Source organism: Hymenobacter fastidiosus (genome assembly GCF_039539565.1).
Taxonomy (GTDB): domain Bacteria; phylum Bacteroidota; class Bacteroidia; order Cytophagales; family Hymenobacteraceae; genus Hymenobacter; species Hymenobacter fastidiosus.
Genome location: NZ_BAABDJ010000009.1, coordinates 1 through 57671, shown reverse-complemented (window position 1 = coordinate 57671; position 57671 = coordinate 1). Strand labels below are relative to the sequence as shown.

Below are 57671 nucleotides of genomic sequence, written 5' to 3'. Positions count from 1 at the left end.
CTGACCGCCTACGCGGCCCAGAGCCAGCTGGCCTTCAGCCAGGAGCTGCTCACCCAGCTGCGCCAGCAGGACCGCCAGCTGCGTAAGCTGGTGGAGGCCGGCATTTTCCGGCAGACGCAGTACCTGAGCTTTTACCTCTCGGTGCGCACCCAGGAGGTGGCCGTGGAGCAAAGCCGGCTGGCCTACCGCCGCGAGCTGGGCACGCTGCGCGGGCTGGTGGGCGTGGCCGACACGGCGCTGGTGAGCCTGGAAAAGCCGCCGGCACCCGCCCACCGCTCCCTGGCCGGCCAGCTGGCCCCGGCCCAGCGCCAGTACACCCTCGACAGCCTGCGCCTGCTGCTGGACCGCCGCGCCGTGGACGTGCTCTACCGGCCCCGCGTGGGGCTGGTGGCCGACGCGGGCCTGCAGGCCACGGCCTACACCCCGACGCTGCTGGCCCACAGCCTGGGCGTGAGCGGCGGCCTCACGCTGACAGTACCCATTTTCGACGGACACCAGCGCCAGCTGCAGTACCAGCGCCTGGCCCTGAGCGAGCAGACCCGCCGGGGCTACCGCCGGTTTCTGACGGGGCAGCGGCGGCAGCAGTACCAGCAGCTGGAAAGCGAAGTACGCGCCGCCGACGCCCTGCTGGCCCGCATCCGGGAGCAGCTGCGGGTAGCCGGGGCCCTGGTGGGCGCCTCCCGGCAGCAGCTGACTACCGGTGAGACCCTGATTCTTGACTACCTCAACGTGCTGACCAGCTACCGCACTCTGCAGTTCAGCCTCACCCAGGCCGAAGCCGACCGCCTGCGCAGCCTTTACGCCCTCGACTACCTCGCCGAGCAATAGCCTGATGTTCATGACCCAACTCCTGTTTCGATTGTTGACCAGCGCCACGGGGGCACTGCTGCTGGCGGCCTGCCAGTCGTCGGGCGACGCCCCGGCTACCGACGAGGCCGAGGCCGCCGCGCCCCGCGCCGTGGTCACCGTGGGCCAGGTGCGGGCCGATACCCTGCGCGACGTGCTGCGGCTGAGCGCCCTGTCGGCCTACCCGGCCAAGGATATTCTGCGGGCCACCACCACGGGCTACGTGCTGGGACCTACTCCCGTGCCGGGCCAGGCGGTGCGCGCGGGCCAGACCGTATTCCGGCTGCAAACCAAGGAGTCCCGGGTGCTGCACCTCGACCGGCTCACCGGCGACCCGCGCCTGAAATTCAGCGGCATCATTGCCATTCCCTCGGGCCGGGCCGGGGTGCTGTCCGCCGTGGATAAGCTGGCTGGCGACTTTGTGCAGGAAGGCGAGCAGCTGGGCGTGGTGTATGACCGCAGCCGCTTCGGCTTCCTGCTCGACGTGCCCGTGACGCAGCTGCGCTTCGTGCACCCTGGTCAAAGCTGCCGCATTCTGCTGCCCGACGGGCGCACCCTGCCCGGCCGCGTGGCCGAGGCCCTGGCCACCGCCGACCCGGCCCTGCAAACCCAGCGCTACACCGTGCGCCCCACCGGCCCGGTGCCCGAGCTGCCCGAAAACCTGGCCGTGCAGGTCGAGCTCGACCGCACGGCGCCCCGCCGGGCACCCACCCTGCCCCGCACCGCCGTGCTCACCGACGAAACCCAGACCCAATTCTGGGTGATGCGCCTGCTCAACGACTCCACCGCCGTGAAGGTGCCGGTGGCGCGCGGCCCCGAGCAGGGCGACCGGGTGGAAATTCAGCGCCCGCGCTTCGGCCCCCAGGACCGGATTCTGCTCACCGGCAACTACGGCCTCGACGACACGGCGGCCGTGCAGCTCAGCAAATAATGCCCATGCAAACCCCGGTTTTTCAGCGCTATAAAGCGCCCATTGCGGTGATGCTGGCCCTGGTGCTGGCCCTGGGCACGCTGGCGTACCGGCGCATCAACGTGGCGCTGTTCCCGGAAGTAACTTTCCCCAAGGTGAAAGTCATTGCCGACAACGGCCTGCAACCCGTCGACCGTATGATGGTGACCGTGACCAAGCCCCTGGAAAACGCCATGAAGCAGGTGCCCGGCCTCAAGCTGCTGCGCTCGACCACCAGCCGGGGCTCCTGCGAAATCTCGGCTTACTTCGACTGGAGCGTGGACGTGGTGCAGAGCCAGCAAATCGTGGAGTCGCGCCTCAACCAGATTCGGGGCGACCTGCCGCCGGGCACCCAAATCAGCGTCGAGCGCATGAACCCGGCCATTCTGCCGGTGCTGGGCTACACCCTCGAAGCCCCCGGCCGCTCCGGGCTGGAGCTGCGCAAGCTGGCCCTGTTCACGGTGAAGCCCTTTCTCTCGCAGGTCGATGGCGTGTCGGCGGTGCAGGTGCAGGGCGGGCGCACCAAAGAGTACCAGGTCGAGCTGCTGCCCGACCAGCTGGCGGCCCTGGGCCTCACGCCGGCCGCCGTTTCGGCCATGCTCGGCAGCACCAACTTCGTGCAGAGCAACGGCTACCTCAGCGACTACCGCCGCCTCTACCTCACCGTCACCGACGCCACCATCCTCACCAAAGCGGACCTGGAAAACGTGGTGCTCCGCAACGACGGCCGCCGCATCGTGCGCCTGGCCGACGTGGCTACCGTGCGCGTGGGCGAGCAGCCCGAATACACCCGCGTGAATGCCAACGGCCACGACGCGGTGCTGATTGGGGTGCTGCGCCAGCCCGACGCCAACGTGGTGCAGGTGTCGCGGGGCGTGCAGGCCAAGGTGGCGGCGTTGCAGGCCGGGCTGCCCCGCGGCGTGGTGCTGCGGCCCTACTACGACCAGGCCGATTTCGTGTCGGAAGTGGTGCGCTCGGTGCAGGACTCGCTCTGGATTGGCCTGGCGCTGGCGCTGGTGGTCACGGCCCTGTTTCTGCGCTCGTGGCGGGCCACGCTCACCATCCTGCTCACCATCCCCATTGCCCTGGCCATGACCATCGCGGTGCTGTATTTCGGGCTGAATTACTCCTTCAACATCATGACGCTGGGCGCAGTAGCCGCCGCTATCGGCCTCATGATTGACGACGCCGTGGTGATGGTCGAGCAGCTGCACAAGGTGGGCGAAGAGCACCCCGACGCCCCGCCCGGCGAAGTGGTGCGCCGCTCGGTGGGCCACCTGCTGCCCGCGCTGGTAGGCTCCTCGCTGAGTACCATCGTTATTTTTCTGCCGTTTGCGCTGCTCGGCGGCGTGGCCGGGGCCTACTTCAAAGTGCTGGCCACGACCATGGTGGTGGCGTTGGTGTGCTCCTTCCTGGTGGCCTGGCTGGGTCTGCCGGTGATTTACCTGCTGCTGTCTCGTAAAGCTTTTAGCTCAAAGCTGTTAGCTGTTAATGCTCCGTCGGAGGAAGGAACCAAAGAGGAAGCTGACAGCCAACAGCTAACAGCTGATAGCTCAAAATCAGCCGCGAACAGCCCCAAATGGGTGCGCTCGGTTATCCGCCACCCGGCCTACAGCGTGGTGGGTATTCTGGGGCTGGTGGCTACGCTATGGTTTATCATCCCGCGGCTGGCCACCGGCTTTTTGCCCGAGATGGACGAGGGCGCCATCGTGCTCGACTACAACTCGCCGCCCGGCACCAGCGTGGAGGAAACCGACCGGATGCTGCGCCAGGCCGAAAAGCTGATTGTGCGGGTGCCCGAGGTGGCCAGCTACTCGCGCCGCACCGGCACCCAGATGGGCTTTTTCATCACCGAGCCCAACCGCGGCGACTACCTCATCCGGCTGAAAACCGACCGCCAGCGCAGCACCGAGGAGGTGATTGACGACCTGCGCCAGCGCATCGAGGCCACCCAGCCGGCCCTCACCATCGACTTCGGCCAGGTTATCGGCGACATGCTCGGCGATTTGATGAGCACCGTGCAGCCCATCGAAATCAAGGTGTTCGGCCCCGATGCGCCCCGGCGCTACGCCCTGGCCGAACAGGTGGCGGCCGTGGTGGAAAAAACCGGCGGCACGGCCGACGTTTTCGACGGCATCGTGCGCCTGGGCCCGGGCGTGGACGTGCGCCCCGATGCCCAACGCCTGGCCCAGTTCGGGCTGACGGCCACCGACTTCCAGACCCAGCTGCAAACCCAGCTGGCCGGTACCGTGGGCGGTACGGTGCTCGAAGGCGAGCAGCTGCTCAACATCCGCCTGCGCTACCCGCAAGCCGCCCAGGCCACGCTCACCCAGCTGCGGGCCCAGCCCGTGTTTCTGCCCAACGGCCAGCGCCACCGCCTCGACGAGCTGGCCGCAGTACACGTCTCGGCCGGCGACGCCGAGCTGGAGCGCGAAAACCTGCAGGCCATGACGGCCGTGACGGCCCGCCTCAACGGCCGCGATTTGGGCAGCGCCATGCAGGAAATCCGGCAAAAGCTGGAAAAGCAGGTGCCGCTGCCGCCCGGCTATTTCCTGCAGTACGGCGGCTCCTACGCCGAGCAGCAGCAGTCATTTCAGGAGCTGCTCACCATCCTGGGCACGGCCTGCCTGCTGGTGTTTGCCGTGGGCCTGTTCCTGTTCAAGGACCTGAAGGCGGCGGGGCTGATTCTGCTGGTGGCCGTGCTGGGCCCGGCCGGCGGCAGCCTGGCGCTGTTTCTCACCAACACTCCGCTGAACGTGGGCTCCTACACCGGCCTCATCATGGTGGTGGGCATCATCGGCGAAAACGCCATTTTCACGTTGCAGCAGTTTTTTGAGAACCGCGCCGAGGGCAACTCCGTCGAGCAGGCCATTGGCTATGCCATTGCCGCCCGCCTGCGGCCCAAGCTGATGACGGCCCTGGCCGCCATTGCCGCGCTGCTGCCCCTGGCGCTGGGCATCGGCGCGGGCGCCCAGCTGCACCAGCCGCTGGCCATTGCCGTAATTGGGGGGCTGCTGCTGGCCCTGCCCCTGCTGCTGCTCGTGCTGCCCAGCCTGCTGCGGCTGGCATTCGGGGAGGGCCGGCAGCAGCCGACAGTACCATTGGATCCTGCGCCGGCGGCATTGCCGGGATAATTCCGGTTATCAGAAGTAGCACACCCTCACGCTTTGGGTGCTGGGGTAGTAGGCTGCGGGCGGGGCCATTGCTCCCGGCTCCAGGTCCGGAGCGCCCGAATGTAGGGCGAAAACAGCAGGGCCACGCCCCCCACCCAGCCGATAGAGCCGAACCAGCCGGCCAGCACATCAGAGGGAAAATGCACCCCCAGGTACATGCGCGACCAGCCCATGAGCAGCGCCCAGGCCGTGCCCAGCACCACCGCTACCCAGCGGCCCCGGGTGGGCCACAGCAGCACGCCCAGCGTGAGGGCCAGCGCCGCGGCCCCCATGGCGTGCCCACTGGGGAAACTGTAGGAAGTTTCCGGAGCCAGGGATGCCCAGAGCGCTGGCCGGATACGGGCCAGCAGGAACTTGGCAAACAGATTAAGCAAGGCCGCGCCGCCCACCGACAGGATGAAAAACTGCGCCCTCCGGTGCTGGCGGGCCACCACTAAGCCCACTATCACCGCGGCTTCTGCCAGCGGGGTCCAGAACGTGCCGCCGGCCCGGGCCATCCACAGGGCCACGGCGTCCTGGCCGGGGCTGCCGAAGCGGTGCAGCAGCTGCAGAATGGCCTGGTCGCCGGGAAAACCCTGGTCTTCCCACACTTCCTGGCCCACCTTGATGAAGACAAACCAGGGGGCGATGAACCCCAGCACCAGCACCAGCAGCAGCTTGCGCTGTTGCTGCCAGGCACGTTTGGCAAAGCGCAGCAGCGAGGATAGGGTCATAACCGACACGAAGCAGAAACGAAAACGGCTGGTCTTGCTGGTCGCTCATACGTGCCGCTTAAGTTGTTAGTCATTCGTTGTCAGTTGTTAGTTGTTAGTGAGCTGTCACTGTCTCGTCCGGCTATCTGTTGACAGGAATACGGCAAGGGCCCTGCTCGGATTTTCCGGCGGAGCTTTTTGCTTGCTGATGGACTTGACTTAGGGTTAAATAGCTTATAAACAAGCGCTTACGCTCATCACCGCAGAGACACACGGCCTGGTCCACCAGTAAGCGGCCTGGGCCAGGTCGTCGGGGAGCACAAAGAGGAATTCGTCTTTCAAGATACCGTTGACCCGTTCGGCCAGCGCGTTCTGGCAGCCGTCATAGCCATCGGTCATCGAGCAGCGGCGCAGCCCGGCGGCTTGCAGGGCGGCCTGGTAGGCGGCGGAACAGTACTGGCTGCCCCGGTCGGAGGGGTGAATCAGCCCGTTCGTAGCCGGCCCCGCCCCGCGCACAACCCGGTCCAGGGCGGCCAGGCAACCGGTCGTGTGCCGGCTGGCGTGCACGTGGTGGCCGACGATGCGGCGGGAACAGGCATCGGGGATCAGGCTCAGGCAGACCGGGCCCTGGCGGGTGGGCAGGTAGGTGGTGTCGCTGACCCACCGCTGGTTCGGGGCCGTAGGTTTGGGGGCATCCTTGATCCGGTTGGGGTGCTTGTGGAAGCGGTGGTGCGAATCGGTGGTCTTGGTGTAGCGGCGCTTTTTGGGCACGAGCAGGTGGCGCTGCCGCAACAGGGTGAACAAGGCGGCGCACCCGCGGGCCACGCCCTGCACGCGCGGCTGCGGGGCGATTTTGTGCAGCAGCCTGCGTGTGCCCAGGCGCAGCAGCTTGGTGCGCACGGCCCGGACCTGGTCGAGCACCTGCTCCGCCCGCACGGCCTGCCGGCCCTGGCGCTGGCGGCGCTGGTACAGGCCCTGGCGGCTCACCCCGTAGAGTGCGCAGGCCCGGGCGAGGCTCAGCTCTTGCCGGCTCGCCAGGCGGGAAACGGCCGGCAGAAAGACTTTTTTAACAGGGGGATGCCGTGGTCCTCCTCCTCCACCTGTAGCATCGTGCACAAGAGTAAATTCAGGTCCCGGGCATCTTTTAACGCCTTGTCGGACAAACATCTCTGGTCGTGCAGCTCGGTTTGCAACTGCTTGATACGCTGTTCGGGGGGCGGGTCCACGGCGGGGGCAGCACCGGAGGAAGTGGGCCCGGCCCGCTGAAAAGCTACGAAATGGGCGGCATACCGCCGGCACCAGATCAGCCCCGTGCTGCGGCCCTGGATACTGTAGCGCCGCTGGGCTTGCGTGTAGCTCAGCCCGCCGCGGCCAACTTCGCCCGGTGCTGCCAACTTAAAGGGCAAACTGTAGTCGCGCTGACTACGCCGCACACGCGGCTCAAACCCGGTTTTCATGGTAACTTTTGGAAAAGCTGTCAACCTATTCCCGGACGAGACAAGCACCCGGATAAAAAGCCTCCCCCGCTACTCATCCGCACCAGGATGGGAGGGTAGAGGCCTTTTTGCGTCTGTTTCGATCCTGGCCGGACGCGTCTGGCAGAAGGGCCAGAGGCGATGGTAACGCATTCATGATTCTGCCGGAATATTCTGGTAATGGTGTCGCCGGAACTTTGTGGCATCAATAAGTCACTTTGATTGAACCGCCGATGAAAAAGCTCCTGAACTATTGCCTGCGCCGCGTTGTGGCCTCGTTGCGGCCCGTCACCCTGGGTTCGGTACCCGGCAGCGCCCCCGTACTGTTCGTATGACGCGCGCGGCCTGCCCCGTATTCGGCTACCGGACCGGTCGCCTCGGCTACCGGACCCCGGCCAAATGGGCCGCTAAAACAGTCGTGGCCCCGGCCCCAACGGCCCGTACGCTGGCGTTTGAGCAACCTGTCCAGTCTGTCACCCGCCAGCAGGCCGCCTAGGATCAGCTGGTCCGGCTGCCGGGCCGACCACGACCTGCGGGGTACCAATTGGCCAAAGAAAAAGCCCGAAGCAAAACGCTTCGGGCTTTTTCTTTGGCCAACTAAACTGACTGGCAGATTAGTCGAAAAGGTAGCGCAGGCCTACCTGGGCACGCCAGCGGCTGTTCAGGTCGGTGTTGTTCACGAACGTCTGGCTGCCGCCGCGAAACTGGTACGTCGGCACGTCGGTAGTGCCCCGGTAGCCGGCAAATGTAATCGGGCGGTTGTTGGCGAAGGACTTGCGCACGCCCCAGTCGGAGCTGATCAGGTTCCCCAGGTTCTGGATGTCGAGGCTCAGCTGGAACGTGTGCTTTTTCTCGTTGGCCGTGAGGGAGAAGTCCTGGAGCAGCTTGGCATCGAGCTGGGTGTACCAGGGGCTCAGGTTGCCGTTGCGCTCCACGTACTGGCCCCGTCGGTCGCTGAGGTATTTATCCTGCGCGATGTAGGCGTTCAGCTGCTGCCACTGCTGGGCGGCCGTGGTTACCACAATGGTATTGTTGTTGGCATCTACCCGCGTAATATCAACCAGCTGAATTTGGTCCTGCGAAGCGGGCACGAAGATCAGGTCGTTGCCGGGAACCCCGTCGCGGTTCATGTCGCCGGCGTAGGTGTAGGTGAAGCGGTTGCCCTGGGCGGCCTCGAAGAAGAAGCTCAAGGTAGTGGCCAGCTGGTCGTTGGCGTAGCTGAAGCGCTTGCCGCCGGCCCCGATGATGCGGTGCTGCAAGCCGAAGTCGCTGTAGGCCAGCTGGGGCTGGTTGGCATTGCCCACAACCGGGTTGCGCTGGAAGGCGTCGCCGGCAATTTCGCCGGGGTTCGACGTCACGTCCTTGGCCTGAGAATACGTGTAGGCCGCCGTTAGATACAAACCGTTCGTAAAGTCCTTCTTCAGCTGTCCCGTGAGCGAGTACTGATAGCCCTCCTTGGTATTTTCGAGCACGATTACGCCCGCGTCCAGGAAGCTGAAGCCGCCATCAGGGCCAGTGAAGCCGGGGTTGATGCGGGGCCCGGCGGCCGGGTAGATCAGGCGGTTGTCGGTGCCGGTGGCGCGGGTGGTCGGCGTCACCAGGTTGTAGTTGCGGTGAATGGCGGCGTTGATGTCCTTGGAATAAATGCCTTCTACCGTGGCCACGATACCGCCCGGCAGCTGCTGGTCGACGGCCAGATTGGAGCGCCACACCTGCGGGAACTTGAAGTCGCGGGCCGTACCGTTGATCTGGAACGTGTAGCCGGGGTCAAACTGGGTGTTGGAGGCCTGGTTGCTGATCCAGACGAACGGAATGCGGCCGGTGAAAATACCGGTTCCGCCGCGCACCTGGGTGGTGTAGTCGCCATCCACGGAGTAGTTGAAGCCCAGACGCGGCGACCAGAGCGGCGTGGCTTTCGGGAAGCGCGTCAGATCAACTTTAGCGGGCTTACCGTCCGAATCAAGGAAGGAAGCGTCCGCAATCTGCTGGTTCGGGGCTACCTCCGTATCGTAGATCGGCATATCAGCCCGGACCCCCAACGTCAGCTTGAAGGCCGGCGTCACCGTCCATTCGTCCTGCAGGTAGAGGCCCAGCTGCGCCACGTTCACATCAACCGACTTCACGCGGGCGCGGCTGCCGTCGGCGGCCAGCGCGTTCAGATCCAGCGGCTTGGTGGGGTCAAAGGCATTGCGCTTGTAGAGCGGATCGCCCGGGGTCAGCGTGCGCAGGAACAGCTCCGGGGTGATGCCGCCGAAGTAGGGGTAGCCGTGGCGCTGCAGGTTGAAGGCATTCACGAAGGCAAACCGCTCGTAGGTCAGGCCCGCCGTCAGCACGTGGGCACCGGCAAAGTAGCTCAGGTTGTCGGTGAACTGGGTGATATTCTGATCCAGCGTGTTCTCGGCCGAAAACTGCTCCGTGCCGAAGCTCACGTAGGTCGTGCCGTCGCGGGTGATGTCGATCTGGGGGAACAGCGGGGCGTCGGGCAGCTCGCGGAAGTCGCGGAAGGCCGAGAAGCTCAGCTGAGCCTTGTTGCTGAATTTCTCGCCGAAGCGCGAGTTCAGCTCGCCGACCACCGAGTTCAGGTTGTTGTTGATGGTGTAGCCCGAGTTGGCAAACTGCAGCACGCTCACGCCCTGTACCCGGGTCGAGTTGTTGGGCGAAATAGCCACCGGGTGGGGGCCCTGCTCCCGGAAGCTGCGCAGGTAGTTGTAGCGCAGCGAAAAAGTGTTTTTATCGTTGACGTTCCAGTCGAACTTGGCCAGGAACTTGTCGCTGGAAGTGCGGTACTTGAAGCCCTGATAGTCGCCGGGGTCGTAGCCGTACTCGCGGCGCAGACCTTCGCGAATGGCAATCAGGTCACTTTCCAGCACCCGGCTCACGCCGCTAATATCGCCGTTGAGGGCCCTTCGGGCTTCGTCGGCGTCGCGGGCGGGCCGGAACGTCACGCCCGGGTCGTCGCGGCGGGTGATTTCGGCGTTGGTAAAGAAGAACAGCTTGTTCTTGATGATGGGGCCGCCAATGGCGAAGCCGGTCTGGTTGAACTTCAGGTCGGGGTTGGTGATTTTCACGTCGCCCACTTTGCGGCCGATCAGGCTTTCGTTGCGCAGGTAGGAGTACACCGTGCCTTTAATGGCGTTGGTCCCGCTCTTGGTCACGGCATTCACGCCCGCGCCGGTGAAGCCGCCCTGGCGCACATCAAAAGGGGCCAGCGATACTTCGAGCTGCTCAATGGCGTCGAGGCTGACGGGCTGGGAGTTGGTCTGGCCGCCCGGCGTGGGCGCGTCCAGCCCGAAGGAGTTGTTGAAGATGGAGCCGTCGAGCGAGAAGTTGTTGTAGAGCGTGTTGCGCCCCCCGAAGCTCAGCCCGCTGCTCTGCGGGGTGAGGCGGGTGAAGTCTTCCTGCGAGCGGCTGATGGTGGGCAGGGTCCGGATGGCGGTGTTGTTGATGTTGGTGGAGGCGCCGGTGCGGTCCTTGTTAATCACGCCGTCGCGGTTGCCGCGCACCACTACTTCGCCCAGCGTGCGGCCTTCCTCGGCCAGGTTCACGTTGGCCTCGAAGGTTTTGCCCAGCACCAGCTGGATGTTGTTCTGGGTGTAAGTGGCGTAGCCCACGAAGGACACCTTGATTTCGTAGGGTCCGCCAATCCGCATGTTCAGCAGGTCATACTGTCCGTTCGAGCGGGTAGCCGTACCGTAGGGCGTGCCGGTGGGCAGGTGAGTGGCTATCACCGTGGCCCCGGGCAGGGGCTCGCCTTTGGCATCGAGCACAATGCCTTTCATGGCGGCCGTGGTCACGCCCTGGGCGGAAACGAAATAGCTGTTAGTGAAAAGCACAAAGCCTAACAGCAGCAGGAGTACAGGTTTCAGGTTCATAAAAAGGGCTTTTTTGTTTATCAGAAGAACTGCCTCTGAATTTCGGCACGAAGGTAGGGTCATGATTTAGTGAGGCATACATAACATTCCGATAAACTGAAAATGGTAACATAAGGATAAGGAAACCTTAATATAAAAAATACTGCCTGTTTTCCGAAGAATGATCATATTCCCGCGCTGAAAACAACGAGCGCGACGGGGCCGGCCCGGCGAGACTAACGCTCGTGACCAATCACAAACCGGGGCCGGACTGCTAGCGGCCGCCCCGGCCGTCAGGGCTAACTGACTGACTGGGTAATCTTTTCGTTCTGGCGACGCAGTCGTTGGCAAAGTACCCGCAGGATGTTGCGCAGCACCTCTCCCCGCTCTTCCATCACGTCGTAGAAGTCCTCCTGGTCGAGCCGGAAGGCGACCACCCGCCCCTGCGCTATGGCCGCCGCCGAGCGGGGTTCGGCATCGAGCAGGGCCAGCTCGCCGAAGAAGTCGCCTTTGCGGAAGGTAGCCAGCTGCCGGGAGCCGTTGAAAATCCCGACTTCGCCTTCGTAGGGGATGAACAGGGACGTGCCCAGATCACCCTTCGCAAAGATCTGCTGCCCATCCAGGAAAGTAACTTCCTTCATGATGGGCACGATGCTGCTGAGCACGTTTTCGGGCGTCTCGGCAAACAGGGCCGTATTTTTCAGGGCCGCAACCCGCGCGGCCGCCGAAATGCGGCCCTTTTCAGCATGATGACTCATAAGCAGATCAGTAAGAATGGGGTGAGCCGTCAGGAACTGCTGGTAGTCGGCCGGCGACCGGGCGGCCCCCCGGGCCAGCGCGTCGACGGCACTTTCCCGGATCAGCAGGCTGGCACTGTGCAGATGGGGTAGCAGCGCCGCCAGCGAATCGGCGGGCTGCCACTGTCGCAACGCCAGGCTGATGGTCCAGTCGGAAAAGGCAGCGGCACCCTGCTGAATAATGCCGGGCCCCACGGCGGCCGGCGGCCGGGCCGCGCCGAACAGCCGGTCGAAGGTGGCCGCTTTTTCTGCTACGGGCAGCAGCTCCAGCAACACCTGCAACCCCTGATACACGGCGCGGGGAATGATGTTGTCGAGAATCTCCAGGGCATTGGCCTGCCGCTCGCGGGTGGCGTGGGCCATGCCGCGCTGGGCATCGGCAATGATCCGGGGTGAGTAGAGCTGGAGCAGGACCCCAAAAACGCGCTGCTCTATTTTGGTCAGCTCGTAGGTAAGCGCCCGCTGCAGCGGCTCGTCGGCAGTGGTGGCCAGGCCGTGCAGCAGGTGCTGAGCCCGGCGCATTTCCTCCTGCAACAACGCCTGAAACACGCCGGCATCGGCCGCGACCGGGGCAAAATTGCGCAGGGCCCGCAACGCCGCCTCGCGCCGGAAAAGGTTGGGCTGCCGCGCCAGATCCACCAGAAGCTGCCGGCTGGCGGGGGCCGGAATCCGGCCGCAGATCTGAGCTATGCGCCGGATTGTGGCTTCATCCGGTATCGTTGATAAAGCGGCCCGCAAATCAGCGACGGCAACGCTGCCCAGCTGAATGAGGCGGGCGGTGGCTTGCGGGCGGGACGTCTTGTCGGGCAGCGCGCTGATCAGGGTTGGCACGTATTCCGGAGCCAGCGCCCCGATCAACGGCTGATCTTCCCGGGCATCCGGGGCTACGCCTTCCCCAGGTCCGGGCCCCTCGCCGTCGGTGGTGAAACGGCGGCTCAGGGCATACTGGAGCTCCGTGAGGTAGTGGCCGTAGGTGCGGTGCAGAAAATACAGCGCCCCGGCCATAAACAAGCCCATCCAGACAAACGGCACCCGCTCGCTCAGGGCCGGAAAGCGGTGCAGCCCAAACAGCAGGAGCCCGGCCAGGGCCATGCCCAGCGGCTCGTAAAACCCTTTGGCCAGGGTGTGGGCCTGCAGGCGCTCGGGCGGGGCCAGGGGCTGGAACAGGACCAGAAACACCGGATCGAACACCGCCCGGCGCAGCACTTCCAGCCCCAGATACAGCCCGCAGAAATAAAGCAGCAGCGGCGCTTCGCCGGCCCCACCCAGCCACAGGCCATAGAACAGGACAATGCCGCCCAGCACCACGGCGGGCAGGGTTAGCAGCATCCCGCGCACCCCTACTATCTCCAGCGCCTGGCCGGACAGCAGCAGCTTGAATACCATGGCCAGCAGATAGGTGAGCACCAGCACACTGCCCACGTACTGCATCACCGTGGCCTGGTCGTGAAACTTGTGCTTGACGTTGACGAAGAAAGAATACTCTACCCCGGTGGTCACGGCCGCAATAGCCGTCATGCTCAGGCACACCGACAGCACCAGCCGGCTGTTGCCAAACCACTGCTGCCACTGCGGGGCCACGGTCGGCAGCCGCTCCCGGCGCGGGGCCGCGGGGGCATCTACCACGTGGGAGCTGAGGGTGGCGCGCAGGGTGTATAAAGCCCCCAGATAAGCTCCGAAAGCAATCAGGAGCAAATACAGCAGGTCGGTGTGGGCGTGGATAAGGATGGCCAGCACCGCGCCCAGGGCCTTGGCCGGCATGTCGCCGGAGCTGATGACGCTGAACAGGCGCTTCCCCTGGCGCACGTCGAACACCACCGCCGACACGCCCCAGAACTCCAGGTTGGTGAGCAGGTAGATGACGCGGTAGCCCGCCATGATGGCCACGGCCGCCGCCACCGAATTACCCGCGTAGACCAGCACGCCCAGCACGCCGGTGAGCACCACCACGGCCAGCAGCACCCGCACGGCCAGCTTTTGCAGCAGCAGATGGTGCTCGTAATAGGCATAGACGCGCCCCACCACCATCATGGCCAGGGCTGCCACGCCGTAGGCCAGGGGCAGATTCCGCTCGGGGTTGTTTTCGAGCAGAATCACGTTGGCCGCCACGTAGACCAGAATCGTCCCGATGCCGAGCAGGAAGTTGTGCAGGAAAAACAGCCAGACCGTCGGGCCTTCTTCAGGACGGATGCCGAGCGAGCGGTACCAGGTTGTAGGAATCATCAAGTAGCCTCCGGAATAACGGGAAGCAAGGTAAGCGCTTCTGTAGAAAAGAATGGGCTAAAGTGTGCGGCCCGGGTCCGGGCACCCGTGTACGGCGCTGCCGGTGGTTTTTTGCCGCCGACTGCTGACCCTTTTCCCTAGGCCCCCAGCTCCACTACCACGGCCGTGGAGCCGCCGGCATCGTCATCCGTCACCAGAATCACCTCCCACTGGCCGGGGGCCAGCAGCCGGGCTACGGCAATGCTTTCCACTTTACCCCGGTAGGGCTGACCATCCGGCAATTCCAGCCGGGTCAGCGAAACGGATTCCGCCGGCTGGTTTGGCGCAGTCAGGGTCAGCACCCCCACGAAGCTGCCCAGCACCGCGCCATCGGCCACGGCATCCTGGGTGTCTTCAACTGAGGCCGTAATGAAGAGCTGGTTCTGAAAGATCGTAGCCCCGGAAAAGCCCGCGGGCCGCCCATCGATGGTGGGCAGCGGAAAGTGCTGGGGCCGGATGGCGGGCAGCTGGGTCGTGGTTCCCATAAGAAAATCCCAGGCGGCAGCCAGCGGCAGCCGAAACACCAGATTGCCTTCGATTGAACCCACCGTCCGCTGAAACAGCAGCAGCTCCTCGGCGGAAGCCGCCGCCGCTTCCAGATTCAGCGTTACCCCGGCGGGCAGCGCCTGGCGCAAGGCCGCGTACAGGCTACCCAGCGCCAGGGGCCGCACCGTGGCCGCCCGGCTGCCGGCAGCCAGCTCCACCCAATAGCCTACTTCCCGGGCGGGCGTGGCCCCCGACCCGCACAGCAGCAGGCCCGTTTCGCCGGTAGGAGCCGTCAGCGCGGTGAGGCATTCCAGGTCGGGCTTGCGCAGCTTGGGAATGCGCCCGGCAGCAAACTCCGTGGTTTCAAACAGCGTGACCCGGTCGGTGATGGCCAGATTCTGCAGGTCGAGACAATACAGATAAGGGGAGTCGTCGCCGATGATGTAGGCCGTGGAACCCAGGATTTCGATGCCCGAAGCAGAGGGCAGACCCGGCAGCTCCAACTGCCGGCGGATGATGGCTTTCATAAGCACAGGCTGAAAACGGCTCTATCTCCTCCCCTATCTGGTGATGGTAAACTCCACGCGGCGGTTGAGCTTGCGGGTTTCCTCTTTCGCATTGCTCGCCCGCGGCCTGGTGCCTCCAAAGCCGATGGTAGTGATGCGGGCTTCCGAAATTCCACGTACCACGAGGTAGCGACGTACTTCCGCCACCCGGTCCTCACTAAGCTGCTGGTTCAGCTCGGCCTTACCCTGGTTATCGGTGTGGCCTTCCAGCCGGATATTCACCGCCGGGTTATCGGTCAGGGTGCGGGCCAGGCGATTCAGCTCGGCGTAGGATGCGGGCAGCAGGCTGGATTTGCCCTGGGCGAAAATCAGCGTCGGCAAGTCCAGGCTGGCTCCTACGGTGGCGGGAATCAGCAGCAGCTCCCGCGTGAGCGAGCCAACCATTCGCACGGTGTCAGTGGCCGTCAGGTAGCCTTTGCTGACCGCCGCCAGACGGTAGGGGCCCTGGGGCAGCGTAAACTGAAACCGCCCGGTGGCATCGGTGCGGGAAGTGGCATTGAAGGCAATATCATTGCCCAGCCGAATGGCTTTGACTTCGCTCACCACCGGCAGCCGGGTTTTAGCATCCAGCACCACCCCCGTCAGCAACGCCCGCTGCGCGACGTTGGGCACAACGGGCGGGGGCGGCACCGTATCGGGCAGCGCCACCCCGCTGGCCGTGGCCCGGAACAGGTCGGCCGGGCCATTGGGGGTGCGCGACGCGGCATAGTAGGCCTGCTTGCCGTCGGGGCTCAGCATGAAGTAAGCATCGAAGCCCGCCGTGTTGAGCGTAGGACCCAGGTTGCGCGGCTCACTCCACGAAGTCCAGGTGTCGTCGAGCCGGGTGCTCACGAAAATATCGGAGCTGCCGTAGCCCGCATGGCCGTAGGAGGAAAAGTAGAGGGTTTTCCCGTCGGGAGCCAGCCAGGGAGCAAACTCAAAGCCCGGGGAGTTGAGCACCCCGCCCAAACTGCGGGGGTCCGTCCAGCTGCCATCGTCGTTGGGCATACTCACATACAGATCATTGCCGCCGAAGGAGTCGCCCCGCTCCAGGGAGAGCAGCAGAATTTTCTCGTCGGCCGTCTGAAAGAACGTAGTGGCGGCGGCGGCGGAATAATAGTTTACGATATCCAGCGCCACGGGCCGGCCACTCTTACTTTTGGCCCCGCCCGCCCGCGGCACCTTCGACACGCCGTCGTCGCGGAAGCTGCCGTTGCGGTCATACCCGCCGCGCACGAGTAAATGGCTGCCCTGCGCCCCCAGTACGGCCATCACGCCATTGTTCTGTTGGGTATTCAGCGCATCCAGCCGTTGAGCCGGGCCCCACGTCAGGCCATTGTCGGCCGACTGGCTTACCCAGATATCCCCCGAATCGGTATTGCCCTCGGTGTTGCCGGCGAACCTGGTGCGGGCCAGGTACAGCGTTTTGCCATCCGGCGCCAACACCGGCTGGAGCTCATTCCCGGGGGTATTCACGGCCGTCAGCGGCTCCCCCGGGCCGAAATCGGCTTGCCGGGCATCCAGATTAAGATGCAGCTTAAACAACCGCCACTGCTGAGTAGCGCGGTTCATAGGCCGCTGCGCTACAATGGGGGTACCATTAAACTTATCCGAGGCGGCTACGGACGCACACTTTTCGTTGCCCCGGTTTACGAGCTGAAAGCTCCCGGCCGGGCCGGCCGGCACCAGCTTCCACTGCTGATAAAAACTACCGGTCCAGGGGCGTTGGGTGATGACGGCATTTTCGTCGGGCTTCTCCACCGTCAGGCACTTCCCGCTATGCTTCGCTTCCAGACGATAGTATTCACTGCCCGCCGCGGCCCGCACAAACCGCCATTGCTGGCTGGGCGCATGCGTGAACTCCCATTGCACGGCCGGGGGGCCCGCTTCGACTGAGGAGCCCGCAATGTCCAGCGAGCGGCCACTGGCCCGGGCCACCACGCCGTACCAGGCCTTTTCATCGGGTTGAAAATTAGCTTGCTGGGCCTGGCCCGCCAGGGAGCCCAGGATGAACCCCAAAAACAATAGAAATCGAAGCAGTGGATTGGGCATGCAGGCAAAACGGAGGAACCGGGGCGCAAGTTAGACGAAATATGCGCGGGCCACGACGGGAGCAGGCAACAGAAAGCGCCGTGCTTCATCCCGCCAGAGGAGCACGGCGCTTAGCCAGAAACCAGTAATCAGGGGCAGACGTGCGGCTTAATTACCGGTGTTGTTGATGTATTTAAAGCGAACGAACCGCTCGTTTTCATAAATGGCCGTGAAATGCCCGCCCCCGGCTTTGGGCTCCGCCCTGCGCTCAACAGCCCGGCTGGGGGCAGCGATTGTCGGGACGGATGGATAAGCGCCGGGCATCATTCCGGGCACATGGCAGATGAAAGAGAGAATCTTTGACGGCATGGTCTGGTTCCGTTAAAGGGTTAGGTTTAGGAAAAGGTCAGTAGCAGATCAGAAAGCGGTGGGGCGATAATTAACGAGTTGTTTATTTAGGTCAGCCGCTTGAACAAATATAAAGATATTATTATTTGATTGATCATTGCCAAGTTATTTTTTTTCCCTGAACCTGTAAAAATCAGTAGTAGCCCGGAAGTCATATCCGTACTGGTACTTACCAGCACCTGCGTACCAGTACGGATAACAACCCGCTGTCAGGCGCAGCAAGCCCGTTGGCAGCTTCTGCTATTTCCACTCAGGGGCTTGGAGCAGCTGGGGCAGCTACGTGATTAGGATAGCAAACAGTGTCTGCCAGGGCGGGCTGAGCATTTGTTGTATTCTCCAAAAGTCTCTTTAAATCCTTACTGCTCGCTGTTGCTCCTTGCTGCGGCTGTTTCTTGCTCCAGGAAGTTGCCGTAGCCAGGGCAAAAAACTCCTGTCCGACTACTGCCTTGTATTTTAACTATCAGAGCATTATTAGATTGTTCAAATGCGAAAAGCCACTCCGCAGGTACGGAATGGCTTTTCTAAGAAGCGGTTCGAGTTAACGTAAGAGCCGTCAAAACGCGGTAGAAACGCCTCCTGGCGTCTTGTCGGTGAACGAAAACCGTTGTGCCGGCGCGGCCGACGAGACGCCAGGATGCGTCTCGTCGGCCGCGCCGGCGCTAACTCAAACAGCTTTCAAGGGGCATGGTGGGGTAGTATCAGAGAATTAGCTTGTAGCGCAGGGCGTATTGAATAAGCCCAACCACTGATTTTGAGTTGGTTTTCGTCAGAATATTTTTGCGGTGCGTTTCCACGGTTCGCTCGCTGATGAAAAGGGCTTTGGCAATATGCGAGTTGGAGTACTCCCGGGCGATCAGCTGCAGCACCTCCCGCTCGCGGCCCGTAAGCTCGGCGGGATGGGCATCGCGGGTGCGGTCGAAGTTGGCAGGTATCACCAGATTAGCCAACAAGGTGGTTCCTACTTCCTGACTGAAGAAGGTGTGTCCGGCGGCTACCTGTCGGATGGCCGCGCAGAGCTCGGCTTTGTTCGTGTTTTTGAGCAGATATCCTGATCCGCCGGCTTCCAGGACCTCGGTTACGGAGCTATAGTCGTGAAACATGCTCAACGCCAGAATCCTGATCTGCGGATACGTGGCATGGATAGCCCGGCTCAGTTCTACCCCCGACATCTGCGGCATATTAAGGTCAAGAATCGCCACGCTTATTTCCGGATATAACGGAAGCAAGCGCAGGGCCTCAGGCCCATTACTGGCCTGCGCGGCTACTTGTATATCCGCTTCGCCCTGCAACAGCGTTTTGACTCCTTCAATGACCATCTGGTGATCATCGACGATCAGTACGTGAATGTAAGCGGGAGCCGTAGGTGAGGTAGTCATAGCGGTGGACGTGGAACGGATATTTTCTGCAGTACCTGAACACCTGGTGGGAGCCGGAAGCGTAAGAGGCCGGCCTTCCTGGCATTCATTTCCAAAGCAATGCCCGCGACTTTTGTGGCCGGCTTGAATTCAGGGGTCATTCAGCTTTGCACCGCCGCCAATGACCGAATCAATAAAAGCAGTCCGGCAATCTATCCATAATATATCATATACAATATAAAAAAAGCCTCAGCTGACGCGGAGGCTTTTTTCGGGATATTTCAAGGCTAAAGACAGTGTTTACTTCTGCCCGTACTTGCCCTTGAACTTGTCGCGCAGGTAGGTCTGCTTGTTGTCGAGGCTGAAGGCCCGGCCGTCGATGAAGGCGCGGGTGACGTTGTTGGTGCGCATATCGAGCAGGTCGCCGGTGCTGACTACCAGGGTAGCACTCTTGCCCGCCTCCAGACTGCCATAGTCTTTGTCGATGCCCAGAATGCGGGCCGGGCTGAGGGTGACGGCTGTCAGGGCCTGCTCTTTGGTGAGGCCGTAGCCGGCGGCGGTGCCGGCAATGAAAGCCAGATTGCGCGAGCCGGCCGTTTCCATCCCGCCCTCGTAGTCGAGGCAGTAGCGGATGCCGGCCGCCTGGAGCATACCAGGCAGCTTGTAGGGCTGGTCGTAGTCGTCGCCGGCGCGGCGCGGCAGGGCGTGTACGCGGGACAGCACTACGGCCACGTCGTTCTGCTTCAGAAAGTCGAGCATCATCCACGCGTCGCGGGCGCCTACCACGGTCACCTTCTGCACCCCGAGGCGCCGGGCAAACCGCACGCCCTCGATGATTTCCTTGCCGTAGTCGGCGTGCAGGAAGAGTGTTTTGGAGCCGTCGAACAGGCCGGCCATGGCAGACAGGCGCAGGTTTTCGCGGCGGCCGGCGGGCTGGCTGCGGTAGGCTGAAGCCTCGGCCAGCAGCTGTTCCAGGTCGCGCAGCTGGCTCTGGCGGGCCTTTTCGCGCTTTTCCAGGGCGGCGGCATCTTCGGCCGGGTTCAGCTTCAGAATCAGCGGGGGCCAGTTCAGGTGCAGGCCGTCGTCGGCTTTCACCACGGCATCCTGCCAGTTCCAGGCGTCGAGCTGCACGATGCTGCTCTGGCCCGACACCACCCCGCCGCGGGGCGTGGCCTGGGCCAGCAGCACGCCGTTGGTGCGCACGGTGGGCAGAATGTCGGAGTCGGTGTTGTAGGCAATCAGGGCCCGCACGTTGGGGTTCATCGCGCCCACTTCGGCCTCATCCACGGTAGCGCGGATAGCTTCCACTTCCGTGAGGCCGAGGGTGGTGTTGGGCAGAATCAGGCCGGGATAGATCTGCTGGCCTTTCACGTCGACCACCTCGTAGGCGGCTTTATCCGGGGTGAAGCCGGCCTGGGCGCCGGCGTAGGTGAGGCGGCCTTTGTCGAAGGCCACGGCCGCGTCGGGAATTACGGTGCCGTTGCCCACGTGCAGGGTGGCGCCCAGCAGCAGCAGGGGCCTGGTCTGGGCGGGCGCCGGGGTGGGCACCTGGGCCAGCAGCGGGCTGGCGCTAAGCAAGCCGAGGGAAACAAGTAATGCGGAGATGCGCATGGTTGATAGTTTTTATGTCCTCCTGAGCAGCGCGAAGGACCTCAGGCCAGTTGAACGAGGCGTCACAACCGGGTTGGCTCTTACCCTGTAAGGTCCTGCGCAAGCGGACACCAGATGAAGGATGACAGATGATTTTTGATTTGCAGCAAGCCCCGGGCTTACTTATCCAGCTCCTTGCCCTCCCCTACCGTGTCGCAGTGGAAGTGGCCGTTGGCTTTGGCGGTGGGCGTCTGGGTTGGAGCGCCACCTTTTTTGGCGGCCAGCATCTTCTGCACCAGGCGCAGCCGCTCCCGCTGCACTTCCTGGCGCATTTTGGCATCCGACTCCACGTCGAACAGCTGCCGGCCGTCCACGAAGGTGCGTTCGGCGTGGGCGTACACGCTCAGCGGGTGGTCGTTCCAGAGCACCACGTCGGCATCCTTGCCTTCCCTGATGCTGCCCATGTGCGCATCGAGGTGGAGCATCTTGGCCGGGTTGATGGTGACCAGCTTCAGGGCTTCCTCCTCCGGGAGGCCGCCGTACTTCACCGTTTTAGCGGCTTCCTGGTTGAGGCGGCGGCTCATCTCGGCATCGTCGGAGTTGATGGCCACGTTCAGGCCCGCGTCGTGCATGATGGCGGCGTTGTAGGGAATGGCATCGCGCACCTCGTTTTTGTAGGCCCACCAGTCAGAGAACGTGCTGGCGCTGGCCCCGTGGGCCTTCATCTTGTCGGCCACTTTATAGCCTTCCAGAATGTGGGTGAAGGTATTCACCTTGAAGCCCATGCGGTCAGCCACGGTCAGCAGCATGTTGATTTCGCTCTGCACGTAGCTGTGGCAGGAAATGAAGCGCTGGCGGTTCAGGATTTCCACCAGGGCATCCAGCTCCAGGTCGCGGCGCGGGGCCTCGCCCTTCTTCTGCCTGCCTTTGCCCAGCTTGTTCCAGGCCAGCCACTCCTGCTCGTATTCTTTGGCCCGGGTGAAGGCATCCACGAACACCTGCTCGGTGCCCATGCGCGTCTGCGGGAAGCGCAGCACGTTCAGCTCGCCCCAGTTGCTCTGCTTCACGTTTTCGCCCAGGGCAAACTTGATGAAGCCGGCGGCGCCCTGAATCTTCATCTGCTCCGGCGTCATGCCCCAGCGCATCTTTATCAGCGCCGACTGCCCCCCGATGGGGTTGGCCGAGCCGTGCAGCAGCTGCGCGGCCACCACGCCGCCCGCCAGGTTGCGGTACACGTCGATGTCCTCGGAGTCTACCACGTCGCTCACGCGCACCTCGGAGGTCACGGCCTGGGTGCCTTCGTTCACGCCCTCGGCAATGGCCAGGTGAGAGTGCTCGTCGATGATGCCGGGGGTGAGGTGCTTGCCGGTGCCGTCGACGGTGCGGCCGCCGGCGGGCACGCTCAGGTTGCGGCCGATCTTCTGAATTTTGCCGTTTTGCAGCAGCACGTCGGTATTTTCGAGCTTGCCAGCGGCCTCGCTGGTCCACACGGTGGCGTTTTTAATCAGGATGGTTTCCTGCTTCGGCAGCTCGGGCCGGCCAAAGGCCACAAACGGGTACAGCATCGGGCCCAACACAACAGGCTCCGGAGTCTTCACCGAGTCGCGGCGGGCAGCGCGGGTGGCTTCCTCCTGGCGCTGGGCGCTCCACTTCACGGCCGTGGCGTCGGGCAGCTGGCCGTCGCCCTGGAGCAGACGGCTTTCGGGCGTGTAGTAGCCGCTCAGGCGCACGGCGCCGGGTTTTTGGTTTTTGGTTTCTGGTTTTTGGTCGGTGGAGGCCGGTGCTCTTCGGCCGGGGGCGGGCACTTTGTCGGCGGGGTTATAGACAATGGTAGCCAGCTCGCCGCTAATCAGCAATGAGCCCCGCACGGTGTCCTGGGGGGCCATTACCAGGCGCATTTCGGGGGCTTCGGGCTTGCCGGCCACCAGCATTTTCACGTCGGGCTGCCCGGCTACCTTCAGGGTGTACACGCCGCGGTAGTCGGCGGGCACGGTGCTGAGCTGGTACCGCTCGCCCTGTACCCAGTTGTCGAGCAGCACGTTATCGTCGGCAAACAGCCGGTTGGAGCACACCAGGAAGTTGGCCTGCATCCCCGTCTTCAGGCTGCCGACCTGGTTCTGGGCCCGGATCAGCTCGGCCGGGGTGGCCGTCAGGGCGCGCAGGGCCTGCTCCTCGGTCAGGCCGTACTGGATGGCCTTTTTAAGGTTGGGCATAAACTTCTTCTTGTCTTTGAGGTCGGCGGCCGACAGGGCGAAGGGCACGCCGGCCCTGGCCAGCAGCCCGGCGTTGGCGGGGGCCATTTCCCAGTGCTTGAGGTCGGTCAGATCGATGTGGGAGGCGTCGTAGACGTCGTCCACGTTGTAGGCATCGGGGAAGTTGAGGCTCACGATGAGCGGCGCCCTGGTAGCCTGCACGTCGGGCAGGCGCTGGTACTCGTCGCCGCTGCCCTTAATGATGTACTGGGTGCCGAACTCATCCCCGATCCGGTCGGCGCGCAGGGCCGAAAGCTTGTCGCGCACCACGAAAATCTGGGGTAACGCGCGCTGCTGGTTGAAGGCCCGCAGGGATAGATTCTGCTCCCGGGCGGGGTTGCGCTGGTTCCAGTCGGCGTCGAGGTAGGTCTGGCGCAGCAGGGCGATGCTGCCCATCAGCGAGCTGGGGTAATCCTGGGAGCTGGTGCCTTTGTCGAAAGAGTAGGCGGCGGCGGCCCGGTCGGTGAGCACCAGCTCCTGCTCCTTGCGGCTGGTGTTCAGGCTGACCAGCGCGGCCGTGCCCCGGGCAATGCCGTCGGGCTGCTGGGTGAGCACGGCGCCAAAGCCCAGCTTGCGGTAAGTATCAGCCTGCTCCTCGTTGACCTTGAACAGCTCGGCGGCATTCACCTCCGGGTGCACGGCCTGGTTCCAGTCGTAGGCCCCGGCTTTCTGGCTCTCGAACTGCGGCCCGCTCCGGCGGCCCTGGCGCTCGGCGGCTTTCACCTCGGGCACGCCGTAGCTGGCGTACAGATCCACGAAGCCGGGATAGATGAACTTACCCTTCAGATCCTGCACCACGGCCCCGGCCGGAATTTTCACGGCCGTACCCACGGCTTCCACCTTGCCGTCCCGAATCAGCAGCGTCGCGTCGGTGAGGCGGGTTTTGTAGTCGGTGAAGATGGTGGCGTGGGTGAAGGCGTAGAGGCCCGGGCGCTGGTCGTACACGCCGTTGCGCGGGTAGGTGCTGGGCTGCTGGGCGTAGGCGGCGGCGCTGCTCAGCAGCAGCCCGCCGGCCAGCCCGAGGCGGCGTAAAAAGTCGGACATAGAATACGGTGGGGATGAGAACTTCAGGTTGAGGCGGTAAGGTAGCGGCGGCGCGGCAGATTCCCAGCGGCGGGGCCAACAAACCAGCTGATGATCCGGGTTGCACGCTGGCCCCTTACATTTGGGCTCGGTTATACATGAAGCACCTTCTGAACCTGTTTAGGGTTTCGGTTTTTTCGTCGTTTGTCATCCTTCATCTGGCGTCCGCTTGCGAAGGACCTTCTCACGACGGCTCATTTTGGCCTAATTCCAAGTGGTACGGACGTGATAAGGTCCTTCGCTCCACTCAGGATGACAGCTTTTTCGAAACCCTAAACGGCCTCTCTTTCTCCCTGCCTACGTGTCTCCCACCCTACTGCCAGCCATCTGCGCCGCCTTTAGCCTGCTTGCCGCCCCGGGGCAGGCCCAATCAGTCCTGCCGGCTCTGCCTGCCGATACGGCCGCGCTGACGGCCACTTTGCGCCAGCACTGGCAACAGTCCGACTTCCCGGGTTTCGCCGTGGCCGTGGTACGGCCCGGGGGCATCGTGTACGCGCACGGCTTCGGCTACGCCGACAAAGCCCGGCGGCGGCCCTACACGCCGGCCACGGTGCAGTGCGTGGGCTCGGTGAGCAAAACCCTTATCGGCGTGGCCCTGCTCCAGGCCGCCGCCGCGGGTCAGCTCCGCCTCGACCAGCCCGTCAATGAGCTGCTGCCGTTCCGGGTCGTCAACCCTTATTTTCCCGATCAGCCTATCACCCTGCGCCACCTGGCCACGATGACGGCCGGCCTCACCGACAAGCAGGGCTTCTACAACCGCCGCGCCTACGCCAGGGGCCACTCCGCGCCGCTCAGCAACGCGGAGTACCTGCGCCGCACGCTCAGCCCCGGGGGCAAGTGGTACCACCGCCGCCGCTTTGTGCCCCACGCGCCCGGCACCTACTACGCCTACAGCAACGAAAGCGCCGCCCTGGCTGCTCTGGCCCTGGAAAAAGCCACCGGCCAGTCCTACGATGCCTTCACCCGCCAGCGCATCCTGCTCCCGCTGGGCATGACGGACTCCGGCTGGCGCTTCGCCGACATTGACCCGGCCCGCTCCGCCACGCTCTACGACCCGCGCGGGCGGGTGATAAAGCCCTATTACACCATCACGTATCCCGACGGCGGCCTGCTGACCAGCACCCACAGCCTGGCCCTGTACCTGCGCGGCATTCTGAACCCGGCCAGCCCCGGCGCGCCCCTGCCGCCCGCGGCCGTCGATTCGCTGCTGCGCCCGCAGTTTTCGGCGGCCCACCCACCCCGGCACCTCGACCCGGCCGAGCCTAATCAGGGCCTGTTCTGGGCGCACCGCCGCAACGGCACCGTGGGCCACACCGGCGGCGACTCGGGCCTGACCAGCTTCCTTTTTTTCGACCCCGCAACCCGCACGGGCAAAATCTTCGTTACCAACACCGAAGTACACGACTCGCCCCGCAGCCTGGCGCAGTTCAAGGCCATCTGGCAGCTGCTGGATCAGCTGCCCTAGCCGGTGAGCCCCATCTTTTACCCGAAACCCATGCGCAAAGGCACCACAGTATCCTGGAAATACGGTACCGGCACGGCAACCGGCAAAATTGAGGAAACCCACAAGGAATCCATCACCCGCAAGCTCAAAGGCAGCGACATCACCCGCCACGGCACCCCCGACAACCCGGCCTTCGTTATCGTGCAGGAAAACGGCGACCGGGTGCTGAAGCTGCAAAGCGAGGTGAAGTCGGCGGTAAAGTAGGGCCTCACCCACGGCCCCTCTCCCAAGGAGAGGGGAGCCTGACGACGCCGAATCGTCGGCTTGCGCCTCCGATCCTGCCTCACACCTGCTCTTGCAAAGCCCATAAAGCGCACGAGCCCCAGCTAAAAAGCTGGGGCTCGTGGTTGTTGGCGTCGTCTGGCTCCCCTCTCCTTGGGAGAGGGGCCGGGGATGAGGCTAGCGGTTCTTCATGTCGGGCTCGATGAAGGCCTGCTCTTCCATTTCGGTTGGCATCACTACGATACCTTTCTGGAGCATGGAGTTGCGCTTGCCGTAGAGGAAGTAAACGATGAAGCCCAGGATCATCCAGCCCATGGCTACTTGCAGCGTGAACGAGTCGAGGGCCAGAATCATGCTCGTGCAGACCAGCACACCCATGATGGGAACGAACGGGAACGACGGCGACGACAGCGGGGCGCGGAACGGCCGCGGCTGATCCGGATCGGAGCGGCGCATGATCCAGATACCGGCCGACACCAGCACGAAGGCCAGCAGCGTCCCGAACGAGGTCAGGTCACCGGCCAGGGAACCGGGGACGAAAGCGGCGAAGCCTCCCACGAAGATCAGCAGCGCGATGTTCGACTTATAAGGCGTGCCGAAGCGCGGGTGCAGCTCCGAGAAGGCCTTCGGCATCAGGCCGTCCTTGGCCATGGAGAAGAATACGCGGCTCTGGCCCATCAGCATTACCAGAATTACGGAGGAGAAACCCAGCAGAATGGCGACGGTCACGGCCGTGCTCAGCCACTCGTAGCCGGGCATGTGGGCCTTGATGGCGTAGGTTACGGAGGCTTCGCCGCCCAGGGCCGGGTCGGCAAATTCGCGCCAGTTGGCCACCCCCGTCAGCACGTGGCCGAACAGGATGTAGAGCACGGTGCACACGGCCAGCGAGCCGAGGATGCCGATGGGCATGTCGCGCTTGGGGTTCTTGGCTTCCTGCGCCGCGGTGCTCACGGCGTCGAAGCCGATGAAGGCGAAGAACACGATGGCCGCCCCGCCCAGGATACCGCCCCAGCCGTGCTTGTTCCACTGCGTGTATTCGCGCACGATGGTGCCGGCCGCGTTTTTCACCGGCTCCGCATTCTCGGGAATCAGGTAAGGCGTGTGGTTGACGGGGTTGATGAACTGCCAGCCGACGGCAATGAAAACCAGCACGATAGCCACTTTCAGCACGACTACCACCGCGTTGAACATCGCCGATTCCTGCGTGCCCTTGATCAGCAGCAGGCTCAGGGCCACAATCACCAGCAGCGCGGGCAGGTTGATGAGGCCGTGCTCGGTCACGCCGTTGACCACGGCGCTTTCGAAGGGCGAGTGACTTAAATTATACGGTATGCTGGTGCCGAAGACCTCCAGCAGCTTGTTCAGGTATTCGCTCCAGGCAATGGATACCGTGGCGGCACCCAGCGCATATTCCATAATCAAAGCCCAGCCAATCACCCAGGCTACGAACTCGCCCATGGTGGTGTAGGCGTAGGTATAGGCCGAGCCGGCAATCGGAATCATGGCCGCAAACTCGGCGTAGCACAGACCGGCAAACACGCAGCCGATAGCGGCCACGATGAAAGCCAGCGTCACACCCGCCCCGGAGGCCTGGGCGGCGGCGGCGGCCGTACGCACAAACAGCCCCGCGCCGATGATGGCCCCGACGCCCAGCGCGACGAGGTTGCCGGCGCCCAGCGTACGCTTCAGCGTGCCGTGGCCGGTGGAATTAGCCTCGCCCAACAGTTGGGCCAGCGGTTTTTTGGCGAAAATATTTGCCATACAGGAAGAAGGAGTGAAGTAGGAAAGATGAGAGGTTGGGAAAGCCGAAAGGGCACTACGGGAAGCCGAATATAGACGATAATCGGCATTCCTGCGCCAAAGAAGCAACTCGGCCGGGGTAGTTGCTCCGCGAAACGCCTCTTTTGCGAAGTTTACCGATGGGGCTGCATTTGTCTTTAAACCTTGTTAGTCAACAGCCCTCCAAGCCGCAACTTTCCGCTCTAAAACCCCAACTCATGAAAAAGATGCTCATCCTGCTGGCCGCCCTGACCCTGACCGCCGGCACCGTTTCGGCCCAGACCGAAATGGCTCGTCCCGGCCGCGGCGCCCAGCTGGACCGGACGCCCGCGCAGCAGGCCGATATGCTGGCCAAGCGCCTCACCAGGGAGCTGGCCCTAAGCGCCGACCAGACCGACAAAGTCCGGCAGATTAGTCTGGCCAGCGCCAGTGCGATGCAGGCCCTGCGCGGCAAATACGCCGCCGGCGGCAGCCGTCAGGGTATGGGCCCCGAAATGAAAGCCCTGCGCGACCAGAACGACGCCCAGCTTAAAGCGGTGCTTTCCGCTGACCAGTACCGCACGTACGATCAGCTGCGCGACGACCAGGTAGAAAAGCGCAGGGATAAAATGAAGAGCGGCAAGCGCCAGGGAAAAACCCAAAGCTAAACCGGCGGTAGCCTGCGGCTGCGCAAGCGCCCCGGCCGGTTGGCCGGGGCGCTTTTGCGGTGAAAAAACGGGGGCCTAAAGCATCATGGGCCGCTTGGGCCGCGGGGGCTTCCCCGATCATCGGGCGGCGGCGGGTAAACCCGGGGGTTCCGGACTGGTTTGTTATATTTGACCTATCCGCGTGCTTCCCTGGTGAAGCACCTCACCCTTGTTTCACCCTCATGAGTCCCCTGCCCAGTAGTACCGCCTCGGTTCAGATCCAGCAATTTTACGACAAGGGCCTGGCCCACGCCAGCTACGCCATCCGGGCGGGTCGTCAGATTGCCATCATTGATCCGGGGCGCGACCCGCAGCCCTACTACGACTTTGCCGACGAGCACGAGGCGCGCATCATGGCCGTGATTGAGACTCACCCGCACGCCGACTTCGTGTCGTCGCACCTGGAAATAGCCGGGGAAACCGGCGCCACCATTTATTGCAGTAAGCTGGTCGGTGCCGGCTACCCCCACCAGGGCTTCGACGACGGCAACCGCATCACGCTGGGGCCCGTCGAGCTGCACGCTATCAATACCCCCGGCCACTCTCCCGACAGCATCTCGGTGCTGCTGCTCGATGAGCTGGCCCAGACCCGCGCCGTATTTACCGGCGATACGCTCTTCGTGGGCGACGTGGGCCGGCCCGACCTGCGCGAAGACGACAACGTGGGCGGCCACCGGCGCGAAGACCTTGCCGCCATGCTCTACGACAGCACCCGCCGCAAGCTCATGACGCTGCCGGCCACCACCAAGGTGTACCCGGCCCACGGCCCGGGCTCGCTCTGCGGCAAAACCACCAGCCCCGACCTCGACAGCACCATCGGCAAGGAGCTCAAAACCAACTACGCCCTGCAGCCCATGTCGCAGGACGAGTTTGTGCGCGTACTGCTCGCAGACCAGCCCTTCATGCCCAAGTACTTCGGCCACGACGTGCAGCTCAACAAGGCCGGGGCGCTGCCCTTCGAGGACAGCATCCGGGCCGTGCCGCGCCTGCAGCCCGACGCGCTGTTAGCTACCGGCGTCCTTATTATTGATACCCGTCCCCAGGCCGAGTTCAAAAAAGGCCACCTGCCCGGGGCTATCAACCTGCAGGATGGCGGCAAATTCGAAACCTGGCTGGGCTCGGTCGTGGGCCCGGAAGAGCCGTTCTACCTGCTGGCCGATTCGCAGATTGCCCTGGACACGGTGATCCGCAAAACCGCCAAGATCGGTTACGAAGGCCTGATTAAGGGAGCGTTGCTCACGCCGGCCAATCTTCCGGCCACCAGCCCGGTGGCTGATCTGGAGCAGGTAAGGACGCGCCCCGGGGATTTTACCATCGTCGATATCCGCAACCGTACCGAGGCCAAAGAGCCAGCATTTGCCCACGCGCTGGTGATTCCGCTGTCCGAGCTGCGGGAACGCGCCCACGAAGTACCGGTCGGCAAGCCCATTCTGGTGCACTGCGCCGGCGGCTACCGCTCCGCCGCGGGCAGCAGCATCTTGGAAGCCGCCTTGCCGGGCGCGGAGATTTATGACCTGAGCGACGCCATTACCGATTTTCAGAAGCAGGCGGTGCACTAGGTGGTTCCCGCAGCGGAGCGCCGAGAAAAACGCGGAGGTTCGCGGAGGTCCTACTCTGCGAACCTCCGCGTTTTTCTCGGCGCTCCGCTGCGGGAACCGATGCCCGGCCGATTATCTTTGAAAAATATGCGCGTACTACACACCGCCGACTGGCACCTGGGCCAGCGCTTCATCAGCGGCCACGAACGAACCGAGGAGCACCGCCACTTCCTCGACTGGCTGGTGCAGACCGTGCGCGACCAGCAGGTAGAGGTGCTCGTCGTGGCCGGCGACGTCTTCGACACCGGCTCGCCCTCCAACCAGGCCCTGGAGCTCTACTACTCCTTTCTGCTGCAGATGCAGGCCACCGACTGCCGCGACATCGTGGTGGTGGGCGGCAACCACGACTCCCCGGCCACGCTCAACGCCCCGGCCCGGCTGCTGCGCCACCTGCGGGTGCACGTGGTGGGCTGCGTGCCCGACTGCTTCGAGGAGCAGGTGCTGGTGCTGAACGACGCCGCCGGGCAGCCCGGTCTGGTAGTGTGCGCCGTGCCCTTCCTGCGCGACCGGGACGTGCGCCTCTCGGTGCCCGGCGAGGCCGCCGAGGAACGGGAGCAGCGCATCAAGCAGGGCATTGCCGACCACTACGCCCGCGTGGCCGAGCACGAAACCGTGTGGCAGCTCAAAGCTGCCGGCGTACCCGTATTGGCCACCGGCCACCTCTACGCCGCCGGGGCCGCCCCCTCCGACTCGGAGCGCACGATTCATGTGGGCAACCTGGGCCAGGTGACGGCGGAGCATTTCCCGGAAATATTCGATTACGTAGCCCTGGGCCACATTCACCGGCCCCAGCGGGTGGGTGGGCGCGAGCATATCCGCTACTCCGGCTCCCCTATCGCGCTGTCGTTTTCGGAAGTGGACCACCCCAAAGAAGTGCTGGTACTGGAGTTTGCCGGTGGCAAGCTGGCTGCGCTCGAAGCCCTGCCCGTGCCCGGGGCCCGGCGGCTGGTGCGCTTCCACGGCCCGCTCGACGACGTACTCCTTAGCCTGACTGCCTACGACAACGCCGGCTACAGCCTCCCGGCCTGGATTGATGTGGAAGTGCGCTCGGCCCTGACCCAGCTGGAGGTAGCCGACGCGCTGCTGCAGGTTATTGCCGGCCTCGACCGCACCCGGCTGGAAGTACTGAACCGCCGTCATTTCCGCCTGGTTACCCTCACGGCCCTGGGCGACGACCCCGAACCCCTCACCCGCAGCCTGCATGACTTCACGGAGCGGGAAGTGTTTGAGCAGCGCCTGGCCACGGAGCCGGAAGCCGGCCGGGCCGAGCTGCTGCTTACCTTTGATGAGCTGCTGGAAGGAATGCAAGGGTAGCCTATCACGTAATCAGCACGTCATTCCGAGCGAAGCCGAGGAATCTCGCGTGCTGACATCAGGTTGCTAATCAGCCGTCAACACGCGAGATGCTTCGACAAGCGGACGCCAGATTGAGCATGACGGTCTTTTATCGGCTAATGTTCTTTTAATAATTCAGTAAGCCGCCTATCAACCGGCCCGTTTCCTCCGAATGAAAATCCTGCGCGTCCGTTTTTTTAACCTCAACTCCCTGCGGGGGGAGCACGAGGTGGATTTTGGTGCGGCCCCGCTGTCGGACGCGGGCCTGTTTGCCATTACCGGTCCCACCGGCGCGGGCAAGACCACCATCCTCGACGCCATCACCCTGGCGCTCTACGGCCAGGTGCCGCGCCACGAGGGCAGCGGCCCCGAGCAGGTGATGAGCCACGGCACCGGGGAAAGCTGGGCTGAAGTGGAGTTTGCCGTCAACGGCCAGCTCTACCGCTCGAAGTGGAGCCAGTACCGGGCCCGCAAAAAGCCCGGCGGCAACCTGCAGGATTCGCGCATGGAGCTCAGCGAGCAACCCAAAGCCACCAGCGAAACCGACGAAGTCAGCCCGGAATGGCCCATTCTGGAAAGCTACAAGTCGAAGGTGCCGGCCCGGGTGGCCGAGCTGAGCGGGCTGGAATACCGCCAGTTCCTGCGCTCGGTGCTGCTGGCCCAGGGCGACTTCACCAAGTTCCTCAAGGCCAGCCCCGGCGAGCGGGCCCAACTGCTGGAGAAGCTCACCGACACCAAAAAGTACTCGGACATCTCCCGGGCCGCCTTCGAGCGCGCCAAGCAGGAAAGCCAGCAGGTCGACAACCTGCGGGTGGGTCTGGCCGGCGTCACGCTGCTGTCGGGCGAGGAAGTAGCGACTCTGGAAACCGAAGTTGCGGATCTGCACGCCCGGCTGCACCTGGCCCAGGCCGAGCAGCAGCGCCTCAGCGAAGCCCATACCTGGCTGCGCCAGCTCGACGAGCTCATGGTGCGGCAGCAGCGCGGGCAGCAGCAGCTGCTTTCCCTGCATCAGGAAGCCGAGGTGTTGTCGCCGATCCGGCAGCGCGTGAGCCGCCACGAGCAGGCGCTGCCCTTCCACACGCCCTGGGCGCTGCTGCAGCAGGCTGACCAGCAGCTCGGCACGCTGCATCAGGAAGCCGAGCAGCTGGCTTTGCAGCTGCCGCAGCTGCAAAGCCAGCTCGACGCGGTCCGCACTGCCCGGGACGCGGCCCGCCAGGCTCACGACGCGGCGGCCGCAGCCCGCGAAACCCGGGAGCCTCAACTGCGGGAAGCCGACAACCTCGATCAGGCCATCGCCCGGCAGATCCACCAGCTGGACGAGAAACGCAAAGCCTACGACCAGCAAAATGCGGAGTGCAAGCGCCTGACCGAGGAGCTCCACGCCACCGAAATCCGTACCCGGCAGGCCCGCGAGCAGCTTACCACTACCAGGGACTGGCTCCAGCGCAATGCCCCCCGGGCTGAAATGGTGGACGTATTCGCCGCTTTCACGGGCCTGATCCAGGACTGGGACCGATTACGCACCGAGGTGGGGCAAGTCGATGGCCGGGTGGTGCTGCTGACTAAACGCTTGGCCACCCTACAGCTGGAAGAGCAGCAAGCCGCCGTCGCCGCCCACACCGCCCGCCAGCACCTCGACGCCCAGCAGCAGCAGCTTCAGCTGACCGCCGCTACCCGCGACGAACGACTGCGCCAGCTTCACCACCACGTCCAGAACCTGCGCCGAGAGCTCAACAACAAGGAATCCCACCGCGAAACCCAGCGCCAGCTGGTGCTGGCTCAGCAGTTGATTCTGAGCCACGAAGAAGCCCGCCAGCAGCTGCGCCCGCATGAGCCCTGTCCGCTCTGCGGGGCCCTGGAGCATCCCTATGCGGTAGGCGTACTGGGCTTCACAAATGAGGGCCTGGCCCGTGAACAAGCCCAGGTGGAGGTACTTACCCAGGAGGCCCACGCCCTTAATGCCCGGGTAAACCACCTCAACACTTTTCTTAATCTGCTCGAAAATGTGGGCGGTGATCTGCACCGCGTAGCCGCCGATGTCCCGCTCCAGCTCCTGACCCCCGCGCTGGAAGAGGCCCTGCCCGCCGAAAGCCGCGCCCTCGTGCGCCAGTTCAAAGCGCTGGAACAGCAGCAGGTCGATAGCGAAAAGCAGCTGGCTCAAGCTATTTCCGGGCAGCAGGCGGCCTTGAAAGCGCAAGCCACCGCCCGGCTCGATTTGCAGGAAGCTCAGCTGCAGCTCAAAGAGGTAGGCGAGCAGCTACCGACGGTAGAAAGTCAGCTCAAAAGCCTGTTGAGCAACTTTGACCTGGCCTTTACGGGCGAAAACGGCGCTGCCATGCAAGCCCAGCTGCGGGCATTGGAAGCTGAGTTCAAAACGCGTCAGGCCGAGTTCAACAAAGCCAATGAGCAGGCCGAAGTGGGCCAGGCGCTCGGGGAGAAGCTAACCCGGGACGAACGTGCGGTGCGGGCCTGGCTGAAGGAAAATAAGCAGGACGTCGTCGACCACTACCAGGCCATTGAGCGGCAGAAAGCCGAGCGCCAGGCCCTGCTGCCCGAGCCCGATGTAGCGCAGGTGCGGCGGCAGCTGGAGCAGGCCAGCCGCGCGGCCGACCAGCTCCGCCAGCAAACCGACCAGCAGTTTCAGCAGCATGACACGGCCCTCACGCTGGCCGCTGAAAAGCTGCGCCAACGCGAGCAGGACACCCGGCAGCAGCAGCAGCAGCGCCAGCAGCAGTATGAGGAGCTGGCCGCGGCTTTGTCTACCGCCGGCCTGGCCCCCGAGCCGACCGCCTTAGCCGCCCTGCTCCTGCCCGACCTGGAAGTGCGCCGCCTGGCTGGGCAGCTCCAGACCCACGACCGGGCCGTGGCCACCACCCAGCAAAGCCTCACCGAAGCCACCGAGCAGTTTCAGCAGGCCCAGGCCCGCGCCCTGACCACCGACAGCCTCGACACTATTGCCGGCCAGCTAACGGCCAACCACCAGCAGCTGGCCACACTCAACCAGCAGCTCGGGCAGCGGCAGCAGCAGCTCACCAGCCACCGGACCGGCCTGGAGCGGCACGCGGCGTTGGCCGAAGCGCTGGAAAAGCAGCAGCAGCAGGCCCGCCGCTGGCGGCAGCTCACCGAGCTCATCGGTTCCGCCGACGGCAAGAAGTTCAGCGAGTTTGCCCAGGGACTCACCCTGGCCCGCCTCGTGGAGCTGGCCAACCGCCACCTGCACCGCCTCACCGACCGCTACCGCATCCTGCGCAACCCCCAGGAGCACCTCGACCTGCTCATCGTGGATGAGTACCAGGCCGGCAACTCCCGGACCATGAACTCGCTGTCGGGCGGGGAAAGCTTCCTGGTGAGCCTGGCGCTGGCCCTGGGCCTGAGTGAGCTGGCGGGCCGCAAAACCCAGATCGACACGCTCTTCATCGACGAAGGCTTTGGCACGCTCGACCCCGACACGCTCGACATTGCCCTCACGGCTTTGGAAACGCTGCAGGGCACGGGCAAAACCATCGGCATCATCTCCCACGTCGAAGCGCTGAAGGAACGCGTCAGCACTCAGATCAACGTCCGGAAAGGAGCCGGCGGCGTCAGCACGCTACGAGTCGTCGGGTTCGGCGAGGAGGTCTAATCGCTGGACTGCACGACCTTCGCGCTTTCCCCGGCGGCCCGGATTTCGGCCCAGGTCCAGTACCGGCGGGGCGGAATGATGGCATACTTTGCCCGGAAAAACGCCACCACTTCCCGTTCCAGCTCCGCCGGGCGGATGGACGAGGCGGGAATCGGGCGCTGGTCGGGGTCGGCGTAGCGCTGCACTTTGGTCAGCGTACTGCCCGCCAGCCGCAGCAGCGGGCCCGTGTCGGTGATGCCGTCGAAGGTCCAGCGGTGCGGGGTGGTTTCCCGGGCGTTCAGGGTAGCGGCCAGCTCGTGCAGCGGTAGCCGGGGCAGCGTGGGCCGCGACTCCAGGTCAACCCAGGTAGTGTACTTGTACTCGAATTCGTAGCGCTGCCCGCCGTAGAGGCTCAGCACCATATCGTAGCCGGCCGTGGGGCCAAACAGGGCGTAGTACGGCAGCGACTCCGGCGTTTCAACGACGACCAGACCAATTTCCGGATAGCGGCGGATCTGGGTTCGGGGGCTTTGGATTACCGCTCCGGCGGCTTTTATCCGCCGGTATTCCGGCTCCCAAGCAGCGCGGCCGGTTTCCGGATTTTCCAGTACGGCGGCGAAACGGGGCAGAAACCAGGCGAATTTCTCGGCCGAAGCCTCATCCTCCCGCCGGCGCACGGCGGGCGCGCCAAAAGGGGGGTAGAATAGCTCCTGCTCCCTGGCATTGAGCCAGCAAACCAGCTGCAGGGCATGGTCGGCCAGCGGATTGGTCCAGTCCAGCTCCCGGAAGTCGCCCAGCGTGGCAGCCAGGCGCAGCAGCCGTTCGTGGGGCAGGGCCAGCGCCGGATGCAGCAGGCTCCACACGCCCAGAAAGCCATCCACATCGAAATGGTTGGCCGTGACGGCAGCCGCGTCCAGACCGGGCGGGGCGGGAGCCCGCAGGGCGCGCAGCACCGAGCCGGCGCTGGTATCGTCGCGCAGGGCAGCGGGCGTGGGCGCGCCGCGCCAGTGGGCCAGCACCAGGGCCGCGCCATTGGCCATGCTATCCACTACGATGGTGGGCTGGCGGCGTAGCCGGGCAAAAGGAACGAACGACTTCAGCAAAGCGGCATCGATGACGAGAAGGATAACAAACAGCAACTGCTCCCGGCGGCAGTCGGGCAAAGGTCTACATTCCTGCGAGGATACAGTCAGGTCTTTTTGCGACGGTTGCTGATGCGCTCCACCCGGCTGCGGCGCACCCAGTGCAGGTACTTTTGCAGCTCTGCGGCCCCGCGCAGCTCTTCTACCGTGGCGTATTTGCGGGCCAGGTCGCGGTTGGAAAGCAGCACGTGGATGGTGCTGTGACAGGGCTGGCACAGGGCTACCGTGGGGCCGTGGCGGCCGCCTTCTTCGCGCGGCACCAAATGGTGGCGCGACACCTGCCCTACCAGCCGCTCGCAAAGCTGGCACCGCAGCTCCCCTGTAGCCGACGGCGGACTACCCCGCTGGTGGGCGTTGGAACGTGGCATTTAACGAATGAGAATAAGCATCCATCCAGTAAACCACTTTTTTTGATTGGTTACCGGCGAAAAATAAAAAATCTTGTTGCCGCAGCGGGCAAATAAATTATATATTTGGTTGGGGACGAGGCAACCAGTTCTCTTTAAGGCATTTCTCAGGCTTTATTGACTTATTAATTGTCTTCTCTGAAATCACCTTGCGGCCGGGTTGCCTCCCGGCTTGCTGCTCACTCTGCATTACTACACTTCTTACCTTTTCGCCATGCGTGTTGCTACTCCCGCTTTTTCCCTTCGTATCATTCAGCTGTTGCGGGCCGCCGGTCTGGTGCTGGCCTTACTAGTACTAACGCCTGCCGCCGCTCAGGCCCAAACCTGGCTGGTTTCTACGGATGCCTATATCCGGCTGGGGGTCATGGACAAATTTGGTCAGCTGGGCTCGTATACGGCCCGCTTCGTCGTCACCAACCAGAACAACGGCAAATCCTACATTCTGGTGAAGGAAATCGAGAAGGGTCAGAACGGCGTCGACGTAGTTTTCCCCTCCCTGGCTTCTGATGCCGACTACTTCAAATCGGAAGCGGGCGAAGCCGCCACGGGTACGCCCGGCCGCTACGTGTGGGAGTGTCTGGTCGCCGGTAAGAAAGCCGTGGGGGGCCGCTTTACCTTCCCCGAGGTTGGCAACGACGTCACGGTGATTGATAAGCGTAAATAAGCTTACCTTACCCCATCTTTGCATCAGTACAACGAGAAAGTCCGGCGTTGCAGCGCTTGTCCTTACCCAAATTTCAAAAGCCCTCCTGGCCAGATGCCCAGGAGGGCTTTTTGGGGATTTACCCTGCCGTTTTACAGCTGACAAAGCCGCTTCGACCAACGGCAAAAAGGCCATTACGCCACATCCGGAAAGACGGGGGAAGATTTGGGTAAGGACAAGCGTGGCAGCGCCGGTTTTTTTTGCGTCCGTACGGTTTGGCAACGCTTCCTTTGCCGGCACGTCTGCGTATACCGGCCGGGGGGCTTCCCTGGCCTCCTGACCCATTTGCTTCCCTTCTGCTGCCATGCCTAAAAAGTCATTTTCTGAACTTATCAATAGTCCCGGCATGCCGGTGCTGGTCGACTTTTACGCCGATTGGTGTGGGCCCTGCAAGACCATGGGTCCCATTCTGGAGCAGGTAGCCACTCAGCACCAGGGCAAGCTCAAGATTATCAAGATCGACGTGGACCGCAACCAGGCGGTGGCTCAGCAGTTTCGGGTGCAGAGCATTCCCACCCTGATTCTGTTTCATAAGGGTCAGCCCGTATGGCGGCAGGCCGGCGTGGTGCCGGGGCCCCAAATCACCCAGGCCCTGCAGGCTTACCTGACCTGACCCAGGCCCCTGAGCGGGCCGCCCAGGCAACTGCCGGGCCAGTTTCAGCCTCTGGTAGTATGGGCAGACGGCCAAACCTGGTACCCTTTGTGCGGAACCCGATAAACTATCCATCAGGGCCGGGCGTTACGCTAACACGCCGGCCCACCCGTGCCCGCTTTTATTCTGTGTCTGCCTGATGCGTTTAGCTCTTTCTGTCGCTCGTCTTGGTTTAGTACTGCTATTTCTGCCGTTGCTGGCACCCGCCCAAACCCGTGCCCGCTATACCGTCAGCGGCTACGTCCGATCAGGAACCGACCGCAGCGTGCTGCCGGGGGCTTCCGTCGCCGTGCCGGCCCTGGGTACCGGCGTCACCGCCGACTCGACGGGGCTGTATTCGTTGGTTCTGCCGGCCGGCCGCCACCAGCTGGTCATCTCCTTTATCGGCTACCAGTCGCAAACCCGCGACCTGAACCTCACCCGTACCCAGCGCCTGTCGTTCAGCCTGCCCGAATCGGCCAATGAGCTGGGCGAGGTTACGGTGGTGGGCTCCGGCACGCTGGAGCAAAAGCTGCAGACGCCCCAGATGAGTGTGGAGCGCCTTACCACCAAGGAAGCCAGGCTGCTGCCGGCTTTATTTGGTGAAGTCGATCTGCTCAAAACCCTGCAGCTCAAGCCCGGGGTGCAGAATGGCGGCGAAGGTACCAGCGGCCTGTTCGTCCGCGGGGGCTCGGCCGATCAGAACCTGTTCCTGCTCGACGAGACAGTGGTTTACAACCCTTCGCACCTGTTCGGCCTGTTCTCGGTGTTCAACCCCGATGCCGTACAAAGTGTGGATTTGTACAAGGGCGGTTTCCCGGCCCAGTACGGGGGGCGCCTGTCGTCGGTGGTCGATGTGAAGCTCCGCGAGGGCGACCCGCAGAAATACTCCGTGAGTGGCGGCCTGGGGCTGATTTCGTCGCGGCTGACGGTGGAAGGCCCCATCGTGAAGGACAAAGGCTCATTCATCGTGTCGGGCCGCCGCACGTACTTCGACGTGTTCACCCGCCAGATCAACAAGCTCAACGAAAACACCAAAGGCTACGACCCGATTCCGGACTACTACTTCTATGATTTCAACGCGAAAGCCAACTATAAGCTGGGCGCCAAGGATCAGCTGTTTCTGACCGGCTACTACGGCCGGGACGTTTTTGGTTTCAACAGCACCAACGGCTTTAACTTCGATTTCACCTGGGGCAACCGCGTGGGAGCCCTGCGCTGGAACCACGTCTTCTCGCCCAAGCTGTTCGTCAATACCACCGTATCAGCTACGCGCTACCAATACGGTATCGCCAACAAGCTCGACCAGTTCAGCTTCAGCCTGTCCTCCGATATTCAGGACTACGCCCTGCGCACTGATTTTGAGTACGCACCCAACGACCGTCACGTCTTCAAAGCGGGAGCTACGGCCACCAGTCACCGGTTTGGGGTAGGCCGACTGCAGGCCGGCAGTTCGGATGGCAGCCTCAATATTGGCTCCGACGTAACGTACCAGGGGCAGGAAGCCTCGCTCTATGCCTCGGACAACTTCAAAGCCACGGACAAGCTCCAGCTGGAATATGGTCTGCGCCTGACGAGCTTCCGGAGCGGCACCGATATTTTTGGCGGCGTGGAGCCCCGGGCTTCGGCCCGGTACTCGCTTTCGTCCACCACCTCCCTGAAAGCGAGCTACGCCCAGATGTACCAGTATGTTCATCTGGTTACCAACTCCGGCGCTTCCCTGCCCACCGACATCTGGTACCCGTCGCGCCTGAACGTGAAACCCCAACGCTCACAGCAGGTGGCTACCGGGGTGAGTTTTCTGCTGGGCCAGGGCAAATACCTGCTCACCAATGAGGTGTACTACAAGTGGGCCCGCAACCAGGTAGATTTCCGGGATGGCGCCCAGTTGTTCGTCAATTCCGACCTCGACGCGGAATTCCTGTTCGGCAAGGGCTGGGCCTACGGCAACGAGCTGTACCTGGAGAAAAAACAGGGCCGCACCACGGGCTGGATCGGCTACACCCTGGCCTGGACGCAGCGCAACTTTCAGCCCCAGCGCGGCACCACCGGCGTTAACAACGGCAAAGACTTCTTCCCTACCTACGACCGGCGCCACAATCTGACGGTGGTCGTCCTGCACCAGCTCTCGCCCCGTATCAACCTCACCGGCTCGTTCGTGTATACCTCCGGGGCACCTACTACCCTGCCGGGGGGCCGCTTTCTGTTGCAGGACATTTTCGGCGACAACCTGGACGCCGTGCCCATTTATCCTGACCGCAACACGTACCGCCTGGCCCCTTATCATCGCTTCGATCTGGGGCTGGTCTACAAGCTCAAGCCCCGGCGCGGCGAGTCGGACCTCACGTTCAGCATATACAACGCCTACAACCGCCGCAATCCGTACTTTGTCTACTTCGATCAGGTGCGCGACGAGCAAACCGATCAGATAACCAGCTACCGGGCCCGCCAGGTATCGCTGTTCCCGGTTATTCCATCGATGACCTACAATTTCAAGTTCTAACTGCCTTTCCGGCTTGCTTATGTTACTGCCCGCTTATTTGAGACGTATCGTTGGCCCGGCGGCGTTGCTGGTGGTTATGCTGGCCGGCACGGCGGGCTGTAATCTGCAGCAAGACATCGACGTCGAGCTGCCCGTGCTACCCGCTCAGCTGGTGGCGGAATGCTATCTGGTGCCGGGCCAGGTGCCGCGCCTGACCGTGACCGAAACGGTTCCTTACCTGAGCACCCCGGAGCCCTCGGTTCCTACGGATGTGACGGTAGTCCTGACCCTGCCCAACGGGCAGCAGCAGCAGCTCTCGTTTAGGCCCGGGCAGGATAAGCTCACCCAAAAAGCCTACACGCACATCGGCCGGCAGCCGCTCGTGGCCCGGCCCGGTGATACCTTCACCCTCGACGTCCGTGATTCCAAGGGCCGGCGCGTGACCGGCACGGCCACGATGCCGGCGCTGGTACCACTGGATACCGTAGAATGGAAATTCAACGAAAAATCCGGCGAAGAGCGCAAAGCCTACGTCCTGTCCCGGTTCCAGGATCCGGCCGCCACGGCCAATTTTTACCGCTTCCAGATTCACAACGACAGCATTTCGAAAGACCCCGAGCGTGATTTCGAGCTCGACGACCGCCTGAATAACGGCCAGCTCATAACGTTGGGCACCAGTTACCGCTTCTCGGCCGGCGACACGCTGCTGATCACGCTCTACCATATAGACCAGCCCTACTATCTTTTTCTGCAATCAGTGCAAGACGCGCGCAACGCCAATGGTAATCCGTTTGCCCAGCCCGCTGCCATCCGCTCCACGGTGCAGGGCGGGCTGGGCGTATTCACCGTGCTCAGCAGCGACCGGCGGACGGTTATCCTGAAATGAAACGAGCTTACTTGTAACCCGGACTCTGCGCCCGCACTCCTTTCGATAGCCTTATTATTTCAACCGCTATTTTTTCCATCACTGTTTAACACGCGTACCCTTAACCCATTATAGCCCTGATTTTTGGGTTAATGACACTGCTCACCAGCTACATCCAGACCCTGCTCAGCGACGACACCACGTGTCCGGGCACCTGGATGCTGATGGGCGCCGACAACAAAACCCTGCCCCTGGTGGATTACAAAGGGCAAACGCAGGAGTACGAGGTAGAAAAAGCCAACCTGGAAGTCATGGTCCACAGCCGCCTCGCCAAAGCCGGGCAGCTCGAAATCTATAGCTTCAGGCCTACCCGCCAGCGGCCAAGCTCAGTCAGCTCAAAACGATAAAGGGCCGCTACCAGGCAATAGTAGCGGCCCTTTATCGTGCGGTCAAGCCTATACTTTTGCCAGCACCGCCTTCAGCAAGGCCGTGAGCCGGGGCTCGGCGGCGGCGGCTACCCGTAGGATGTCCGCAATTGCTACGCGCTTGAGCCGGCCCGGGGAGCAGAGGTCGGTGATGACGGAAATAGCCAGCACCGGCAGGCCCAGGTGGACGGCGGCAATGACTTCGGGCACGGTGCTCATGCCCACCGCGTCGGCCCCGATGGTGCGCAGGTAGCGGTACTCGGCGGGCGTTTCGAGCATGGGGCCGGGCAGGCTGGCATACACGCCGCGCCGCACCTTGTCGGCAAAGCCCAGCTCCCGGGCGGCTTCTTCGGCTCGCTTGAGCAGCGTCAGATCGTAGGGCTCCAGCATGTCGGGAAACCGCGGGCCCAGCTCGTCGAGGTTTTTGCCCACCAGCGGGTTGGTCGGCTGCAGGTTGATGTGGTCCTCAATCAGCATCAGGTCACTGTAGTCGTAGTCGGGGTTGAGGCCGCCGCTGGCGTTGCTCACGAAAAGCTGCCGGATGCCCAGTAGCTTCATCACCCGCACCGGAAACACCACCTGCGGCATCGTGTAGCCTTCGTAGTAGTGAAAGCGGCCCTGCATGACCAGCACCCGCCGCCCGGCCAGCGTGCCGGCCAGCAGGTTGCCGGAATGGCTTTCCACCGTCGAAGTCGGGAAGTGCGGAATACCGGCGTAGGGCAGCGTAAACTGCACGTCGATGTCCTTTACCAAAGCCCCAAGGCCGGTGCCGAGAATGATGCCGACTTCGGGCTGAAAGTCGCCGATGCGCTGACGGATATGGGCAGTGGCTTCGTGAAGCTGGAGCATGTTTTTTTTAATGTGCTGATGCGGTAATGCGGTAATGGAGGAATGTGCTGATGTGCTGATGCGGTAATGTGCTGATGCGGTAATGTGCCAATGTGCTGATGCGGTAATGTGCCAGCGTGCCGATGCAGACACATCTTTTTGCCTGATTACCGCATCACCGTATTACCGTATTACCGTATTACCGCATTACCGCATTACCCCATCAGCACATTACCGCATTACCACATTAGCACATTAGACTACCGGATTGTCATTTCGAATGGCAGCCGGGCCTGCACGCCCTGCATAGTCGAAAGCTTCTTGTACTGCTCGTACATCGGGTAGAGCGGACCCAGCTCCTGCTGCACGAGACGCAGGCGGGCTTCGGCGCTGAAGCCGCTGAACAGGTTCTCCAGCATGCCCTTCTGGCGCGGCAGGCGCTGAATCCGGTAGTCGTCTTCTTTCAGGTTGGCCCGGCGGGCGGCAATGCGCATGGCGTCATCGAATGAGCCCAGCACGTCGACCAGCCCGCGCTCCTTGGCTTCGGCGCCCGACCAGACCCGGCCCGAGGCGAAACGGCGCAGCTGCTCCACGGGCATGTGGCGGCCCTTCGCGGCTTTGGTGGTGAAGTCGGCGTAGATGCGGTTTACCTCGTTCTGGAACTGCTGCTTCTCGAAGGCCGACAGCGGGCGGGTGATGGTGGGGAAGTCGGAAAACTTGCCCGTGTTCACCCGGTCGGTGGTGATGCCCAGCTTGTCGCGCAGCAACGGCTCGATATTGGGCAGCACGCCAAACACGCCGATGCTGCCGGTGATGGTGCTGGGCTGGGCCACGATGGTGTCGCAGGCCATGGCAATCATGTAGCCACCCGAAGCCGCCACGTCCGACATGGAGCAGATGATGGGCTTCACCTTCTTGGTCAGCGTCACTTCGCGGTAGATAATGTCGGAGGCCAGCGACGAGCCCCCGGGCGAGTTCACGCGCAGTACCACGGCTTTCACCTTGTCGTCGAGGCGGGCCTGGCGCAGCGCCTCGGCAAAGCGGGTGCTGCCAATACTGCTGTTGCTGCCCTTGCCCGTCACGATGTCGCCTTCGGCGTAGACCACGGCAATGCGGTTGCCGCTGGTGCTGCCTTCGTCGTCGTCCGATTTCTCGTAGTCGCTGAGGCTGAGCAGGCTGAGCTTTTTATCCCGGGCCACGCCAACTTTACCCTTCATAAAATCGAGGGCCTGATCGTAGTAGCCCAGGTTCGTGACGAGGCCGTAGCGCCTGGCGTCGGCGGCGTTGTGGACCAGGGTAGAGTCGTTGATGACTTTCAGGCGGGCCGGGGCAATCTTCCGGGAGGCGGCCACCCGGGCCAGCATAAAGTCGTTGAGCGAGTTCAGGAAAGAGGACGTCTGAAGACGGGCTGAATCCGACATGTTCTCGCGAAAGAAGGGCTCCACGGCACTCTTGAACGAGCCCACCCGGAAGATCTGGGCGTCGATGCCGGCCTTCTCAAACAGGTTTTTGTAGTACATCGTCTCCGAGCTGGCCCCGTTGAACTCCACCGTGCCCTGCGGATTGAGGTAGATGCGGTCGGCCACCGAGGCCAGGTAGTAGCTGCCTTCCGACTGCGCATCGGCGTAGGACACGATGAACTTGCCGGATTTTTTGAAGTCGAGCAGGGCATCCCGGATTTCTTCCAGCGAGGCGCGGCCGGCCTGCACCAGCTCCACGTTCAGGAAAATACCTTTGATGTCCCCGTCGCTTTTGGCCCGCCTGATGGTGGCCTTGATCTGGTCGAGCCCGATGTTATCGGCCTGGCTGCTGAAGAGCGCGCCCAGCGACTCGCGGCTTTCGCGCTCCGCCACGGGCTTTTCGAGCTTAATCTCCAGCACCGAATTCTGGGCTACCGTCACTGAGCTGTCGGAGCTGATGGCGGCCGCGGTCAGCCCGAGCAGTACCAGCACCGATACCACCCCGAAAAGTACCAGCCCGACGAGCGTAGCCAGCACGAATTTTAAAAACTGTCTCATAAATCGCTGATTTGCGCTGATTAGGCATGACTGCCGCTGATGCAGACGGCGCGGACACTGGTTTACTTTACCTGGAACAACTATCAGACGGCAAGTTATTGATTCAGGCTGCCTGATTTGTTAGTTGGCCTGACTTTTTACGCCGGGGCGGCTTCCCATCCGGGCATTGCACTACATTCAGCCGGGCAAACGGTGGAGTTCCCCAAGCAGAACGACAATCGTTGCCGGCCGGCCGGCGAAACTTGCCGCCCCAAACAGGCGGCAATTCGCCAGACCTGCGAAACCAGGCGGCCAACTACTCGCTTAGAAGCTGTCCGTCTGGTTTGGTCAGTCTGGTCAGTCTGATTCGGTCTGGTCAGTCTGGAGACTGACCGCGTGTCGGCGGCTGGAAGTCCTATTGCGCTGCGCGCCATTGTAAGACTTCCGCCAGTAGCCTTCCGCCAGGGTCTTGCCAGGCTTTTGCGCCGTTTGCATCCGCGGCATCCGCGCCTTGTCAGCGACAATCAGTGATTAGTAGCCGTACTTCGGGCCCCACCACTGCTTGAGACGCTCCTGAATTTTGGCTTCCGCCGGGTTGTGCCCCGGTTCGTAGAAGCGCTTGCCGCTCAGGGTGTCGGGCATAAATTCCTGCGCCGCGAAGCTGCCGTCGTAGTCGTGGGAGTACTGGTACTGGTCGCCGTAGCCGAGCTGCTTCATGAGCTGAGTGGGCGCGTTGCGCAGCGGAATGGGCACCGACTGCACGCCCTGCTGCCGCACCAGGGCCCGGGCTTCGCGGATGGCTTTGTAAGACGCGTTGCTCTTGGGCGAGGTAGCCAGGTACACCACCGTCTGCCCCAGAATAATGTCGCCCTCGGGCATGCCGATGACGGTGACGGCCTGAAAGCAGCTCTGGGCCAGCATCAGGGCGTTGGGGTTGGCCAGGCCTACGTCTTCGGAAGCCAGAATAAGCAGGCGGCGGGCAATGAACTTGGGGTCTTCGCCACCCTCCAGCATCACGGCCAGGTAGTAGAGCGCCGCGTTGGGGTCGGAGCCGCGGATGCTCTTGATAAAGGCGGAGACGACGTCGTAGTGCATTTCGCCCCCCTTGTCGTAGCGCGCCAGGTGCTGCTGGGCCAGCTGCTGCACCAGCTCGTCGGTCACCACCACTGCGCCCGTTTCAGCCTCCGGGGCCGCCGATTCGACCACGATTTCGAGCAGGTTGAGCAGCTTGCGGGCGTCGCCGCCCGAGATGGTGAGCAGGGCCCCGTAGTCCTGCATGCGCACTTTTTTCAGCCTGAGCACCTCGTCTTCGGCCAGCGCTTTATCGACGAGCTCAGTCAACACCTCCTTGCTCAGCGGCTCCAGCACGTACACCTGGGCCCGGCTCAGCACGGCCGGAATCACCTCAAACGAGGGGTTTTCGGTGGTAGCCCCGATGAGGGTAACGATGCCCTGCTCCACGGCCCCGAGCAGGGCATCCTGCTGGCTTTTGCTGAAGCGGTGAATTTCGTCGATGAACAGCACCGTGCCCCGCTGTTTTTTGGCCCGCTCAATGACTTCGCGCACGTCCTTCACGCCCGCATTCACGGCGCTGAGGGCGGCGAAGGGCTGTTTCAGCTCATTGGCCAGCAGGTGGGCCAGGGTGGTTTTGCCCACGCCGGGCGGCCCCCACAGAATGAGGGAGGGCAAACGACCGGCATTGAGGTAGCGCCGCAGTACGCCCGCGGGGCCGATGAGGTGCTGCTGCCCGGCATACTCGTCGAGGGTGCGGGGACGGCGACGCTCGGCCAGCGGCGCGCCGGGGCGGGTAGTCAGCAGCGCGCTGGGCGCAGATTCAGGGTCGTCGAACAGGGAGCCGGTAGCCATGGGGAAAGTCAGGATAGAACGGTAAAGGTACGGCGGCCCGAACACTACGGGGCCGGTCCGGCTGCGGTCCGTAACGCTTCCGCCGGTCGCGCCGTTCGTGGTCCTGCCCCCGGGCTGCTACCTTTGCCGCTGATGAAGAATTCCCTTAAAGTGCATGCCGCCTTGTTTCTGGTATCACTTATCTACGCGGCCAACTATAGCTTATCGAAGGATGTGATGCCCGCGTACATGGGTCCTTTCGGTATCGTGACGCTGCGGATTGTGGGGGCGGCCCTGTTTTTTGGGGTAGTCAGCCGGTTGGTAGCGCCCCAGGACCGCCTTATCGGCCGCGCCGATAACGTGCGGGCCATCATCTGCGGCATCACCGGAATCGGGGTGAACCAGCTGCTGTTTTTCTCGGGGCTGAACTACACCTCCCCCATCAATGCGTCCCTACTCCAGACAATTGCGCCTATCGTGGTGGTGCTGGCCTCGGCGGTGCTGCTGGGCGAGAAAATAACCCTGATGCGGGTGCTGGGCATTGGCGTGGGGGCCGTGGGGGCGGCCACCATTATTCTCAGCCGCGACGCGGGCGGTATTGCTTATCCCAACGCAACGCTGGGCAACATCCTCATTCTGCTCAATGCCACCGCCTTTGGCGTGTACCTGGTGCTGGTCACGCCGCTGATGCGCAAGTACCACCCGTTCACGGTGCTGGCCCGCATCTTCCTGGTGGGGACATTCGTGGCCGTACCCTTCGGCTGGCGCGAAACCCTGGCCACGAACTACGCCGGCTTCCCGACTTACATCTGGGCCGAAATCGTGTACATGGTGGTCTGCCTCACCATTCTGGCCTACCTGCTCAACAACTGGGCGCTGAAGTATGCTTCCCCGGCCCTGCTGGGCGTCTACATCTACCTGCAGCCGGTGCTGGCGGTCATCATTGCCGTGGCTTTGGGCAAAGACCACTTCACCCCGGCCCGCGCCGGGCAGGCCCTGCTGATTTTCGCGGGTGTGTGGCTGGTGAGCCGCAAGCCGAAAGGGGCCCCGGCTGCTGCCGTGCCCCTGGAGCCGGTGCAGGATTGAGGGGGCCTGGAAATCCCTACGGGCGTTAAGCATTTGGTCGGTTGCGGCCTCAAAAAACATTCTCAACGTTGCCGGAAACCGCCTATGTTACATTGAGCAAGCGGTGTATTCTACCAACCTGTCGCCGCGCTGCGGCTTGCCCGAAGCTCAGCTACTTCTTCTCACTATATGAGCCATGCCAACCGATAAAAGCAAGGCCCGCTGCGGATGCAGCGGGCCTTGCTTTTATCGGTTGGCAGTTGAAAAACCTTACAGGTGAATCACCTCCCCGTAGGCCGCGGCGGCGGCTTCCATAATGGCTTCCGACATGGTCGGGTGCGGGTGCACGGACTTGATGATTTCGTGGCCGGTGGTTTCGAGCTTGCGGGCCACGACTACCTCGGCAATCATTTCCGTCACGTTGGCCCCGATCATGTGGGCGCCGAGCCACTCGCCGTACTTCTTGTCGAAGATGACTTTCACGAAGCCATCCTTGGTGCCGGCGGCGGAAGCTTTGCCGGAGGCCGAGAAGGGAAACTTGCCCACCAGTACGTCGTAACCCTGTTTTTTGGCTTCAGCTTCGGTGAGGCCCACCGAGGCAATTTCGGGCTGGGCGTAGGTACAGCCGGGAATGTTCTGGTAGTTCAGCGGCTCGGGGTGGTGGCCCGTAATCTGCTCGACGCAGATAATACCCTCGGCCGAGGCCACGTGGGCCAGCGCCGGGCCGGGCACAATATCACCGATGGCGTAGATGCCGGGTACGTTGGTCTGGTAGAAATCATCGACCACCAGCCGTCCCTTCTCCACCTTGATACCCAGCTCTTCGAGGCCCAGGTTTTCGAGGTTGGGGGTCACGCCCACGGCGCTCAGCACCACGTCGCAATCGATCTGCTGGTCGCCTTTGGCCGTTTTCACGGTCACCTTGCAGCCGTCGCCGGCCGTGTCCACGCTGGTTACCTCGGCGCTGGTGAGGATGTTGATGCCGATTTTCCGGAACGACTTCTCCATCTGCCGCGACACTTCCTCGTCCTCTACCGGCACGATGCGGGGCAGGAACTCCACGATGGTGACCTCGGTGCCCATGGTGCGGTAGAAATAGGCAAACTCGACGCCGATAGCCCCCGAGCCGACTATCACCATGCGCTTGGGCAGGCTCTCCATGGTCATGGCTTTGCGGTAGCCGATGATTTTCACGTCGTCGATGGGCAGGTTGGGCAGCTCGCGCGAGCGGGTTCCGGTAGCCAGGATGATGTGCTTGGCCTCGACGGTTTCCTTGGTGCCGTCGGCCCGGGTTACTTCCACCTGGCCGGGGGCCAACAGCTTGCCGGTACCGAGGACGGTTTCAATCTTATTTTTCTTGAACAGGAAGTTGATGCCCTTGCTCATGCCATCGGCTACGCCGCGGCTGCGCTTCACCACGGCCGTGAAGTCGAAGCTCAGCTCCCCGGCTTTCAGGCCGTAGTCCTGGGCGTGCTGGAGGTATTCGTACACCTGGGCACTTTTGAGCAGGGCTTTGGTCGGGATACAGCCCCAGTTGAGGCAGATGCCACCGAGCGACTCCCGCTCGACCACCCCTACTTTCAGTCCAAGCTGGGAAGCCCGGATTGCAGCTACGTAGCCCCCGGGGCCGCTGCCAATTACGACCAGATCGAATTGCGATGCCATATTAAATTTGTGTTTTTGTTGGATTTTTTCATCCTTTGCTAAACCAAAAATTCAATTTATTCTTGGCTGAGTCAAAGTAAGCTGAGATGGTAGGCCTGAGTTATTCCGGTTTGAATGGGTAAAGATAAGCACCGAATCCATCTTCCGGCTCCAGGCCAAAGTTTCGCTCCACCTGCTGTAATCAGATTTCCGGCCCCGGCTTTCTGCTATTTCCAACCCGTATTTACCCCCATCGGTTATGAAAAATCTTTGCGCTTTACTCCTTTGCGGTGCGCTAACCCTGTCGGTTGCCCACGCCCAGCAAACCCTTACTGATCCGACGGCGTCTGCGGTAGTTGCGGCGGGCTCCGAGAGTAACTCGGCCGCCCCGGCCGCCGCCCGGGTTCTCTCCCGTAGCGAGTATAAAGCCCAGCTGCGGGTGGCCAAAGAAACGCTGAAAGCCAACCCGCGCGATGCGGAAGCACTGTTAAAGCGAGCTCAGGCTGCTGCCGCTTTGAAGGACTACCAGGATGCAGTAGCGGATTATTCCACCCTGATTAGAATGCAGCCGACCAACGCCGGACTTTACTTTGAGCGCGGCATGACCCAGCTGCACGACGACCAGCTTGCCCGCGCCATTGCCGATTTCACCAAAGCCCTCCGGCTCAGCCCCACGCACCAGGCCAGTCTGCTCTACCGGGGCGTGGCGAAAATGCAGCTGCTGAACTACAAGTCCGCCATCACCGATTTCAGCCAGCTCATCCAGCTCGACGCCAACAATGCCGAAGCGTATGAGTACCGGGGCATCTGCTATTCAGAATCCAACCAGGAAAAACGCGCCATGCCGGATCTGGAAAGAGCGGCGGAGCTTAAACCGGCGGCGGCTAAAACCCTGAAGCGCTACCGCACCGATAAATAGCTTGCCCATCCTGAATTACTTAGCTTCCCGGCCGTTTTGGTCGGGAAGCTTTTTTTATGCCCGGGGCAACTCTCCGGGGCGCTTCACGTCTTACACGCTGACCGGCGGTGCCTGACCATACCAGCGGCTGTTATCCTTCACCTTCCCTCTGACTTTCTGCACGTTATCCCGATGAATAACCTGTTTACCACTCGCTTACTGGCTGGCGCGGTTTTGCTCCTGGTTACCACCCAATGTGCAACTACGGTGGAGAAAGACAGTCCCGGTTCCCGCCGGGCGGTGGCCAGTACGCCCGCTGCAATGCCTGCCAGTCCGACTCCGGCCCCGGTCGGCACCGCTACGCCCACGGCTACGACTCCCGTTCCTCCTTCCCCTGTTTCGACGGTACCAGCAGTAGTGGAACCCGCCGCCCGCAAAAGCAACGCCGACTACAAAGCCGAAATCCGGGCGGCAGACGCGATGCTCCAGGCGGCTCCGCGCAACGTGAATGCGCTGCTCGTACGGGCCAAGGCCAAAAGTCACCTTAAGGATTATAAAGAAGCTATTGTTGACTACAACACGTTGCTGCGCATCAAGCCAACCAATGCCGAGGCCTACTATAACCGCGGCCTGACGCGCCTGAAGCTGAAGGAGTACCCGCCCGCCATCAGCGACTTTTCCAAGTCCTTGAAGTACAACCCCACCGATAAAGAAGCTTTCTTTGGGCGCGGGGCGGCGAAGATGCAGATGTTCAACTTCAGCAGCGCCATTCCCGATTTCACCAAGGCCATTGTCATCGACTCGGTGTATGCCGATGCGTTCGAGTACCGCGGTATCTGCTACTCTTCCATCAACAAGCCCAAGCTCGCCCGCCCCGACCTGGAAAAAGCGGCCAGGCTGAACCCCGAAGCCGCCAAAAGCCTGCGCCGCTACGCCGGAGACAAGTAACCGGTTATTCAGTTAGCCGGTCATTGCTTCGGCTCTGCTTTATGCGCAGAATGCTCGCAATGACCGGCTTTATTTCCCCCCAAACAGCAGCTTGACGTAAAAGCTGGGCTGACGGAGCCGCTCGCGCATATCCAGGTCCATGAACATGCTGGACAGGGTTTCGGCCAGGGTGGGGTTGTTGACGGCGCGGTTGGCAATGAAGTTGAACAGCGTGGGGAAGTTCAGCAGGCGCTGCATGGCCCGACTCAGGCGCAGCTCCTGGCCCAGCCGCCGGTACACGGCCGCGTCGTACTGCTTCAGGAAAACGGGCGAGAAATCGTGGGCCGCCACGGCCTGCGCGGCCCAGTCGGCGGCATGGCGGCCCGAGACCATGGCGTGGCTGATGCCTTCGCCGCTGAAGGGGTCGATGAGGGAGCCCGCGTCGCCGAGCAGCAGATACGCTTCGCCGGATAGGGAGCGGCGCTTGGAGCCCAGCGGCAGGCCGAAGCCGCGCACGGGGCCCAGCCGGGTAGCGCCGGCAAACCGCTCTTTCAGAGCCGGGTGAGTGGCCAGCATGTCGGCCAGCCGCTCCCGCAGGTTCACCTTCTTCGCCGACACGGCCCTGGTCAGCATGCCCACGCCCACGTTGGCCTGACCGTTGGGCAGCGGAAACACCCACAGGTAGCCGGGCAAAAAGTCCTTGATGAAGTGCAGCTCGATAAAGTTGTCGGGGCTCAGGCCCGTCACGCCGTCGTAGTAGGCCCGCAGGCCGGCGCAGTGGTGGTCGGGTTCCAAGGCGTGGCCGGCAATCTGCCGGGCAAAGGCCGACTGGGCGCCGTTGGCTACCAGCAGGATTCCGGCCGTGGCTACTTCGGTGCCATCCGCCGTGCGCAGCCGCCAGCGGCCGTCGGGCAGCCGCTCATGCTGGGTGATGTCGATACCTTCGCGGAAGTCGATTTCGGGACGGCAGCGCACTTCCTGCACCAGGAAATCGTCGAAGTCGATGCGCTTGGCGATGTGGCCGGCGGCGGCATCCCGGGTTTTGTCGAAGTCGGGCCTGAAGGGAATGGCGAGGCGGCGGCCGTTGGGTGCGAAAAAATCGATGCCCCAGCTGGGCACCTGCGTGGGCGCGGCATTCAGCCGGGCGGGCATGTCGGCCCCGATGCGGCGCAGCTCGTTGATGACTTTGCCACTCAGGGCATCGCCGCACACTTTGTCGCGGGGGAAGGTGGCGCGGTCGAGCAGCAGGCAGCGGTGGCCGGCATTGGCCAGGTGCAGCGCCGCCGTGGCCCCGCCCGGTCCGGCCCCCAGAATACAGATATCGACTTCCACTGACTGGTTTTTGGTTGGTCGTTTTTGGTTTTTGGCTTCTGTCTATGCCGGTAACCGGCAACGAAGATGGGGACTTGTCGGCGGCATTCAGTCTTTAACGCGGCTTCAGGCGCAAAAAACCAAAACAACTTCTATAAACCAGCCGTCATTTCCCGCAGAGGTGCGCGGAGGTTGCGCCGGGGAACGCAGAGCGCGGATGGGTCTAAAAACCAAAAACCACCCACCAAAAACCAAAAAACCTATCTTCGCCCCATGACAAAACTGCTCGACGGAAAAACGGCCCTCATCACGGGTGCTTCCAAAGGAATCGGCCGCGCCATTGCGGTGCATTTCGCCCAGCTCGGGGCCAACGTAGCCTTCACCTACCTTTCCAGCGTGGAAAAAGGCGAGGCGCTGGAACAGGAGCTGGCCGCCCACGGCACCAAGGTAAAAGGCTTCCGCTCCGACGCCGCCGACTACGCCCAGGCCGAAAAGCTGGTGGAAGACGTAGTAGCCGAGTTCGGCCGGCTGGATATTCTGGTCAACAACGCCGGCATCACCCAGGATGGGCTGCTGATGCGCATGAGCGAAAACCAGTGGGACCAGGTGCTGGCCGTGAACCTCAAATCGGTATTCAACCTCACCAAAGCGGCCACCAAGCCGATGATGCGCGCCAAAGCCGGCTCCATCATCAACATGAGCTCGGTGGTGGGCGTGAAAGGCAACGCGGGCCAGAGCAACTACGCCGCCTCCAAGGCCGGCATCATCGGCTTCACCAAGTCGGTGGCCCTGGAGCTGGGCTCGCGCAACATCCGCTGCAACGCCGTTGCCCCCGGCTTCATCGAAACCGAGATGACCGATGCCCTCGACCCCAAGCAGGTAGACGAGTGGCGCAAAGCTATTCCGCTGCGCCGCGGCGGCACCCCCGAAGACGTAGCCAAAGCCACCGCCTTCCTGGCCTCCGACGACTCGGCCTACATCACCGGCCAGGTGCTGCAGGTTGACGGCGGCATGCTGACGTAGGCGTATTCAGCCACGTAAAATCGTTGTCATCCTGAGCTTGCGCATCCTCCTGTTTCTGCTCCCGCTGCTATGCCCGCTATTTCCCCGCTTAGGATGTCGGAGAGCCGGAAGTTGATAATGGTGCGGTAGTACTCCGGTCCGGCGGCTTTTTCCAGCCGTCGGGCCGGTCGTCGTATGAACGACGCTGGTAACTCGACATTGATAGCCCCGCCGAGGTAAACAACATCAGCTTACTTCGACCGGCCCGACGGCTGAAAAAAGCCGCCGGACCGGGGCCGCTGGTTATCTTCCGGCTATGGAATTTGTACCGCACCAGCCGTACCACGTCTATAGCCGTGGCAACAATCGGGAGCTGATATTCTTCGAGCCCGGCAATTATTTGTATTTCCTTCGAAAGCTGCGCCAGCAGGTTATGCCGCACGCCCAGGTGCTGGCCTACTGCCTGATGCCAAACCATTTTCATCTGCTGCTGTGCCCATCAGCAACCGCCCAGGCAACGCACCCGCTGAACGTCGCCCTTGGCACGGCATTGAGCTCCTACACGCAGGGCGTAAACCGGGACCGACAGCGAACCGGCGCGCTATTCCAAGCCAAAACCAAAGCGCAGGCCCTGGAATCCAATGAAAATTATCTGCGCATCTGCTTCCACTATATTCATCAAAACCCGGTGCGCGCCGGGCTGGTAAGCCGACTGGAAGACTGGCCTTACTCTTCCTACCGCGACTATGCCGGCCTGCGCAATGGCACGCTCTGTAACCAGACTACAGCACATGCGCTGCTGGATTTGCCAACTACAACTGCGTTATTTCGGCGGGAAGCAGAGGGCATGATACCCACCGACTACGTAGCCGGCTGGAAGACTTAGCGGTATATCCCCCCGGTCCGGCGGCTTTTTTCAGCCGTCGGGCCGGTCGCCGCCAGCTGATGTTGTTTACCTCGGCGGTGTCACCGATGGCGGGCCATCAGAGGCAAACAATCGGTATGCTCCCGGTCCGGCGGCTTTTTCCAGCCGTCGGGCCGGTCGCCGCCAGCTGATGTTGTTTGCCTCGGCGGTGTCACCGATGGCGGGCTGTTTTGGTATCGTGCACACGACGACCGGCCCGACGGCTGGAAAAAGCCGCCGGACCGGAACGCACACTGTTAGCGGAACTACTACAGTTGCGTCGGGCTGACCGCGTCGTGCACACGGCGACCGGCCCGACGGCTGGAAAAAGCCGCCGGACCGGAAACTACGCATCTACCCTGCGTCTCAGCCGTAAGCAAGCCCAAACATTCTAAGACCCATGAGCAAAGCCGTTTTCATTGCCACCGCCGAGCCCTACAGCGGCAAATCCGTCGTGACGCTGGGCCTGGTGCATCTGCTGCTGAGCCAGGCGCAGCGGGTCGGCTACTTCAAGCCCATCATCACCCCGCTCGCCGACGGCCGGCCCGATGCCCACATTGAAACCGTGCTGCAGCACTTCCAGCTGCCGCTGGCCTACCCCGACACCTTTGCCACCACCGGCCAGGAAGCCCTGCACCTGACCGAAACCGGCCGCGTCGGGGAGCTGCTCGACACTATCATCCACCGCTTCAAGCAGCTCGAAGCGGCCCACGATTTCGTGGTGGTGGAAGGCACCGACTTCGTGGGTACCGGCCTGGCCCTGGAGCTGGACCTCAACTGGCAGGTGGCCCGCAACCTCAGCATTCCGACTATTCTGCTGATTTCGGGCCTCGACAAAACCGTGGAGCAGGTGGTGAACATGGCCCTTTCCATCCGCCGCGACGCCCTCGACAGTGAGGTGCAGGTGCTGGCGCTGGTGCTCAACCGCGTGGCTCCCGAACAGGCCGACGAAGTGCGTGCCCGCCTCCAGGACCAGCTGCCACCCGCCACCCAGTTGGCCGTGATACCGGAAAACCAGGCCCTGCGCAGCCCCACCATGCAGGAAATCTACGACCAGCTGGGCGGCGAGCTGCTGTTCGGGGCCGACCAGCTCACCAACCCCGTCGACCACTTCATCAACGGCTCGATGCAGGTGCCCAACTTCCTGCGCCGCCTCGAAGAAAACGTGCTCATCGTGACGCCCGGTGACCGGGCCGACCTCATTCTAAGTGCCCTGCAGGCCAATATGTCGGCCAACTACCCGCGCGTGGCGGGGCTGGTGCTCACCAGCGGCTACCGGCCCGAAGAATCGGTGCTGCGCCTGATTGAGGGGCTGCCCGTGGCCGTGCCCATTTTGCTCGTCGAGTCGGGCACGTTCCAGACCACCACCCGCATTGGTGGCATTCAGGCGCGCATCGGGCCGGGGCAGGCCAAGAAGATCCGGCTGGCCATCCAGACCTTTGAGCGCCACCTCGATACGGCGCGGCTGCTGGAGCAGCTCAGCACGTTTGCGCCCCGCGGCCTCACGCCGCACATGTTTCAGTACCAGCTGCTGCAGTGGGCGCGCAGCCAGCGCAAGCACATTGTGCTGCCCGAAGGCAACGACGACCGGATTCTGCGCGCCGCGGCCCGCCTGCTGGAGCAGGACGTGGTGCGCCTCACCATCCTCGGCGACCCGGCCCGGATTCTGGCCGCCGCCAAGCGCCTCGGCCGCCCCCTCGACCCGCAGCGCGTACAGCTGCTGGACCCGGCCCACTCCGAGCTGTTCCCGGACTTCGCCGAAACGCTGTTTGCGCTGCGCCGCAGCAAGGGCGTGACCCTGGAAATGGCCCGCGACCTGATGACCGACGTGTCGTATTTCGGCTCGATGATGGTGTATAAAGGCCTGGCCGACGGCATGGTGTCGGGGGCGGTACACACCACGCAGCACACCATCCGGCCGGCGCTGCAGTTCATCAAAACCAAGCCGGGCGTGTCGGTGGTGTCGTCGGTGTTTTTTATGTGCCTGCCGGATCGGGTGGCCGTGTTCGGCGACTGTGCCGTGAACCCCAACCCCACGGCCGAGCAGCTGGCCGAAATTGCCATTTCCTCCGCCGACAGCAGCCGGCGCTTCGGCATCGAGCCGCGGGTGGCCATGCTCTCCTACTCCTCGGGCACCTCCGGTGAAGGCGCCGACGTGGACAAAGTGCGCGCCGCCACCCTGCTCGTGCGCCAGCTCCGCCCCGATTTGCTCGTGGAAGGCCCCATCCAGTACGATGCTGCCGTCGACCCCGCCGTGGGCCAGCAGAAACTGCCCGGCTCACCCGTAGCCGGCCAGGCCAGTGTGCTCATCTTCCCCGACCTCAACACCGGCAACAACACCTACAAAGCCGTCCAGCGCGAAACCGGGGCGTTGGCTATCGGGCCCATGCTGCAAGGGTTAAACAAGCCGGTAAACGACCTGAGTCGTGGCTGTACCGTGGACGACATCTACAACACGGTGCTGTTGACGGCCATTCAGGCCCAAGGGTAGAGCCGGGGCAGACACAAAAAACAGCCGCTGCACCATCAGAAGCAGCGGCTATTTTGCTTTAAAGCACAGCTAACGGACACGGCTTGGCGATGTGGCGATATTTGAAAATCGTCAGCCCGTAACCGATGCTAAATTTATAAATAAAAGTTCATTGTTTATCCTATTGCTTGGCGTTATTCGTCGGCTGGAACTAAAGCCAATTAGCGAACAAAAAGTTGCGAATATATTCGTCGCCCCGCCATATTGCCAAACCGAATGTTACCTGCGGGCGGTAAATTGTAGAGTTCCTTGCATCTTTGAAAACACTTTTATTCATCAACTATGTAAGTCGGATAGAAGTCAAAAGTCTTAAAGATTTCATCTAAGTCGATTTTACAGTCTTTTGGTAAATTGACTGTTGCGATACCTCCAAAGTCCACTTGCCAAAAACCACCTTGTTTTATTATTTCGTCACCCAATAGCCTATATTCCGATTGGTTAAATTGAGAAGTCAGGAAGAAGCGTTTTGTGATATAGTCAGAGTCCTTTACAATTCTAATAATTTCATGCTTGCCGTCTTTGTTGATACGAATTTCAAATTCAGTTCCCAATGTCAAACGGCAATTGAATAGTTCGTTTTCAACAGCACGGAAAATATTGTCTGAAACTTTGTGCACGTATATGCTTGTCGACATTTTTTGTCGCTTGTCGTAGATTTCTATTTGAATAGGATTGTCTTGCATAGTTCGGTCGTGTAGCTTGCAGGTAACGGTTTGCAGCTACAAGAAGGGCGGGACCTTCACCACAAAACTTGATTTGAAAAACTAAACTTCCATTAACCACAAAACTGTCTTTGGAACACGAAACCCCGCCTTTTGGGTAGGTGCTGTTAGTGGCTGGTTTTATTTCCATTTCTCCATTTCGTTTATAAGTGTCATTCTCTCATTTTTGTTTAAATCATTAAATACTTTTACTGTTTTTCCATTATAGTCAAATAGAATTTGTCCGACAATATGTCCAAACAGAACTTTACGATTTAGCCCAATATTGAGCTGGATTTTGTCAAACAATGATAAACTGTCTTCGTCTGTTGCTTGTCTAATATTTTTCACCACTTCTAATGAATAGACTTTGGGTTTGACTATGAATGTCCCTCTTTTTGCTAGTGTTAAACTTCCATTTTCAATAGTCATTTCTTGTCTCCCGTTTATTAACCATAAAAATTGCCGAAGTCCTATTAGTCCAACAATAAAATGAATAACAAAAAAGACAATTACAAAATCAACGGTTATTTCATTTTTGCCATTCATTGCCTCAATTAGTCCTGAGAACAAAAGTCCGGAAGAAAAGAACGTAAACAATAATGCAATGAATGTATTTTTCGAGGTATTCATCGAATAGAGTTTATTCGGTGTCGAAATACAATCAAACTTCTTTCGATTGAGTCCGATGTTAAAAAGTCGGCTATACTGATACTGAAAATTTAAGATTGCGTTCTTCATTTTGGTTCTACTGTGTCGTCTGGTAAACTTGCCACTAACGGTACGGCTTGGCGATGTGGCGGTATTTGAAAATCGTCACCCCGTAACCGCTGCTGAATAAAGT

The 57671-nt window shown here is 62.3% G+C and carries 40 protein-coding genes (1 of these 40 running past the window's edge); 20 read left to right on the top strand and 20 right to left on the bottom strand.

Going from position 1 to position 57671, the window contains the following annotated elements; translation table 11 throughout:
* The 3 genes in view from ABD833_RS07830 to ABD833_RS07820 are tightly spaced (at most 10 nt apart) and all read left to right on the top strand, a layout consistent with a single transcriptional unit that may run on beyond the window.
* Nucleotides 1–828: the 3' portion of a TolC family protein gene (locus ABD833_RS07830; protein WP_345072141.1), read on the top strand. 531 nt of this gene lie to the left of the window's left edge; only the last 828 of its 1359 coding nucleotides appear in the window; the start codon falls outside the window, past its left edge; its stop codon occupies nt 826–828.
* A 10-nt stretch (nt 829–838) separates the two neighbouring features.
* Complete coding sequence (locus ABD833_RS07825) at nt 839–1777, top strand: efflux RND transporter periplasmic adaptor subunit (protein WP_345072140.1); 939 nt, start codon at nt 839–841, stop codon at nt 1775–1777.
* 5 nt (nt 1778–1782) lie between these two features.
* Nucleotides 1783–4929, top strand: coding sequence for an efflux RND transporter permease subunit (locus tag ABD833_RS07820; RefSeq protein WP_345072139.1), 3147 nt, complete (start codon nt 1783–1785; stop codon nt 4927–4929).
* Nucleotides 4930–4955: 26 nt separating this feature from the next.
* Here ABD833_RS07820 and ABD833_RS07815 read toward each other — a convergent pair whose 3' ends face one another.
* From ABD833_RS07815 to ABD833_RS07770, 10 genes are all read right to left on the bottom strand, one after another.
* The gene (locus ABD833_RS07815) at nt 4956–5681 is read right to left on the bottom strand and encodes a phosphatase PAP2 family protein (RefSeq protein WP_345072138.1); all 726 of its coding nucleotides are present in this window, start codon (nt 5679–5681) and stop codon (nt 4956–4958) included.
* A 213-nt stretch (nt 5682–5894) separates the two neighbouring features.
* On the bottom strand, nt 5895–6647 hold the full coding sequence (locus ABD833_RS07810) for an IS3 family transposase (RefSeq protein ID WP_345072137.1): 753 nt from the start codon (nt 6645–6647) through the stop codon (nt 5895–5897).
* Between the two features lie 29 nt (nt 6648–6676).
* Nucleotides 6677–7117, bottom strand: coding sequence for a hypothetical protein (locus tag ABD833_RS07805; RefSeq protein WP_345072136.1), 441 nt, complete (start codon nt 7115–7117; stop codon nt 6677–6679).
* Between the two features lie 632 nt (nt 7118–7749).
* A complete protein-coding gene (locus ABD833_RS07800) occupies nt 7750–11007 on the bottom strand; it encodes a TonB-dependent receptor (RefSeq protein WP_345072134.1) in 3258 nt (1085 codons plus the stop codon).
* Nucleotides 11008–11285: 278 nt separating this feature from the next.
* Nucleotides 11286–14006: a cyclic nucleotide-binding domain-containing protein gene (locus ABD833_RS07795; RefSeq protein ID WP_345072132.1), complete on the bottom strand. Its 2721-nt coding sequence runs from the start codon at nt 14004–14006 to the stop codon at nt 11286–11288.
* A gap of 137 nt (nt 14007–14143) precedes the next feature.
* A complete protein-coding gene (locus ABD833_RS07790; RefSeq protein WP_345072130.1) occupies nt 14144–15058 on the bottom strand; it encodes a DUF6929 family protein in 915 nt (304 codons plus the stop codon).
* Between the two features lie 33 nt (nt 15059–15091).
* On the bottom strand, nt 15092–17095 hold the full coding sequence (locus ABD833_RS07785; protein WP_345072128.1) for an RICIN domain-containing protein: 2004 nt from the start codon (nt 17093–17095) through the stop codon (nt 15092–15094).
* Between the two features lie 1118 nt (nt 17096–18213).
* Entirely contained in the window at nt 18214–18891 is a 678-nt protein-coding gene (locus ABD833_RS07780) for a response regulator (RefSeq protein ID WP_345072127.1), read from the bottom strand.
* 279 nt (nt 18892–19170) lie between these two features.
* Nucleotides 19171–20481, bottom strand: coding sequence for an amidohydrolase family protein (locus ABD833_RS07775; protein WP_345072126.1), 1311 nt, complete (start codon nt 20479–20481; stop codon nt 19171–19173).
* A 158-nt stretch (nt 20482–20639) separates the two neighbouring features.
* Nucleotides 20640–23756 carry an amidohydrolase family protein gene (locus tag ABD833_RS07770; RefSeq protein WP_345072125.1) on the bottom strand — a complete coding sequence of 1039 codons (3117 nt, stop codon included), beginning with the start codon at nt 23754–23756 and terminating at the stop codon, nt 20640–20642.
* Nucleotides 23757–24096: 340 nt separating this feature from the next.
* On the opposite strand from ABD833_RS07770, the gene ABD833_RS07765 reads away from it, so the two are divergent.
* Nucleotides 24097–25260 carry a serine hydrolase domain-containing protein gene (locus ABD833_RS07765; protein WP_345072124.1) on the top strand — a complete coding sequence of 388 codons (1164 nt, stop codon included), beginning with the start codon at nt 24097–24099 and terminating at the stop codon, nt 25258–25260.
* A gap of 30 nt (nt 25261–25290) precedes the next feature.
* Nucleotides 25291–25503 carry a hypervirulence associated TUDOR domain-containing protein gene (locus ABD833_RS07760; RefSeq protein WP_345072123.1) on the top strand — a complete coding sequence of 71 codons (213 nt, stop codon included), beginning with the start codon at nt 25291–25293 and terminating at the stop codon, nt 25501–25503.
* Nucleotides 25504–25698: 195 nt separating this feature from the next.
* Here the strand turns inward: ABD833_RS07760 and ABD833_RS07755 are convergent, their stop codons facing one another.
* Nucleotides 25699–27282, bottom strand: a complete 1584-nt coding sequence (locus ABD833_RS07755; RefSeq protein WP_345072122.1) for an amino acid permease — start codon at nt 27280–27282, stop codon at nt 25699–25701.
* Between the two features lie 236 nt (nt 27283–27518).
* Between ABD833_RS07755 and ABD833_RS07750 the strand changes: the two genes are divergently transcribed.
* The 4 genes from ABD833_RS07750 to ABD833_RS07735 all read left to right on the top strand — a co-directional run bounded on the left by ABD833_RS07750 (nt 27519) and on the right by ABD833_RS07735 (nt 34541).
* Nucleotides 27519–27947 (top strand): hypothetical protein, encoded by a 429-nt coding sequence (locus ABD833_RS07750; RefSeq protein ID WP_345072121.1) that lies wholly within the window; start codon nt 27519–27521, stop codon nt 27945–27947.
* 221 nt (nt 27948–28168) lie between these two features.
* Nucleotides 28169–29545 (top strand): MBL fold metallo-hydrolase, encoded by a 1377-nt coding sequence (locus ABD833_RS07745; RefSeq protein ID WP_345072119.1) that lies wholly within the window; start codon nt 28169–28171, stop codon nt 29543–29545.
* A gap of 126 nt (nt 29546–29671) precedes the next feature.
* Nucleotides 29672–30898 carry an exonuclease SbcCD subunit D C-terminal domain-containing protein gene (locus ABD833_RS07740; protein ID WP_345072117.1) on the top strand — a complete coding sequence of 409 codons (1227 nt, stop codon included), beginning with the start codon at nt 29672–29674 and terminating at the stop codon, nt 30896–30898.
* Nucleotides 30899–31091: 193 nt separating this feature from the next.
* The gene (locus tag ABD833_RS07735) at nt 31092–34541 is read left to right on the top strand and encodes an AAA family ATPase (RefSeq protein ID WP_345072115.1); all 3450 of its coding nucleotides are present in this window, start codon (nt 31092–31094) and stop codon (nt 34539–34541) included.
* On the opposite strand, the gene ABD833_RS07730 is transcribed toward ABD833_RS07735, so the two are convergent.
* Both ABD833_RS07730 and ABD833_RS07725 read right to left on the bottom strand, forming a co-directional pair.
* Nucleotides 34538–35683: a DUF6687 family protein gene (locus ABD833_RS07730; RefSeq protein ID WP_345072114.1), complete on the bottom strand. Its 1146-nt coding sequence runs from the start codon at nt 35681–35683 to the stop codon at nt 34538–34540. The genes ABD833_RS07735 and ABD833_RS07730 overlap by 4 nt on opposite strands.
* Nucleotides 35684–35709: 26 nt before the next feature.
* Nucleotides 35710–36030, bottom strand: coding sequence for an HNH endonuclease (locus ABD833_RS07725; protein WP_345072112.1), 321 nt, complete (start codon nt 36028–36030; stop codon nt 35710–35712).
* Nucleotides 36031–36283: 253 nt separating this feature from the next.
* Here ABD833_RS07725 and ABD833_RS07720 point away from each other — a divergent pair, with 253 nt between their 5' ends.
* From ABD833_RS07720 to ABD833_RS07700, 5 genes are all read left to right on the top strand, one after another.
* Nucleotides 36284–36733, top strand: a complete 450-nt coding sequence (locus ABD833_RS07720; protein WP_345072111.1) for a hypothetical protein — start codon at nt 36284–36286, stop codon at nt 36731–36733.
* 343 nt (nt 36734–37076) lie between these two features.
* The gene (gene trxA / locus ABD833_RS07715) at nt 37077–37385 is read left to right on the top strand and encodes a thioredoxin (protein WP_345072110.1); all 309 of its coding nucleotides are present in this window, start codon (nt 37077–37079) and stop codon (nt 37383–37385) included.
* Nucleotides 37386–37563: 178 nt separating this feature from the next.
* Nucleotides 37564–39906, top strand: a complete 2343-nt coding sequence (locus ABD833_RS07710; RefSeq protein ID WP_345072109.1) for a TonB-dependent receptor — start codon at nt 37564–37566, stop codon at nt 39904–39906.
* Between the two features lie 37 nt (nt 39907–39943).
* Nucleotides 39944–40771, top strand: coding sequence for a DUF4249 domain-containing protein (locus tag ABD833_RS07705; RefSeq protein ID WP_345072108.1), 828 nt, complete (start codon nt 39944–39946; stop codon nt 40769–40771).
* Nucleotides 40772–40902: 131 nt separating this feature from the next.
* Complete coding sequence (locus tag ABD833_RS07700; RefSeq protein ID WP_345072107.1) at nt 40903–41157, top strand: hypothetical protein; 255 nt, start codon at nt 40903–40905, stop codon at nt 41155–41157.
* A gap of 48 nt (nt 41158–41205) precedes the next feature.
* Here ABD833_RS07700 and ABD833_RS07695 read toward each other — a convergent pair whose 3' ends face one another.
* The 3 genes from ABD833_RS07695 to ABD833_RS07685 all read right to left on the bottom strand — a co-directional run bounded on the left by ABD833_RS07695 (nt 41206) and on the right by ABD833_RS07685 (nt 45866).
* Nucleotides 41206–42024 (bottom strand): purine-nucleoside phosphorylase, encoded by an 819-nt coding sequence (locus tag ABD833_RS07695; RefSeq protein ID WP_345072105.1) that lies wholly within the window; start codon nt 42022–42024, stop codon nt 41206–41208.
* Nucleotides 42025–42263: 239 nt separating this feature from the next.
* Nucleotides 42264–44021: a signal peptide peptidase SppA gene (gene sppA, locus ABD833_RS07690; RefSeq protein ID WP_345072104.1), complete on the bottom strand. Its 1758-nt coding sequence runs from the start codon at nt 44019–44021 to the stop codon at nt 42264–42266.
* A 510-nt stretch (nt 44022–44531) separates the two neighbouring features.
* Nucleotides 44532–45866, bottom strand: a complete 1335-nt coding sequence (locus tag ABD833_RS07685; protein ID WP_345072103.1) for a replication-associated recombination protein A — start codon at nt 45864–45866, stop codon at nt 44532–44534.
* A 132-nt stretch (nt 45867–45998) separates the two neighbouring features.
* Between ABD833_RS07685 and ABD833_RS07680 the strand changes: the two genes are divergently transcribed.
* Nucleotides 45999–46931 carry a DMT family transporter gene (locus tag ABD833_RS07680; RefSeq protein ID WP_345072101.1) on the top strand — a complete coding sequence of 311 codons (933 nt, stop codon included), beginning with the start codon at nt 45999–46001 and terminating at the stop codon, nt 46929–46931.
* 249 nt (nt 46932–47180) lie between these two features.
* Here the strand turns inward: ABD833_RS07680 and lpdA are convergent, their stop codons facing one another.
* On the bottom strand, nt 47181–48575 hold the full coding sequence (gene lpdA / locus ABD833_RS07675) for a dihydrolipoyl dehydrogenase (protein ID WP_345072100.1): 1395 nt from the start codon (nt 48573–48575) through the stop codon (nt 47181–47183).
* A 238-nt stretch (nt 48576–48813) separates the two neighbouring features.
* Here lpdA and ABD833_RS07670 point away from each other — a divergent pair, with 238 nt between their 5' ends.
* Nucleotides 48814–49473, top strand: coding sequence for a tetratricopeptide repeat protein (locus tag ABD833_RS07670; RefSeq protein ID WP_345072099.1), 660 nt, complete (start codon nt 48814–48816; stop codon nt 49471–49473).
* 171 nt (nt 49474–49644) lie between these two features.
* Entirely contained in the window at nt 49645–50400 is a 756-nt protein-coding gene (locus ABD833_RS07665) for a tetratricopeptide repeat protein (RefSeq protein ID WP_345072097.1), read from the top strand.
* Between the two features lie 69 nt (nt 50401–50469).
* Here the strand turns inward: ABD833_RS07665 and ABD833_RS07660 are convergent, their stop codons facing one another.
* Nucleotides 50470–51711: a geranylgeranyl reductase family protein gene (locus ABD833_RS07660; RefSeq protein ID WP_345072096.1), complete on the bottom strand. Its 1242-nt coding sequence runs from the start codon at nt 51709–51711 to the stop codon at nt 50470–50472.
* A gap of 252 nt (nt 51712–51963) precedes the next feature.
* Here ABD833_RS07660 and fabG point away from each other — a divergent pair, with 252 nt between their 5' ends.
* The 3 genes from fabG (at nt 51964) to pta (ending at nt 56087) form a co-directional block, all read left to right on the top strand.
* The gene (gene fabG, locus ABD833_RS07655) at nt 51964–52713 is read left to right on the top strand and encodes a 3-oxoacyl-[acyl-carrier-protein] reductase (protein ID WP_345072095.1); all 750 of its coding nucleotides are present in this window, start codon (nt 51964–51966) and stop codon (nt 52711–52713) included.
* Between the two features lie 295 nt (nt 52714–53008).
* Nucleotides 53009–53578 (top strand): transposase, encoded by a 570-nt coding sequence (locus ABD833_RS07650; RefSeq protein WP_345072094.1) that lies wholly within the window; start codon nt 53009–53011, stop codon nt 53576–53578.
* Nucleotides 53579–53996: 418 nt separating this feature from the next.
* Nucleotides 53997–56087 (top strand): phosphate acetyltransferase, encoded by a 2091-nt coding sequence (gene pta, locus ABD833_RS07645; protein WP_345072092.1) that lies wholly within the window; start codon nt 53997–53999, stop codon nt 56085–56087.
* 308 nt (nt 56088–56395) lie between these two features.
* Here the strand turns inward: pta and ABD833_RS07640 are convergent, their stop codons facing one another.
* Entirely contained in the window at nt 56396–56809 is a 414-nt protein-coding gene (locus ABD833_RS07640) for a hypothetical protein (RefSeq protein ID WP_345072090.1), read from the bottom strand.
* A gap of 159 nt (nt 56810–56968) precedes the next feature.
* Nucleotides 56969–57460 (bottom strand): hypothetical protein, encoded by a 492-nt coding sequence (locus ABD833_RS07635; RefSeq protein WP_345072089.1) that lies wholly within the window; start codon nt 57458–57460, stop codon nt 56969–56971.
* Between the last annotated feature and the right edge of the window lie 211 nt (nt 57461–57671).

Coding starts and splice junctions, on each gene's coding strand:
- ABD833_RS07825 (WP_345072140.1), top strand. CDS start 839: ATGACCCAACTCCTGTTTCGATTGTTGACCAGCGCCACGGGGGCACTG.
- ABD833_RS07820 (WP_345072139.1), top strand. CDS start 1,783: ATGCAAACCCCGGTTTTTCAGCGCTATAAAGCGCCCATTGCGGTGATG.
- ABD833_RS07815 (WP_345072138.1), bottom strand. CDS start 5,681: ATGACCCTATCCTCGCTGCTGCGCTTTGCCAAACGTGCCTGGCAGCAA.
- ABD833_RS07805 (WP_345072136.1), bottom strand. CDS start 7,117: ATGAAAACCGGGTTTGAGCCGCGTGTGCGGCGTAGTCAGCGCGACTAC.
- ABD833_RS07800 (WP_345072134.1), bottom strand. CDS start 11,007: ATGAACCTGAAACCTGTACTCCTGCTGCTGTTAGGCTTTGTGCTTTTC.
- ABD833_RS07795 (WP_345072132.1), bottom strand. CDS start 14,006: ATGATTCCTACAACCTGGTACCGCTCGCTCGGCATCCGTCCTGAAGAA.
- ABD833_RS07790 (WP_345072130.1), bottom strand. CDS start 15,058: ATGAAAGCCATCATCCGCCGGCAGTTGGAGCTGCCGGGTCTGCCCTCT.
- ABD833_RS07780 (WP_345072127.1), bottom strand. CDS start 18,891: ATGACTACCTCACCTACGGCTCCCGCTTACATTCACGTACTGATCGTC.
- ABD833_RS07775 (WP_345072126.1), bottom strand. CDS start 20,481: ATGCGCATCTCCGCATTACTTGTTTCCCTCGGCTTGCTTAGCGCCAGC.
- ABD833_RS07770 (WP_345072125.1), bottom strand. CDS start 23,756: ATGTCCGACTTTTTACGCCGCCTCGGGCTGGCCGGCGGGCTGCTGCTG.
- ABD833_RS07760 (WP_345072123.1), top strand. CDS start 25,291: ATGCGCAAAGGCACCACAGTATCCTGGAAATACGGTACCGGCACGGCA.
- ABD833_RS07755 (WP_345072122.1), bottom strand. CDS start 27,282: ATGGCAAATATTTTCGCCAAAAAACCGCTGGCCCAACTGTTGGGCGAG.
- ABD833_RS07750 (WP_345072121.1), top strand. CDS start 27,519: ATGAAAAAGATGCTCATCCTGCTGGCCGCCCTGACCCTGACCGCCGGC.
- ABD833_RS07745 (WP_345072119.1), top strand. CDS start 28,169: ATGAGTCCCCTGCCCAGTAGTACCGCCTCGGTTCAGATCCAGCAATTT.
- ABD833_RS07740 (WP_345072117.1), top strand. CDS start 29,672: ATGCGCGTACTACACACCGCCGACTGGCACCTGGGCCAGCGCTTCATC.
- ABD833_RS07735 (WP_345072115.1), top strand. CDS start 31,092: ATGAAAATCCTGCGCGTCCGTTTTTTTAACCTCAACTCCCTGCGGGGG.
- ABD833_RS07725 (WP_345072112.1), bottom strand. CDS start 36,030: ATGCCACGTTCCAACGCCCACCAGCGGGGTAGTCCGCCGTCGGCTACA.
- ABD833_RS07720 (WP_345072111.1), top strand. CDS start 36,284: ATGCGTGTTGCTACTCCCGCTTTTTCCCTTCGTATCATTCAGCTGTTG.
- trxA (WP_345072110.1), top strand. CDS start 37,077: ATGCCTAAAAAGTCATTTTCTGAACTTATCAATAGTCCCGGCATGCCG.
- ABD833_RS07710 (WP_345072109.1), top strand. CDS start 37,564: ATGCGTTTAGCTCTTTCTGTCGCTCGTCTTGGTTTAGTACTGCTATTT.
- ABD833_RS07700 (WP_345072107.1), top strand. CDS start 40,903: ATGACACTGCTCACCAGCTACATCCAGACCCTGCTCAGCGACGACACC.
- ABD833_RS07695 (WP_345072105.1), bottom strand. CDS start 42,024: ATGCTCCAGCTTCACGAAGCCACTGCCCATATCCGTCAGCGCATCGGC.
- sppA (WP_345072104.1), bottom strand. CDS start 44,021: ATGAGACAGTTTTTAAAATTCGTGCTGGCTACGCTCGTCGGGCTGGTA.
- ABD833_RS07685 (WP_345072103.1), bottom strand. CDS start 45,866: ATGGCTACCGGCTCCCTGTTCGACGACCCTGAATCTGCGCCCAGCGCG.
- ABD833_RS07680 (WP_345072101.1), top strand. CDS start 45,999: ATGAAGAATTCCCTTAAAGTGCATGCCGCCTTGTTTCTGGTATCACTT.
- lpdA (WP_345072100.1), bottom strand. CDS start 48,575: ATGGCATCGCAATTCGATCTGGTCGTAATTGGCAGCGGCCCCGGGGGC.
- ABD833_RS07670 (WP_345072099.1), top strand. CDS start 48,814: ATGAAAAATCTTTGCGCTTTACTCCTTTGCGGTGCGCTAACCCTGTCG.
- ABD833_RS07665 (WP_345072097.1), top strand. CDS start 49,645: ATGAATAACCTGTTTACCACTCGCTTACTGGCTGGCGCGGTTTTGCTC.
- fabG (WP_345072095.1), top strand. CDS start 51,964: ATGACAAAACTGCTCGACGGAAAAACGGCCCTCATCACGGGTGCTTCC.
- ABD833_RS07650 (WP_345072094.1), top strand. CDS start 53,009: ATGGAATTTGTACCGCACCAGCCGTACCACGTCTATAGCCGTGGCAAC.
- pta (WP_345072092.1), top strand. CDS start 53,997: ATGAGCAAAGCCGTTTTCATTGCCACCGCCGAGCCCTACAGCGGCAAA.
- ABD833_RS07640 (WP_345072090.1), bottom strand. CDS start 56,809: ATGCAAGACAATCCTATTCAAATAGAAATCTACGACAAGCGACAAAAA.
- ABD833_RS07635 (WP_345072089.1), bottom strand. CDS start 57,460: ATGAATACCTCGAAAAATACATTCATTGCATTATTGTTTACGTTCTTT.